This is a genomic window from Paracoccus alkanivorans, from assembly GCF_003697785.1.
GTDB lineage: Bacteria > Pseudomonadota > Alphaproteobacteria > Rhodobacterales > Rhodobacteraceae > Paracoccus > Paracoccus alkanivorans.
The window spans coordinates 1-46,863 of sequence record NZ_QOKZ01000014.1; the positions used below are offsets into that span (position 1 = coordinate 1).

Annotated in this window: 50 protein-coding genes, 2 tRNA genes, 1 other RNA gene, 2 pseudogenes and 1 riboswitch; of the genes and pseudogenes, 33 read left to right on the forward strand and 22 right to left on the reverse strand. The window is 62.3% G+C overall.

Annotation, left to right across the window (positions count from 1 at the left end):
- The first annotated feature begins 145 nt into the window (after positions 1–145).
- Positions 146–1,132, forward strand: a complete 987-nt coding sequence (locus C9E81_RS20960) for an alpha/beta fold hydrolase (RefSeq protein ID WP_208021244.1) — start codon at positions 146–148, stop codon at positions 1,130–1,132.
- Positions 1,133–1,947: 815 nt separating this feature from the next.
- Here the strand turns inward: C9E81_RS20960 and C9E81_RS20965 are convergent.
- The gene (locus C9E81_RS20965) at positions 1,948–2,220 is read right to left on the reverse strand and encodes a helix-turn-helix domain-containing protein (RefSeq protein ID WP_243698753.1); all 273 of its coding nucleotides are present in this window, start codon (positions 2,218–2,220) and stop codon (positions 1,948–1,950) included.
- Between the two features lie 99 nt (positions 2,221–2,319).
- On the opposite strand from C9E81_RS20965, the gene C9E81_RS20970 reads away from it, so the two are divergent.
- The 6 genes and pseudogenes from C9E81_RS20970 to C9E81_RS23450 all read left to right on the forward strand — a co-directional run.
- Positions 2,320–2,970 carry a hypothetical protein gene (locus C9E81_RS20970; protein WP_122114319.1) on the forward strand — a complete coding sequence of 217 codons (651 nt, stop codon included), beginning with the start codon at positions 2,320–2,322 and terminating at the stop codon, positions 2,968–2,970.
- A gap of 207 nt (positions 2,971–3,177) precedes the next feature.
- The gene (locus C9E81_RS20975) at positions 3,178–3,393 is read left to right on the forward strand and encodes a helix-turn-helix transcriptional regulator (RefSeq protein WP_122114320.1); all 216 of its coding nucleotides are present in this window, start codon (positions 3,178–3,180) and stop codon (positions 3,391–3,393) included.
- Entirely contained in the window at positions 3,386–3,649 is a 264-nt protein-coding gene (locus tag C9E81_RS20980; RefSeq protein WP_122114321.1) for a hypothetical protein, read from the forward strand. The genes C9E81_RS20975 and C9E81_RS20980 overlap by 8 nt, the downstream gene beginning before the upstream one ends.
- Positions 3,650–3,714: 65 nt before the next feature.
- Complete coding sequence (locus tag C9E81_RS20985; protein ID WP_122114322.1) at positions 3,715–3,969, forward strand: type II toxin-antitoxin system HicA family toxin; 255 nt, start codon at positions 3,715–3,717, stop codon at positions 3,967–3,969.
- Complete coding sequence (locus C9E81_RS20990; protein WP_122114323.1) at positions 3,966–4,316, forward strand: type II toxin-antitoxin system HicB family antitoxin; 351 nt, start codon at positions 3,966–3,968, stop codon at positions 4,314–4,316. Before C9E81_RS20985 ends, C9E81_RS20990 begins: the two co-directional genes overlap by 4 nt.
- 69 nt (positions 4,317–4,385) lie before the next feature.
- Positions 4,386–4,790, forward strand: a pseudogene (locus C9E81_RS23450) (recombinase family protein); the annotation flags it as partial.
- Positions 4,791–4,862: 72 nt separating this feature from the next.
- Here C9E81_RS23450 and C9E81_RS23455 read toward each other — a convergent pair.
- Positions 4,863–5,096, reverse strand: a complete 234-nt coding sequence (locus C9E81_RS23455; protein WP_243698754.1) for a hypothetical protein — start codon at positions 5,094–5,096, stop codon at positions 4,863–4,865.
- Between C9E81_RS23455 and C9E81_RS23460 the strand changes: the two are divergent.
- A pseudogene (locus C9E81_RS23460) lies at positions 4,983–5,414 on the forward strand (recombinase family protein); the annotation flags it as partial. The gene C9E81_RS23455 and the pseudogene C9E81_RS23460 overlap by 114 nt on opposite strands.
- A gap of 33 nt (positions 5,415–5,447) precedes the next feature.
- Here C9E81_RS23460 and C9E81_RS23465 read toward each other — a convergent pair.
- From C9E81_RS23465 to C9E81_RS21005, 3 genes are all read right to left on the reverse strand, one after another.
- Positions 5,448–5,735, reverse strand: a complete 288-nt coding sequence (locus C9E81_RS23465) for a hypothetical protein (protein ID WP_243698755.1) — start codon at positions 5,733–5,735, stop codon at positions 5,448–5,450.
- Between the two features lie 243 nt (positions 5,736–5,978).
- Positions 5,979–6,068: transfer RNA gene (locus tag C9E81_RS21000), tRNA-Ser, on the reverse strand.
- A gap of 52 nt (positions 6,069–6,120) precedes the next feature.
- Positions 6,121–6,612 (reverse strand): hypothetical protein, encoded by a 492-nt coding sequence (locus C9E81_RS21005; protein WP_122114324.1) that lies wholly within the window; start codon positions 6,610–6,612, stop codon positions 6,121–6,123.
- A gap of 203 nt (positions 6,613–6,815) precedes the next feature.
- On the opposite strand from C9E81_RS21005, the gene C9E81_RS21010 reads away from it, so the two are divergent.
- Positions 6,816–7,226, forward strand: coding sequence for a SufE family protein (locus C9E81_RS21010; protein WP_122114325.1), 411 nt, complete (start codon positions 6,816–6,818; stop codon positions 7,224–7,226).
- Here C9E81_RS21010 and mnmA read toward each other — a convergent pair.
- Positions 7,198–8,370, reverse strand: a complete 1,173-nt coding sequence (gene mnmA / locus C9E81_RS21015) for a tRNA 2-thiouridine(34) synthase MnmA (RefSeq protein WP_122114326.1) — start codon at positions 8,368–8,370, stop codon at positions 7,198–7,200. The two genes, C9E81_RS21010 and mnmA, sit on opposite strands and share 29 nt — an antisense overlap.
- Before the next feature lie 154 nt (positions 8,371–8,524).
- Between mnmA and sciP the strand changes: the two genes are divergently transcribed.
- The 6 genes from sciP to C9E81_RS21045 all read left to right on the forward strand — a co-directional run bounded on the left by sciP (position 8,525) and on the right by C9E81_RS21045 (position 16,198).
- Positions 8,525–8,791 (forward strand): CtrA inhibitor SciP, encoded by a 267-nt coding sequence (gene sciP, locus C9E81_RS21020; RefSeq protein ID WP_122114327.1) that lies wholly within the window; start codon positions 8,525–8,527, stop codon positions 8,789–8,791.
- Positions 8,792–8,892: 101 nt separating this feature from the next.
- Positions 8,893–9,603: a response regulator transcription factor CtrA gene (gene ctrA, locus C9E81_RS21025; protein WP_122114328.1), complete on the forward strand. Its 711-nt coding sequence runs from the start codon at positions 8,893–8,895 to the stop codon at positions 9,601–9,603.
- Between the two features lie 180 nt (positions 9,604–9,783).
- Positions 9,784–11,979 carry an NAD-dependent DNA ligase LigA gene (gene ligA, locus C9E81_RS21030; protein ID WP_122114363.1) on the forward strand — a complete coding sequence of 732 codons (2,196 nt, stop codon included), beginning with the start codon at positions 9,784–9,786 and terminating at the stop codon, positions 11,977–11,979.
- Entirely contained in the window at positions 11,976–14,075 is a 2,100-nt protein-coding gene (recG, locus tag C9E81_RS21035) for an ATP-dependent DNA helicase RecG (protein WP_243698756.1), read from the forward strand. Before ligA ends, recG begins: the two co-directional genes overlap by 4 nt.
- A 124-nt stretch (positions 14,076–14,199) precedes the next feature.
- A riboswitch (TPP riboswitch) is annotated at positions 14,200–14,290 on the forward strand.
- 41 nt (positions 14,291–14,331) lie between these two features.
- Complete coding sequence (gene thiD, locus C9E81_RS21040) at positions 14,332–15,126, forward strand: bifunctional hydroxymethylpyrimidine kinase/phosphomethylpyrimidine kinase (RefSeq protein WP_122114330.1); 795 nt, start codon at positions 14,332–14,334, stop codon at positions 15,124–15,126.
- A gap of 433 nt (positions 15,127–15,559) precedes the next feature.
- Entirely contained in the window at positions 15,560–16,198 is a 639-nt protein-coding gene (locus C9E81_RS21045; protein WP_166462000.1) for a LysE family translocator, read from the forward strand.
- Positions 16,199–16,212: 14 nt separating this feature from the next.
- Here C9E81_RS21045 and C9E81_RS21050 read toward each other — a convergent pair whose 3' ends face one another.
- Entirely contained in the window at positions 16,213–16,656 is a 444-nt protein-coding gene (locus C9E81_RS21050) for an iron-sulfur cluster assembly scaffold protein (RefSeq protein WP_122114332.1), read from the reverse strand.
- Between the two features lie 62 nt (positions 16,657–16,718).
- Between C9E81_RS21050 and hisI the strand changes: the two genes are divergently transcribed.
- Positions 16,719–17,075 carry a phosphoribosyl-AMP cyclohydrolase gene (hisI, locus tag C9E81_RS21055; protein WP_122114333.1) on the forward strand — a complete coding sequence of 119 codons (357 nt, stop codon included), beginning with the start codon at positions 16,719–16,721 and terminating at the stop codon, positions 17,073–17,075.
- Here the strand turns inward: hisI and gluQRS are convergent.
- From gluQRS to C9E81_RS21080, 5 genes are all read right to left on the reverse strand, one after another.
- Complete coding sequence (gene gluQRS / locus C9E81_RS21060) at positions 17,072–17,923, reverse strand: tRNA glutamyl-Q(34) synthetase GluQRS (protein ID WP_122114334.1); 852 nt, start codon at positions 17,921–17,923, stop codon at positions 17,072–17,074. The genes hisI and gluQRS overlap by 4 nt on opposite strands.
- Positions 17,905–19,242, reverse strand: a complete 1,338-nt coding sequence (trmFO, locus tag C9E81_RS21065; RefSeq protein ID WP_122114335.1) for a methylenetetrahydrofolate--tRNA-(uracil(54)-C(5))-methyltransferase (FADH(2)-oxidizing) TrmFO — start codon at positions 19,240–19,242, stop codon at positions 17,905–17,907. Before trmFO ends, gluQRS begins: the two co-directional genes overlap by 19 nt.
- A 116-nt stretch (positions 19,243–19,358) precedes the next feature.
- Entirely contained in the window at positions 19,359–20,003 is a 645-nt protein-coding gene (locus C9E81_RS21070) for a 50S ribosomal protein L25/general stress protein Ctc (RefSeq protein ID WP_122114336.1), read from the reverse strand.
- 102 nt (positions 20,004–20,105) lie between these two features.
- Entirely contained in the window at positions 20,106–21,272 is a 1,167-nt protein-coding gene (locus C9E81_RS21075) for an alpha-hydroxy acid oxidase (protein ID WP_122114337.1), read from the reverse strand.
- Positions 21,273–21,328: 56 nt separating this feature from the next.
- Complete coding sequence (locus tag C9E81_RS21080) at positions 21,329–21,592, reverse strand: hypothetical protein (RefSeq protein WP_122114338.1); 264 nt, start codon at positions 21,590–21,592, stop codon at positions 21,329–21,331.
- 86 nt (positions 21,593–21,678) lie between these two features.
- Here C9E81_RS21080 and C9E81_RS21085 point away from each other — a divergent pair, with 86 nt between their 5' ends.
- From C9E81_RS21085 to ribD, 7 genes are all read left to right on the forward strand, one after another.
- Entirely contained in the window at positions 21,679–22,266 is a 588-nt protein-coding gene (locus tag C9E81_RS21085) for a TetR/AcrR family transcriptional regulator (RefSeq protein ID WP_122114339.1), read from the forward strand.
- A gap of 75 nt (positions 22,267–22,341) precedes the next feature.
- Entirely contained in the window at positions 22,342–24,264 is a 1,923-nt protein-coding gene (gene dnaG / locus C9E81_RS21090) for a DNA primase (protein ID WP_122114340.1), read from the forward strand.
- A 148-nt stretch (positions 24,265–24,412) separates the two neighbouring features.
- The gene (gene rpoD / locus C9E81_RS21095) at positions 24,413–26,392 is read left to right on the forward strand and encodes an RNA polymerase sigma factor RpoD (RefSeq protein WP_122114341.1); all 1,980 of its coding nucleotides are present in this window, start codon (positions 24,413–24,415) and stop codon (positions 26,390–26,392) included.
- A gap of 154 nt (positions 26,393–26,546) precedes the next feature.
- Entirely contained in the window at positions 26,547–28,034 is a 1,488-nt protein-coding gene (locus tag C9E81_RS21100) for a DNA recombination protein RmuC (RefSeq protein ID WP_122114364.1), read from the forward strand.
- Positions 28,031–28,450 carry a secondary thiamine-phosphate synthase enzyme YjbQ gene (locus tag C9E81_RS21105; RefSeq protein WP_122114342.1) on the forward strand — a complete coding sequence of 140 codons (420 nt, stop codon included), beginning with the start codon at positions 28,031–28,033 and terminating at the stop codon, positions 28,448–28,450. The genes C9E81_RS21100 and C9E81_RS21105 overlap by 4 nt, the downstream gene beginning before the upstream one ends.
- 192 nt (positions 28,451–28,642) lie before the next feature.
- Complete coding sequence (gene nrdR, locus C9E81_RS21110) at positions 28,643–29,107, forward strand: transcriptional regulator NrdR (protein ID WP_122114343.1); 465 nt, start codon at positions 28,643–28,645, stop codon at positions 29,105–29,107.
- A gap of 23 nt (positions 29,108–29,130) precedes the next feature.
- Positions 29,131–30,114 (forward strand): bifunctional diaminohydroxyphosphoribosylaminopyrimidine deaminase/5-amino-6-(5-phosphoribosylamino)uracil reductase RibD, encoded by a 984-nt coding sequence (gene ribD, locus C9E81_RS21115; protein ID WP_122114344.1) that lies wholly within the window; start codon positions 29,131–29,133, stop codon positions 30,112–30,114.
- 59 nt (positions 30,115–30,173) lie between these two features.
- Here ribD and C9E81_RS21120 read toward each other — a convergent pair whose 3' ends face one another.
- The 3 genes from C9E81_RS21120 to C9E81_RS21130 all read right to left on the reverse strand — a co-directional run bounded on the left by C9E81_RS21120 (position 30,174) and on the right by C9E81_RS21130 (position 34,785).
- Positions 30,174–32,186 (reverse strand): capsular polysaccharide biosynthesis protein, encoded by a 2,013-nt coding sequence (locus C9E81_RS21120; protein ID WP_122114345.1) that lies wholly within the window; start codon positions 32,184–32,186, stop codon positions 30,174–30,176.
- Positions 32,187–32,194: 8 nt separating this feature from the next.
- Positions 32,195–33,286 (reverse strand): polysaccharide biosynthesis/export family protein, encoded by a 1,092-nt coding sequence (locus C9E81_RS21125; protein ID WP_122114346.1) that lies wholly within the window; start codon positions 33,284–33,286, stop codon positions 32,195–32,197.
- Between the two features lie 137 nt (positions 33,287–33,423).
- Positions 33,424–34,785 (reverse strand): capsule biosynthesis protein, encoded by a 1,362-nt coding sequence (locus tag C9E81_RS21130; RefSeq protein ID WP_425010679.1) that lies wholly within the window; start codon positions 34,783–34,785, stop codon positions 33,424–33,426.
- Between the two features lie 291 nt (positions 34,786–35,076).
- On the opposite strand from C9E81_RS21130, the gene C9E81_RS21135 reads away from it, so the two are divergent.
- From C9E81_RS21135 to C9E81_RS21160, 6 genes are all read left to right on the forward strand, one after another.
- A complete protein-coding gene (locus C9E81_RS21135) occupies positions 35,077–35,682 on the forward strand; it encodes a riboflavin synthase (RefSeq protein ID WP_122114347.1) in 606 nt (201 codons plus the stop codon).
- Positions 35,683–35,737: 55 nt separating this feature from the next.
- A complete protein-coding gene (locus tag C9E81_RS21140; protein ID WP_243698757.1) occupies positions 35,738–36,271 on the forward strand; it encodes a hypothetical protein in 534 nt (177 codons plus the stop codon).
- Positions 36,261–37,379: a 3,4-dihydroxy-2-butanone-4-phosphate synthase gene (gene ribB / locus C9E81_RS21145; RefSeq protein WP_122114349.1), complete on the forward strand. Its 1,119-nt coding sequence runs from the start codon at positions 36,261–36,263 to the stop codon at positions 37,377–37,379. The genes C9E81_RS21140 and ribB overlap by 11 nt, the downstream gene beginning before the upstream one ends.
- Positions 37,380–37,384: 5 nt before the next feature.
- Positions 37,385–37,936: a 6,7-dimethyl-8-ribityllumazine synthase gene (locus C9E81_RS21150; RefSeq protein ID WP_122114350.1), complete on the forward strand. Its 552-nt coding sequence runs from the start codon at positions 37,385–37,387 to the stop codon at positions 37,934–37,936.
- On the forward strand, positions 37,933–38,409 hold the full coding sequence (gene nusB, locus C9E81_RS21155) for a transcription antitermination factor NusB (RefSeq protein ID WP_122114351.1): 477 nt from the start codon (positions 37,933–37,935) through the stop codon (positions 38,407–38,409). Before C9E81_RS21150 ends, nusB begins: the two co-directional genes overlap by 4 nt.
- 540 nt (positions 38,410–38,949) lie before the next feature.
- Positions 38,950–39,879: a DUF481 domain-containing protein gene (locus tag C9E81_RS21160; protein WP_122114352.1), complete on the forward strand. Its 930-nt coding sequence runs from the start codon at positions 38,950–38,952 to the stop codon at positions 39,877–39,879.
- A 173-nt stretch (positions 39,880–40,052) separates the two neighbouring features.
- On the opposite strand, the gene ssrS is transcribed toward C9E81_RS21160, so the two are convergent.
- Positions 40,053–40,210: non-coding RNA, 6S RNA (gene ssrS, locus C9E81_RS23725), on the reverse strand.
- Positions 40,211–40,346: 136 nt separating this feature from the next.
- On the opposite strand from ssrS, the gene C9E81_RS21165 reads away from it, so the two are divergent.
- Complete coding sequence (locus C9E81_RS21165; RefSeq protein ID WP_122114353.1) at positions 40,347–40,784, forward strand: MmcB family DNA repair protein; 438 nt, start codon at positions 40,347–40,349, stop codon at positions 40,782–40,784.
- Here C9E81_RS21165 and C9E81_RS21170 read toward each other — a convergent pair.
- On the reverse strand, positions 40,765–40,983 hold the full coding sequence (locus tag C9E81_RS21170) for a DUF6324 family protein (protein ID WP_122114354.1): 219 nt from the start codon (positions 40,981–40,983) through the stop codon (positions 40,765–40,767). The genes C9E81_RS21165 and C9E81_RS21170 overlap by 20 nt on opposite strands.
- A gap of 103 nt (positions 40,984–41,086) precedes the next feature.
- Between C9E81_RS21170 and C9E81_RS21175 the strand changes: the two genes are divergently transcribed.
- The 3 genes from C9E81_RS21175 (at position 41,087) to C9E81_RS21185 (ending at position 42,336) form a co-directional block, all read left to right on the forward strand.
- Positions 41,087–41,163: transfer RNA gene (locus C9E81_RS21175), tRNA-His, on the forward strand.
- Positions 41,164–41,378: 215 nt separating this feature from the next.
- The gene (locus C9E81_RS21180; protein ID WP_122114355.1) at positions 41,379–41,780 is read left to right on the forward strand and encodes an ElaB/YgaM/YqjD family protein; all 402 of its coding nucleotides are present in this window, start codon (positions 41,379–41,381) and stop codon (positions 41,778–41,780) included.
- 10 nt (positions 41,781–41,790) lie between these two features.
- Entirely contained in the window at positions 41,791–42,336 is a 546-nt protein-coding gene (locus tag C9E81_RS21185; protein WP_122114356.1) for a phage holin family protein, read from the forward strand.
- Positions 42,337–42,343: 7 nt separating this feature from the next.
- On the opposite strand, the gene C9E81_RS21190 is transcribed toward C9E81_RS21185, so the two are convergent.
- The 5 genes from C9E81_RS21190 to C9E81_RS21210 form a co-directional block, all read right to left on the reverse strand.
- Entirely contained in the window at positions 42,344–42,703 is a 360-nt protein-coding gene (locus C9E81_RS21190) for a DUF1850 domain-containing protein (protein ID WP_122114357.1), read from the reverse strand.
- Positions 42,700–44,784: a TRAP transporter permease gene (locus C9E81_RS21195; protein WP_122114358.1), complete on the reverse strand. Its 2,085-nt coding sequence runs from the start codon at positions 44,782–44,784 to the stop codon at positions 42,700–42,702. The genes C9E81_RS21190 and C9E81_RS21195 overlap by 4 nt, the downstream gene beginning before the upstream one ends.
- Positions 44,785–44,843: 59 nt before the next feature.
- Entirely contained in the window at positions 44,844–45,800 is a 957-nt protein-coding gene (locus C9E81_RS21200; protein ID WP_122114359.1) for a TAXI family TRAP transporter solute-binding subunit, read from the reverse strand.
- Between the two features lie 163 nt (positions 45,801–45,963).
- Entirely contained in the window at positions 45,964–46,326 is a 363-nt protein-coding gene (grxD, locus tag C9E81_RS21205; RefSeq protein WP_122114360.1) for a Grx4 family monothiol glutaredoxin, read from the reverse strand.
- Between the two features lie 86 nt (positions 46,327–46,412).
- The gene (locus tag C9E81_RS21210; protein WP_122114361.1) at positions 46,413–46,655 is read right to left on the reverse strand and encodes a BolA/IbaG family iron-sulfur metabolism protein; all 243 of its coding nucleotides are present in this window, start codon (positions 46,653–46,655) and stop codon (positions 46,413–46,415) included.
- Positions 46,656–46,863 lie beyond the last annotated feature (208 nt).

A 46,863-nucleotide genomic window follows, 5' to 3' on the forward strand; every position in this document is an offset into this window, starting at 1 on the left:
TTCCACGCTGTAGATCCTCCCGCCCTCCCTGCAACCACAGAAAGGGAAAAGGTGGACGACTTTTACACCGCCCGCAGCAGCACCAAGCCGCCGCTTCCGTGGACTAATTTCGCACCGCCGTTCTCACCGGGGTGAGGGAAAGGCCATGACTGACCGAAACAGCGAAGCTGCTATCGCGACACCAACGCGTCGTGATCTGCTGCAATCCATCGCGATGCTGGGCATTGCGACTTCCGCATCTCAGGCATTTCCCACGCCGTCTTCTGCCAATGAAGGAACCATCGAAATGAATGAACGCGTCATCAAGAGCGACGAGGTGGAAATAGCCACGCAGGCGTTTGGCGATCCATCCCATCAACCTGTTCTCCTGATCATGGGCGCCATGGCTTCAATGCTGTGGTGGCCGGAAGCGTTCTGCCGGCAGCTTGCGGCCCAGAATTTCCATGTCATCCGCTATGACAACCGCGACACCGGCTTATCGACTTTTTACGAGCCGGGCAGCCCACCCTATACAACGGATGACATGGCCGAGGACGCCATGCGTGTTCTGGACGGATATGAGATTGACAGCGCTCATCTGGTCGGCATGTCGATGGGCGGCATGATCGCCCAGATTGCCGCATTCGCGCATCCCGGGCGCGTCCGGACATTGACACTCATCTCCACCACGCCCGTCAGCATGGACACGTCCGCACTGCCCCAGACCAGTAGTGCCTATATGGAACATGCTGCGGAAGGGGAAATCATCGATTGGAGCGATCACTCCCAGGTGATTGATTTCATTGTCAAGGACACCAGGATGATCGCCGGGACCGCACATCCCTACGACGAGGCGCGTGCGCGCGGTCTTGTTGAGCACGATGTCAAGCGTGCTAGAAACTTCGTCAGTGCCACCAATCACTTTGCCCTTGGGGCTGGAGCGGACTGGACCGGTAAGCTCGCTGACCTGGAAATACCGCTTCTTGTCATTCATGGTACGGACGATCCGATCTTCCCGATCGAGCATGGCGAATTGATAGCGGAAACCGTCGACGGCGCGGATTTGCTTCGGCTCGAGGGAGGCGGCCATGAGATTCACCCCGACGATTGGGGTAAAGTCCTTCCGGCCATCAAAGCGCATAGTGATGCATAGAACTCTCCGGCACAATAGGGTTAGCTACCGCTGCAATCAGGCGTTCATTGTCGCAACGTCGAGAGCGACAGATCGCAGGTTTGTCCGCCAACCAGCAGCAACAAGTCAGTTTCGCTGCACAGTGTCCGAATGTCCGGTGCGAAGGTGGTAGTACTGCGGCGTCCGTTCCTGCCGAACGACGGCAAAGGGCCGACCAAGCCCTTGCACCCCTCCGACAGCCCTGGCATTGCAAAGGTCACCACCTGCGCATTGCTAATCTTGGTGGAGGCTGCAGCAGGACTGGCCGGGTGTTTCGGCCAATGAATGGCCGCTTTCGATTTGCTGAGACATGACCCGAGTAATTGCAGCGAATGACTGGAAGCCGCCCAGATTTGCAAAATACGGTGTGGGTACCAGATGAACCGATCGTTTGCAGCAAATCGTATGCTCCTCCGTAAATCTCGTTCGCTTCATTGTCCGTCCTCTGGTTGGGCCGGACTCTAATTGCATCTGGAGGAAAAATCCCGTGGCAGGTCAGGAACGCAATGAATTATCTGTGGACTATAAAATCGGTGAAATACAATCATCCGGCCAATAAGCTACTGTAAAGAAAAACATTTCAAGGGGAGAACTTGTGCTCTTGTAAGCGTTGGCGGCACCGAATGTAAACGCCTTTTCTCTAACAAAATGCCCAACTACCAATGAGATAGAGATCATCCATACGCGAGATGTCAGCATCGAAGGTGCATGGGGTGTGAATTATCTTCCCTTCTGGTTTACCATGATCTTCATGGCGGATGATCGTGGATGATAAACTCTTCCTGACTAATGGTGTTTCATGAACGTGACAGCTTGTGGGCAAGTCTTACGCCGGGTCCACCGCCATTTTCCGGGATGAACTCGACCCCCGCAGCCTCAAACGCGCTTTGGATCACCTGAACTGTCTTCGGCTTAAGCAAATCTCCCTTTTCCAGTCGTGTAATTGTTTGAGGCGCGACCTGCGCTATTTCAGCCAGCTCTCGTATTCCCCAACCAAGTGCCGCCCGTGCCATTTTACATTGAACGCCGACGATTTCATCGCATTGTAATGATTTCTGTTGCTCATTCACGCTTCGACCTGTAATCTGCCTGCCTACAAGACGGTCGAACGACGTGGTGGTTCACATCGCTCGACCTAACCACAACCCAAGCTGCGAGGAGCTCGGATCATGGCTGATTCCGACCATACACGAATACACACTGCCGTCACGCGCCGGAAGGCTCTGAAAACGACGGCGGCAGGCGTGATGTCCGTGCCATTTCAAGCAACTGGTGTCATTGCGAACACGGGAACCGATAAAGCCGGCGCCGATCCGGCCCTGACGCTGTGGCGGGAGTGGCAGGCTGCCCATGCGCATACAACAGCGCTGTGCCGTAAGCAGCAACGTCTCGAGGCATTGCTGATGCGGACAGCCGGCCTTCCCCGCGTGGAGGTGGAACTGGATGATGACGGCACGATTGTCACGCTATCCCGGGAGGAGGATATCGAGGAACTGTTCGGCGATAATCCCGCCCTGGCTGGGGAATGCGCGAAAGCACGGGCTGAGTTCGTGGCCCGTCAGGCCCGCTGGGCCGAAGCCGATGCGGTAATCGGCTATTCTGCGGCGCGCGAGGAAGAACTCGAAGCTGCGGACCGTGCGCAGGATCTGGCGGATAGGCTGACGATGACGCCGGCAACCACGCTGGCTGGCGTGGTCGGCAAGCTCGATATGATCTTGCGGGAAGGCCTGTCCTCGGAAGATTGCGATGAATTTCCATGGCGGGAGATTCGCATGGCGCTTCTCGATCTGAGGCAAATCGAAAGGGAGATTTGGGCATAGAGGCAAGGAATCAGCATGCCGTCTTAGCGAAGAGCTGGTCGTTAATCATGTCATCGGCTCTCCTGATGCCCGTGATCCTGGATCCCGGTCCCATCCGATTTGCCGCCGATTCCGCGCCACAGAACGACGGCGGGTCCACTCCTCTTGCCTGCCCGAACCTGCCTGTCCTTTCTGGATCAGAAATGACCAGAAGGAGGCAAGGCAGCCATGCTCCCACCAGACCGTATCATCCGCCTGAGCACCGTTCTTTCCCGCACCGGCCTCTCCCGGTCGACCATCTACCGCAAGATCGCCGAGGGCACATTCCCGGCCCAGCTCAGGATCAGCGTCCATGGCGCGGGATGGCGCGAATCCGATATCAACCGTTGGATCGACGATCCCGCTGGATGGAAGCCACGCGGGGAGTTCGACGTCGATGGTTGATGGCGAAGCCGATGACGACGGGAGAGACATCTCACCCCGTACCACGCGCGCTAGGCCGCTCACGGCATCGGAACAGCTTGAGGAACTGTTGGGCTATTCGTGGCCCTTCTCCGGCAGGCCGCCCAGGCACGACCTGTCCGAATGGACCGTCACCGACAACTGGCCCGACCCCGTTCCTGTCACGCAAACCGAGATCGAGATGTTCGAGCGGTGGTTCGGTGATCTGTTCGATGAGCTGTTTGGCCCGGATGCTTGAGCGATCCGCAGGACGAAACCAAAACCCGGACTTGATAACAGTACTGACATATGATACCAAAGCTCATGAAAAAGCGTCACAGAGCCACGCTTGAACTGATCTTCGCCCGCCCTGTCAGTGGCTCAATCCGTTGGGCCGATATCGAGGCGCTGTTCGTGGCCCTCGGGGCTGAAGTCAGTGAACGGGCAGGTTCGCGCGTAGGTGTATTCCTGTTTGGCGAGGTGCGCGTCTTTCATCGTCCACATCCGTCACCGGATACGGACAAGGGTGCAGTTGCCAGCATTCGCAAATGGCTGAGCGAGAACGGAGTGGAGCCATGATCAACGTGATCGAGATCGATGGAGAGAAGGCGGTCATTACCTTCGACCCGGATATTCAGATGCTGCGCGGCGAGTTTGTCGGCCTGAATGGCGGTGCCGATTTTTATGCCGAAAGCGTTCACGACCTGATCGAGGAAGGCCAGAAATCATTGGCCGTCTACCTGGAGATGTGCCGGGAAAAGGGCATTGAGCCGGGCCGGAAATTTTCCGGGAAGTTCAATGTCCGCCTCGATCCCCGCGACCATGCTGCGGCAGTCATTGCCGCCGCCGCAGCGGGAAAAAGCCTGAATGAATGGATCGTCGGGGCGATCAGGGAAGCTGCCGAGAGCGGCGATCAGGCGGCCTGAGCCTCAAGCTGCGACCGGATTGTTCGGTCCCGGAACCTGTTGAGAAGGAGGCCGAACATGACCGCTTCCATGTCCAAACTCCCCCAGCGCGCCGCGCTCTACCTACGCGTTTCGACGGCACGACAGGCCGAGCACGATGTCTCCATCCCGGACCAGAAGCGACAGGGTGAAGCCTATTGCGAGGCGCGCGGGCTGCAATTGGTCGAAACCTATGTGGAACCGGGCGCAACGGCGACCAACGACCGCCGTCCCGAGTTCCAGCGCATGATCGAAGCGGGAATATCCAACCCCGCACCCTTCGATGTCGTCGTGGTTCATTCGTTCAGCCGATTCTTCCGCGATCACTTCGAATTGGAATTCTACGTCAGGAAGCTCGCCAAGAACGGTGTGAAGCTCCTCTCCATTACCCAGGAGATGGGCGATGATCCCATGCATGTCATGATGCGTCAGATCATGGCGCTGTTCGATGAATACCAGTCGAAGGAAAATGCCAAGCATGTGAGCCGGGCCTTGAGGGAGAATGCGCGGCAGGGTTTCTGGAACGGCTCACTTCCTCCCATCGGCTATCGCACCGTTGCCGCCGAGCAGCGCGGCGCCAAGGTCAAGAAGAAGCTGGAGATCGATCCGCTCCACGCCGACACGGTGCGGTTGATCTTCCGGCTTGCCCTGCAGGGCGACGGCACGTCCGGTCAGATGGGCGTCAAGAACATCGTCTCCTATCTCAATCGCAATCGGATCTTCACCCGCGATGGAGGCCGGTGGGGCATCGGGCAGGTTCATCGCATCCTGACCCGGCGCACCTATATGGGCGAACATGAATGGGGAAAGAGGGGCAAGCACCAGAAAGACAAGGCGTCCAGCGACGTCGTGATCGTCCCCGTCCCGCCGATCATCGACCGCGAGACCTTCGATGCGGTTCAGGCCCTACTCAAGGCCCGCAATCCCAAGGTCACGCCCGCCCGCGTTGTCAGCGGCCCGACCATGCTGACCGGCTTGATCCATTGCGCCAAATGCGGCGGCGCCATGACCATCCGGACCGGCAAAGGGGGACGCTATCGCTATTACACCTGCTCGACCAGGGCACGAAAAGGACCAACCGCCTGTGAAGGCATGTCCGTCCCAATGGAGAAATTAGATGATCTGGTGGCCGATCACCTGGAAAGCCGACTGCTGCAGCCCGAACGGCTGGAAACCATCCTTGCAGCCATCCTCGACCGCAGGGAAGAACGCGCCGAGCGCCGCCAGGAACATATCGCCGAGTTGAACAAGCGGGCAGCGGAATCGGAACTGCGCCTCAAGCGGGTCTATGACGCCATCGAGGCGGGCGTGGTCGATCTGGACGATCCGGCGCTCAAGGATCGCATCGATGGGCTCAAGACTGTCCGCGATCAGGCAAAAGCGGACGCCGAGCGCGCGCAAGCCATGCTTCAGCACTCAGGTCAGAAGGCCGTGACACCACAGATGCTGCGTAACTTCGCCACCACGGCCCGTCAGCGCATCCGGCTCAAAGGGGGAGGTTATCGCCGCGACCACCTGCGCGCACTCGCGCAGCGCGTCGAGGTCGATACCGGCGAAGTCAGGATCATGGGATCGAAGTCCCGGCTGCTTCAGACGCTGGTCGCGGGCGACGGCGTAAACCCAGTGCCCACTCAAGGACTGAAGTGGCGGAGGCGGTGGGATTCGAACCCACGGTGGGCGTTGACCCACGTCGGTTTTCAAGACCGGTGCATTAAACCACTCTGCCACGCCTCCGACGCGGTCCGATTATCTCGCCGCGCGGGCAGGCGCAACCTCCCGCGGTATCTCAGCGCTGCAATGTGACCGCATTCGAAGCACCGGCGATCTCGACCTGTGTCACTCCGGCAAGCTGGGTATTCGACAGGGTCAGGGCCACGGTGATGCTATCCACCGCCGGGTTGGCGGGCAGCCGGGCGGCCTCATCCGTGGGCGGCGGCGGCAGCGCGACAAAGCGCAGGCGCAGGACACCGTCGGGATCGGGCGATATACGGCCCTGCGGCTGCGGGCGCAGGGTGACCAGCTCGGCATGGTGATAGCCCTTGGTCGGTGCGATGCCGGTCGCCACCAACAGGCGTCCCTCGTTCAGCGGCTCCCATCTGGCCGAGATGATTTGCGGGATGCCGGGGCGGCTGTCGCCGACCGTCTCGTATCCGCCTTCGGGCGCCAGTGTCTCGGGCCTGTTGCCTCCGCCGCCCCATCTCAGCGGGTTCCAGCCACTGTCGCCGCAGCCCGACAGGAGCAGGGCAGAGATCAGCAGTGATACGGTCAGTCTGGTCATTTGGCATCCCCCGGAGGTTTTGTCCGATTGTTAGGGGAAAGCAGGCCGCCGTTAAAGCCTCTTTCAGATCATTGTCCAACGGCCCGCACCCCTCCCAACAGTCCCGCAGGCTTACCATATGGGTAATTGGGAACGGCGCGGGTGATGCTTTGACCTTCGCCGCCGCCCGCGCTAATCCGGCACCGGAAAAAAAGGAGCCCCCAATGGCCAGCCCCGCGTTCGAAGACATCGCCGATACTTTCGATTTCCTGGATGACTGGGAGGATCGTTACCGGCATGTGATCGAACTGGGCAAGGCCATGCCGCCGATGGAACCGGCGTTGCAGGTGCCTGCGACCAAGGTCGAGGGCTGCGCCAGCCAGGTCTGGATCATGCCGCGGATCGAGAATGGGCGCTTCGATTTCCAGGGCGACAGCGACGCGATGATCGTGCGCGGGCTGATCGCGATCCTGCATGCGCTCTATTCCGGCCTGACCGTGGCAGAGGTGGGGCAGGTGGATGCGCAGGCTGAACTGGCGCGGCTTGGCCTGGACGAGCATCTGTCATCGCAGCGCTCGAACGGGCTGCGCGCCATGGTGCTGCGGATCAGGCAGCTTGCCGCCGACGCAGCGTGATCCAGCCGCCGCCCAGCACGCGGGTGCCGCCGGTTTCATAGAAGACGCAGGCCTGGCCGGGGCTGACCCCTTCCTCGGCATCCAGCAATTCGACCTCGGCGCGGCCGTTCTCCAGCGGGCGCAGGATCGCCGGGCGCGGAGGCCGGGTCGAGCGGATGCGGACCGAGCAGGGGATCTCTCCGGTGAAAGGCCGATCGCCCAGCCAGTTGACCTCCGAGACCGGAACGATGGTCGTGGCCAGCGCGGATTTCGGCCCGACGACAACCCGGCGCGTTTCCGGATCGAGGCGGACGACATAAAGCGGCTCGCCCAATCCGCCGATGCCCAGCCCGCGGCGCTGGCCGACGGTGTAATGGATCACGCCGCGATGTTGGCCCAGGACGTTGCCATCCATGTCCACGATCTGGCCCGGATCGGCGGCGCCGGGGCGCAGCTTTTCGATCACGCTCGCATAATCGCCATTCGGCACGAAGCAGATATCCTGACTGTCCGGCTTGTCGGCGACTGACAGGCCGTATTCGGCGGCCAGCGCCCGGGTCTCTGCCTTGCTGACCAGGTGGCCAAGCGGAAAGCGCAGGTAATCCAGCTGCTCCTGCGTGGTCGAGAACAGGAAATAGCTTTGATCGCGGGCCGGATCGGCGGCCATGTGCAGCTCGGCCCGCCCGGCACCGGGCTTGCGTTGAATGTAATGGCCGGTCGCCATGCAATCGGCATCCAGATCGCGCGCGGTTTCCAGCAGGTCGCGGAATTTCACCCGCTCGTTGCAGCGGATGCAGGGCACCGGGGTCGCTCCGGCCAGATAGGCATCGGCGAATTCGTCGATGACCGATTCGCGGAACTTGTTCTCGTAATCCAGGACGTAATGCGGAAAGCCCATCCGCTCGGCTACCCGGCGGGCATCGTGAATATCCTGTCCGGCGCAGCAGGCGCCCTTCTTGGCCAGCGCCGCACCGTGATCGTAAAGCTGCAGCGTGACCCCGATCACGTCGTAACCCTCTGATTTCAGTTTGGCTGCCACGACCGAGCTGTCGACGCCGCCTGACATGGCCACGACAACGCGCGTCTCTGCCGGGGATTTGGCAAAGCCGAGACTGTTCAATTCGGCACCGCGCGCCGGGGCGCGATCAGGGGCAAGCGTGGTCATGGATGGGCTCCGGGCCGTGCGGGCATCGACAATTTGCTTAGAAATATAGGCAAATACCGGACATTCTCAACCGGGGCAATGCCCGCGGCTAACCTGGATTTAACCGCATCTGGATCAGTTTTCCACGATTAGAGCAAAGCCGGGAAACAGAACAGTGAAAAAAAAAGATCGCCCTCGGACCGCGACATTGCCGGATGGACGGATCCTGACGGTTGCGGATCTGCCGCCTTCCTCGACCCGTTGGGTTGCATCTCGCAAAGAAATTATTGTGAATGCAGTAGCTTACGAGTTGATCTCACGCGATGAGGCCTTACGCCGATATGGCCTTACCGTAGAAGAATTCGACAGTTGGTGTCGTGCTTTGATCGACCATGGGCCGGCCGCGTTGAAGGTGACCCTGCTGCAGCGTTTCCGGAAGTAGTGGCTTTCTGAAAGAAACAACTTTAAGTTGAATTAACTATACCTTAGTGCAACGTACGATAGGCTCGGCAAAATTATGGAAGAACCAGGACTGTACACATCATGAGAGTTTTACTTGTAGAAGATGATCCCAGCACTGCGCGTGCCATCGAACTCATGCTGACTTCCGCCAGCTATAACGTCTTTGTAACCGATATGGGCGAAGAAGGAATCGATCTTGCGAAGCTGTATGAATACGATCTGATCCTTCTGGATCTGGATTTGCCCGACATGAACGGGATGGAGGTTTTGCGGAATATCCGCGTCGCACGGATCGATACGCCGATCCTGATCCTTACCGGTTCGGACAATATGGAACACAAGCTGAAGGGATTCGGTTTCGGCGCCGACGACTACATGACCAAGCCCTTCAACCGCGAAGAGTTGCAGGCGCGAATCCAGGCCATTGTCCGTCGCGCACAGGGCCATAGCCAGGCGGTCATACAGATCGGGGAAATCACGGTGAATCTCGATGCCCGCTCGGTCGAGGTGCGGGGCATGCCGGTCAAGCTGACGGGCAAGGAATACCAGATCGTCGAACTGCTGGCGCTGCGCAAGGGAACCACCCTGACCAAGGAAATGTTCCTTAACCATCTCTATGGCGGCATGGACGAGCCGGAGTTGAAGATCATCGATGTCTTCATCTGCAAGCTGCGCAAGAAGCTGTTCGAGGCGCTCGGCTATGACAGCCCGATCGAGACGGTCTGGGGACGTGGCTACGTGATGCGCGAACCGGTCCCGGTGGCCGAGGAAAAGCTGGCCGTGGGCAGCTGAGGATCCGATCCCGCGACGATGTGCCGTGACGAGCCGCCCGGATCAGCCCCGGGCGGTTTTTCAAATCCGATCTTGTCACTCGCAAAGATTGCTGCTTCGACTCTGGATGGCGGCGGGTATAAGGGCCGGGCATTCTCCGAAGCGGACGATGCGGCAATTGGAGTGACGGAACGGATCGGAATGGCGAAACGACGGAGTGATGATGCGGCACGGGACGAGGCCGCGATACCGGCAGGCGACCTGACCGCACAGCAGGCGGCCGACGAGATCGCCGATCTTTCGGCGCGCATCGCGCAGGCGAACGAGGATTATCACGGCAAGGACAAGCCGCAGATCACGGACGCCGATTACGACACGCTGAAACGGCGCCTCTCGGCGCTGGAAGAGGCCTTTCCCGATCTGCGCGCAGCCGACAGCCCTACGGCCAAGGTGGGTGCCGCTCCGGCCGAAGGTTTCGGCAAGGTCACCCATGCGCAGCGGATGATGTCGCTTGGCAATGCCTTTGACGACGAGGATGTGCGGGATTTCGTCACCCGCATCCGCAGTTTCCTGAACCTGCCCGGAGATGCGCCGCTGGATTTCACCGCCGAGCCCAAGATCGACGGGCTGTCGCTGTCGCTGCGCTACGAGGATGGCGAACTGGTGCAGGCGGCGACGCGCGGTGACGGCACGGTCGGCGAGAATGTCACCGCCAATGCCCGCACCATCTCCGACATTCCCCAAAGGCTGAAGGCCGACGCGCCCGGCATCGTCGAGATCCGGGGCGAGGTCTATATGGCGCATGACGATTTCGCCCGGCTCAATGCCGGGGATACCGGCCGCGTCTTTGCCAATCCGCGCAATGCCGCCGCAGGTTCCCTGCGCCAGCTTGATCCCAAGATTACCGCCAGCCGTCCGCTGAAATTCTTCGCCTATAGCTGGGGCGAACTGACCGCACCGCTTGCCGAAACCCAGATGGGGGCAGTCGAACGGCTGGCAGAGCTTGGCTTCAGCACCAACCCGCTGACCCGGCTATGCCGTGACGCGGCCGGGATGATCGCCACCTGGGCTGAGATCGAACAGCAGCGCGCCACGCTTGGCTATGACATCGACGGGGTGGTCTACAAGGTCAATGACCTGGGCTACCAGGCCCGGCTCGGGTTCCGCTCGACCACGCCGCGTTGGGCGATCGCGCATAAATTCCCCGCCGAGACCGCCTGGACCCGCCTTGACCGGATCGAGATCCAGGTCGGGCGCACCGGCGCCCTGTCCCCGGTCGCGCGGCTGGAGCCGGTGACGGTCGGCGGGGTCGTGGTCTCGAACGCCACGTTGCATAACGAGGATTACATCGCCGGTCTCGACAGCGCCGGCAACCCGATCCGCGAGGGGCGCGATATCCGCGCGGGCGATTGGGTCAAGGTCTATCGCGCCGGCGACGTGATCCCCAAGATCGCCGATGTGGACCTGTCGCGGCGCGTCAGCGATACGCCCTACGAGTTCCCGACGCATTGCCCCGAATGCGGCTCGGAGGCGATCCGCGAACCGGGCGATTCCGTGCGCCGCTGTTCTGGTGGCCTGATATGCCCGGCGCAGGCCATTGAGAAACTGAAGCATTTCGTCAGCCGCTCGGCCTTCGACATCGAGGGGCTGGGGGCGAAGCAGATCGAGATGTTCTTTGCTGACGATGACCTGCCGATCCGCGAGCCCGCCGATATCTTTACCCTGGCCGAGCGCGACGCGGCGAACCTGCCCAAGCTGAAGAACCGCGACGGCTTCGGCGAGCGTTCCGTCGAGAAACTCTTTGCCGCGATCGAGGAAAAGCGCTGTATCCCCTTGGCGCGCTTTCTTTTTGCCCTGGGTATCCGGCATCTGGGAGAGGTCGCGGGAACGACCCTGGCACGGCATTTCGGCACATGGGAGGCGATGATCGCCGCCATTGACGGCGCTGCGGCTGAACCCGCCTTTGCCGCAGGGGATGACAAGGCCCGCCGCACTGCGCTGGAGGAGAGTCCCAACTGGGCCGAACTGACCGGTATCGACGGGATCGGCGCGGTTCTGGTGCAATCGCTGGTCACTACCTTCACCCAGCCCCGCGAGCGCGAAAGCATCGACCGCCTGACTTCGATGCTGACCATCCTGCCCGCCGAGGCCCCGGCCAATGCGCAGACCGCGATCAGCGGCAAGACGCTGGTCTTCACCGGTACGCTGGAGCGCATGACCCGGGCCGAGGCCAAGGCGCGGGCCGAGGCGATGGGGGCCAAGGTCGCGGGCTCGGTCAGCGCCAAGACCGACCTGCTGATCGCCGGGCTGGGAGCGGGCTCCAAGGCCAGGAAGGCCGCCGACCTGGGGGTCGAGACCATCGACGAGGATGAATGGATGCGGATCGCCGGGCAATGAGCGCACCGAAGGGCAGACCCCCGGCGCTGTTCCCGCTTTTCGCGGCGATTGACACGCTGCCGGGGATCGGCCCCAAGGGCCGGGATGCGCTGGCGCAGATGGGGATCGAGCGGCCGCGCGACCTGGCCATGACGCTGCCGGCCAATGGCATTACCCGCCGCCGGATCGACCGGATCGCGGAGGCCCACCCCCCCGAGATCGTCACTGTAGCAATCACCGTGGGCCGCCATTTCCCGCCCAAATCGCGGGGCCGTCCGTGGCGCGTCCATTGCGCTGATGCGCATGGCGGCGACCTGACATTGGTTTTCTTTCACCCTCGCCGGGACTGGATCGAAAGCCAGCTTCCCGCTGGTGCGCGCCGTATCGTCAGCGGCAAGCTGGAACTCTTCGACGGTCTTGCCCAGATGGTCCATCCTGACCATATCCTGCGCGAGGACGAGCAATTGCCCGCCGCGTTCGAGCCGGTCTATCCGCTTTCGCAGGGCCTGACCCAACGGATGATGGCCAAGGCCGTGACTGCCGCGATGGAGCGCCTGCCCGAGGTCGAGGAGTGGATCGATCCGCAGCTTCTGAAGGATCGCGGCTGGCCCGGATTCGCGGGTGCCTTGCAACAGGCCCATGCCCCTGAATCCCCACGCGATCTGTCACCCGACAGCCCGGCGCGGGCGCGGCTGGCCTATGACGAGTTTCTTGCCCACCAGATGACGCTGGCATTGGTGCGGCGCGAGAAGCGGCGGCTGAAGGGCAGGCCGACACGGGGCGACGGCCGTTTGCGCCAGGCGGTGCTGGCCAGCCTGCCATGGCCGCCGACCGGGGCCCAGACCCGCGCTGTGGCAGAGATCGCGGCCGATATGGCCAGCGACCGGCGCATGAACCGGCTGCTGCAGGGCGACGTCGGGTCGGGCAAGACGCTGGTGGCGATGCTGTCGGCGCTGGTCGCGGTCGAGGCCGGGGGGCAGGCGGTGCTGATGGCGCCGACCGAGATCCTCGCCCGCCAGCATGCCCGCGCGCTGGAGCCGCTGGCGCGGGCGGCGGGTGTGCGGCTGGCCGCGCTGACCGGCCGCGACAAGGGCGAGCTGCGGGCGCAATTGCTGGAGGATCTCGCGCAGGGCCGCATCGATATCCTGGTCGGCACCCATGCGGTGTTTCAAAAGGATGTGCATTTCCACGATCTGCGCCTTGCCATCATCGACGAACAGCACCGCTTCGGTGTCGCGCAGCGGCTGGAACTGTCGGCCAAGGGCGATATCCCCCCCGACATGCTGATCATGACCGCGACGCCGATCCCGCGCTCGCTGGCGCTGACGCAATATGGCGATCTCGACCTGTCGGTGTTGGACGAGAAACCGCCGGGGCGGCAGCCGATCACGACCGTGATGATCCCGGACCGGCGGCTGGATGAGGTGACGGCGCGCCTGCACGCGGTGCTTGAACAGGGCGCGCGCGCCTATTGGGTCTGCCCGCTGGTCGATGAAAGCGAACTCAGCGACCTGACCGCCGCCGAGGCGCGCTTCCAGTCGCTGCGGGCGCAGTTCGGCGAGGATGTGCGGCTGATCCATGGCCAGATGCCCGCCGATCAGCGCGACGCCGCGATGGCGGATTTTGCCTCGGGGCGGGCGCGGATCCTTGTCGCCACCACTGTGATCGAGGTCGGGGTGGACGTGCCCGAGGCCACGATCATGGTGATCGAGCGGGCCGAAAGCTTTGGCCTCGCCCAGCTTCACCAGCTTCGCGGACGGGTCGGGCGCGGGCAGGGGGCCTCGACCTGCCTGCTGATGTATCACCCGCCCTTGGGCGAGACCGGCGCCCGCCGGTTGACCACCCTGCGCGACACCGAGGACGGGTTTCGCATCGCCGAGGTCGACCTGGAGATGCGTGGCGCGGGTGACGTGATCGGCACCGCTCAATCGGGCCTGCCGCGCTTTCATATCGGCGACCTTGAGCATCAGCCGGGCCTGATGGCCGTGGCCCGGCAGGACGCCCGCGCATTGCTGGAACGCGATCCGGCACTGGAGTCGGCGCGCGGCAGGGCGGTGCGTTTCCTGATGTGGCTGATGCAGCAGGATCAGGCGATCAGGCTGATCTCGGTGGGGTGAGGCCCGATTTGCGTCCCGCAATGGCTGGGGCTCTGCCCCAGACCCCGAGGTATTGATGCAAAGAAGAAGGGGGTAGGCCGGATGTAATCCCGAGGTTGCGTCCGGCTTCCCGATCTGGTCATGTGGGCCGTGACGGGGGCGCCCATCAGGGCTGAGATGCACCCTTTGAACCTGAACCAGATCATGCTGGCGGAGGAAGTCGCGTTGCCGTCATGGCTTTCCCATGCCGCCCGCGTGCCGCGCCGGGGGAGGCGAGATGATTCCGAATATCCTGTCGATCGCGGGCTCCGATCCTTCGGGCGGGGCGGGAATCCAGGCCGATCTCAAGGCGATTTCCGCCAATGGCGGCTATGGCATGGCCGCGATCACTGCCCTGACCGCGCAGAACACGCAGGGCGTGAGCGCTGTTCACATGGTGCCGCCGGATTTCGTGGCGGCCCAGATCGGGGCGGTGTTCGACGATATCCGCGTCGGTGCCGTCAAGATCGGCATGCTGGGGGATGCGGCGGTGATCGCCGCCGTGGCGCGGGCGCTGGAGGGGCGGGATTGTCCTATCGTGCTGGATCCGGTGATGGTCTCCAAGAGCGGCGACCGGTTGCTGGCTGCCGAGGCGGTCGAGGCTTTGCGCGGCCTGCTGATCCCGCGCGCCACGGTCATCACGCCGAATCTGCCCGAAGCCGCCGATCTGCTGGGATGCGGGGAAGCACAGGATCGCGCGGGAATGGAAGAGCAGGCGCGTGCCCTGCTGGAACTTGGCCCGCAGGCGGTTCTGCTGAAAGGCGGGCATCTCGCCGGGATGGAATCGCCCGACCTGCTGATCGATGCGAATCGGATCCTGTGGCTGGAAGGCCGGCGCCACGCGACCCGCAACAGCCATGGCACCGGATGCAGCCTGTCCTCGGCCCTGGCGACACAATTGCTGCTGTCAGACCGGTTGGAAGATGCCGTCATGGCAGCAAAGGCATATGTTTCCAAGGCGTTGATGGCCGCTGACCGGTTGCTTGTGGGGCATGGGCACGGGCCGCTGGATCATTTCTGGGCATTACGCTGATTAACGATGTTCTCAAAAAGTTCTTTACAGCCGGGCGGAGATATGAGAACAAAATGGCAACACGAAGGAGTTGCCATCATGAACCGCGAATTCGCTTCCGATCTGCTCGGTGTTGCCGCCTTGTCCGTGACCACCATTGTCGTTCTCTGGCTGCCAGCCATCTTGCAGGCTTGATTTTCTGCCCCGCGTCGCATCATCGGCGCCGCGCCTGTGCGCCGTCACTGTCTCCCTGCACGCGCAACTTGACCGGCCCTTTCACGGGCCGGTTTTTTCATGAGCGGATCTGTGAACCGTATCGCACGGACTCTGCGGCCGTTTATCCCGTCTTGACGAAGCGCAGGGGTTTCGGGGAAGACTGTTCGGCGAATATCGGGTCGGAAAGACGGTCCGGATGCGGCAGGCTGTGCTGGCGCATCACGCATATGGAGGTTACATGGAGATTCTGCTGCCACTGATCACGCTGGCCGGCGTTCAGCTGCTGGCCGTGATCAGCCCGGGACAATCGTTCATCGTGGTCTCGAAACTCGCGCTGTCCAGCGGGCGGCGATCGGCTTTAGGCGCGGCACTCGGGATGGGCGCGGGCTCGGTGATCTGGGCCATGTCCGCGATTGCCGGGCTGGCTTTCATTCTCGAAAAAGCAGCATGGCTTTATGGGCTGATGAAGCTGGCGGGCGGCCTTTACCTGCTGTTCCTGGCGTTCAAGCTGTGGAAGCATGCGCCCGAAAGACCCGATCTTTCGGCGGGTTCGGGCCGGTACGTCACTCCGCGGCAGGCGTTTACCCTGGGCCTGGTGACGCAATTGGCCAATCCCAAGGTGGTGGTTTTCTTCGGCTCCATATTCTTCGCGCTGCTGCCGGCAAGCTCGGCCCCCTGGGTTTATGTCGCAAGCCTCGTGATCGTCTTTTGCAACGAAACGGGCTGGTATGGATTCGTGTCGATGTTCTTTTCGACCGCGAGAACGCAACTCGTATATTTCCGGGCAAAAACCTGGATCGACCGGATCATGGCCGGGGCGCTTGGCGTGATCGGGATCGGGCTGGCCATGGATGCACGGGAAACGCTTGCGCGGTGATCCGGGTAACCGGGTCAGGTCCCGGCCTGCGCCTCGTCGATGGCTGCCAATGTCGCCTCCCATGCCAGCAGGATCGACGCATGCCGGTTCGGATATTCCCGCGCGGGCAACAGCGCCTCCAGTTCCGCGAAGGGTGCGCCGGGTGCCTCCCCGCCCTGTTTCAACATGGCCTTCAATTGATCCCGGGCGGTTTCGATCTGCTTTCGTGTTCGCCCGATGACAGCCGATCCCAGCACCGATGCCGATGCCTGCCCAAGGGCGCATGCACGGACCTGTTGAGCGAATTCGGCGATTTGCCCGTTATTCATCACCACGTCCACCGTCACTGAGGAGCCGCAATGCGGCGAGCGACGCATGGCGCTGCCTTCCGGAGCGGTCAGCCGCCCCTGATGCGGAATCGTGGTGGTCAGCGCCAGAATCCGGCGCGAGTAGAGTTGCATCAGGTCGCTGTCGCTCATCGGTTCTTCCCCGCGCGGTCCATCCGTCCTAGATAGGTGTCCCGATAGCGAAAGGAAACCCGATGTTCGACCCGGCCAGCCTGAAGTACGATGCGAACGGCCTGATCCCGGTCATCGCGCAGGACGCCTCCAGTAGCGAAGTGCTGATGATGGCCTGGATGAATGCCGAGGCCGTCGCCCGCACATTGCAGACAGGGCGCGTCACCTATTGGTCGCGTTCGCGCAGATCCTTCTGGATCAAGGGGGAAAGCTCGGGCCATGTGCAGGAACTGGTCGAACTGCGCGTCGATTGCGACCGCGACTGCCTGCTGGTGCTGGTCCGGCAGACCGGCCCGGCCTGCCACACCAACCGGCGCAGCTGTTTCTATACGGCGATCCGCGAAGGGGAAGAGGTCGAGATCATGCGGCCGATGGTCTAGAACCCGACCATGCGGCGAATATCCCCGGGGCTGGCGCCTTCATCGCGGTAATGGCGGATGGCGCGGGAGTCGTCGCGCTTGGCGAGCCGCTTGCCCGCATCGTCCCGGATCAGGCGATGGTGGTGATAAAGGGGTGTGCGCAGCTTTAGCAGTTTCTGAAGAAGAACATGTATCCACGTGGAATCGAACAAGTCCTTTCCGCGCGTGACAATATCGATACCCTGCGCCGCGTCATCCACGACCACCGCCAAATGATAGGATGTGCCCATGCCGCGCCGGGACAGGATCACATCGCCGATTCCGTCCAGGAACTCATCGCGGGCAAGGCTGTGATCATGTCCGGGCATGATGACCTCGTCACGAAAACTCAGCCGATCCAGCCCGAGCGCGTCAAAGGCACGGGCGGCATCCAGCCTGATGACATCATCGGGCCCTGCATCGGACAGGCCGCGCCCCCGGCATGTGCCGGGATAGATCAGCCCGTCGGGCCCGGCGGGCAGGGCGCCTTCCTGCGGGGCTGACAGTGCCGCGCGGATATCGCCCCGGCGGCAGCGGCAAGGATAGGAGAACGGCGCCAACTGCGCCAAGGCGGATCGATAGGCCCGCATCCGCTCGGATTGCCGCATGACCGGGCGCTGCCATTGCAGGCCCAGCCATGCCAGGTCCTCATAGATCGCCGTCTCGAATCCGGGTTTGCAGCGGTCGCGGTCGATATCCTCGATCCGCAGCAGGAACTGCCCATCTGACGCTTCGCGGGCGGCGGCAAGCGCGGCATAGGCATGGCCCAGATGCAAAAGCCCGGTCGGCGACGGGGCGAAGCGAGAGCGCCTTACTGCGTCGCCAGCCATGCCCGGAAATCATCCTTGGCGCGCTGTGTATAGGCCGGGTAGCGGTCCTTCCGGCCCTTGCGCCCGCCACGCATCTCTTCCAGCGGCGGAAACAGCCCGAAATTCACGTTCATGGGCTGGAAGGTCTTGGCCTCCGCCCCGCCGGTGATGTGATTGACCAGCGCGCCCATCGCCGTGGTGAAGGGCGGCGGTCCAAGATCATCCCCGCGCACCTGCGCCGCGGCCATGCGCCCGGCCAGCAGCCCCATTGCAGCGCTTTCGACATAACCCTCGACGCCTGTCACCTGCCCGGCGAAGCGCAGGTTGGGGCGCTTGCGCAACCGCATCCGGTCGTCCAGCAGGGTGGGCGAGTTCAGGAAGCTGTTGCGATGGATGCCGCCAAGCCGGGCAAAGCTGGCATTCTGCAGGCCCGGGATCATCCGGAACACCTCGGTCTGTGCCCCGTATTTCATCTTGGTCTGGAATCCGACGATATTATAAAGCGTTCCCAGTGCGTTATCCCTGCGAAGTTGAACTACCGCATAAGCTTTTTCATTGGGCTTGTGGGCATTGGTCAGCCCTACCGGCTTCATCGGCCCGTGACGCAGGGTTTCGCGGCCACGCTCGGCCATCACCTCGATGGGCAGGCAGCCGTCGAAGTAACCGGCGGTTTCGCCTTCGCGGAACTCGGTCTTGTCGGCGGCCAGCAGCGCGTCGATGAAGGCCTCGTATTCGTCCCGGTTCATCGGGCAGTTGATATAGGCGCGGCGCTCGGCCTCGGTCTCGCCCTTGTCGTAGCGGCTCTGCTCCCATGCCACGCTCATGTCGATCGTCTCGGCATGGACGATCGGGGCGATGGCGTCGAAGAAGGCCAGCGCCTCGGTGCCGGTCAGGCTGCGGATCGAATCCGCAAGCCGGTCCGATGTCAGCGGCCCGGTTGCGACGATCCAGTTTCCTTCGATCGGCAGATCGCCGATCTCGCCCTCGCGGATCTCGATCAATGGCTCGGCCCGCAGCGCCTCTGTCACCGCTTGCGAGAAGGCGTCCCGGTCCACGGCCAGTGCGCCGCCCGCGGGCAGGCGATGCCTGTCGGCCATGGCCATGATCAGCCCGTCCGCCGCCCGCATCTCCCAGTGCAACTGGCCCACGGCGTTCATCACGTCGTCATCCGAACGGAAGGAGTTCGAGCAGACCATCTCGGCGCAGTCGCCGGTCTTGTGGGCGAAGGTGCCGACAGCCGGGCGCATCTCGTGCAGGATCACCGGCACGCCACTGCGGGCCGCCTGCCATGCGGCCTCGGATCCGGCGAGTCCGGCGCCGATGATGTTGACGGGCTCCATGCGGTCCTCTTTGCGATGCTTCGACAGGCTGCTTGGCTATCAGCCGTGCAGCCAAAAGAAAAGGGCGGCGCCTGTCGACGCCACCCCTGAACCATACCCGCAGCGGGGCAGAGCGATCACTCTTCGGCGGCCTCTTCGGTCGCTTCCTCTGCGGCCTCGTCGCCGCCTTCTTCATCATCGCTCGAACGCAGCGCGGACGGGGCGGCGATATTGGCGATGGCAAAGTTGCGGTCGATGGTCGGCTTGGAGCCGGCGGGCAGCGTGACATCCTCGATATGGACGCCATCGCCGATCTCCAGCCCCGACAGATCGACGGTGATATGGTCGGGAATGTCACCCGCCGTCACGACCAGTTCGACTTCCGAGCGGACGGTCACGACCGTGCCGCCCTTGCGCAGGCCCGGGCAGTTCTCGTGGCCGACGAATTCGACCGGGATGAACAGCTTCACCTTCGAGGTGCGGCGCAGGCGCATGAAATCGACATGGATCGGCAGATCCTTGACGACATCCTTCTGAACGCTGCGGCAGATGACGCGAACGTCCTCCTGGCCCTCGACCTTCAGGTTCCACAGCGTGGACATGAAGCGACCGGCGCGCAGCTTGGTCAGCAATTCGTTGAAATTGAAGGCGACAGGAACGGGGTCCTTGTGGTCGCCATATACGATGCCGGGCACCTTGCCTTCGCGGCGAGCTTGGCGGGCGGCCCCCTTGCCTGTCCCCGCGCGTGCCTCGGCCACCAGATCCGGGATCTCTTTGGCCATGATATCTATCCTAACAGTTGTTGACACCGCCATCCTCCAAGGGTGCATGGCGGCAAGGTGGGGCCTATAGCGCAGGCCGGGCGGGTTGTGAAGGGGGATTCGTCAGGCGCCGTATTCGCTCAGGAACCCCTCGGGCAGCAGCAGGTTGTGGCGGCCGACCGCATGGATGTCGCGCTCGCCGCAGAGCGCCATGGTCGTGTCCAGCTCGTTGCGGATCACCTCCAGCGCCGCAGTCACCCCGGCCTGGCCCATCGCGCCCAGGCCATGGATGAAGGCGCGCCCGATCCAGGTGGCATGCGCCCCGAGCGCCAGCGCCTTCAGCACGTCCTGGCCGCTGCGGATGCCGCTATCCATGTGGATCTCCACCCTGTCGCCCACCGCCTCGACGATATGCGGCAGCATCCGGATCGCGGACAGCGCCCCGTCCAACTGCCGCCCGCCATGGTTCGAGACCACGATCGCATCCGCGCCGAAATCGGCGGCGATGCGGGCGTCCTCGGGATCGAGAATGCCCTTGAGGATCAGTTTGCCGCCCCACATGTCGCGGATCCTGGCGATCTTGTCCCAGTCAAGGCGTTCGTCGAACTGTTCGGCGGTCCAGCTGCTCAGCGATGATATGTCGCCGACGCCCTTGGCATGCCCGACGATATTGCCGAAGGACCGCCGCTTCGTCTGCGCCATGCCCATGCACCAGCGCCATTTCGTGGCCAGGTTCATCATCGTCGGCAGGGTCAGCTTGGGAGGCGCCGACAGCCCGTTCTTCAGATCCTTGTGCCGTTGCCCGAGGATCTGCAGATCCAGCGTCAGCACCAGCGCGCTGCACCCGGCCGCCCTGGCGCGTTCGATCATGCCCGCGACGAAATCCTCGTCCTTCATCACATAAAGCTGGAACATGAAGGGCGTTGATGTATGGGCCGCGACATCCTCGATCGAGCAGATCGACATGGTGGACAGGGTGAAGGGCACCCCGAATGCCTCGGCAGCCTTCGCCGCGAGGATTTCGCCGTCGGCATGCTGCATGCCGGTCAGCCCCACCGGCGCCAGCCCGACCGGCATGCTGACCGGCAGCCCGACCATATCCGAGGCGACGCTGCGATTCGACATGTCGACCGCCACTTTCTGCTTCAGCCGGATCCGGGCGAAATCGCTCGTGTTCTCACGAAAGGTCTGTTCGGTATAGCTGCCCGATTCGGCGTAATCATAGAACATCCGCGGCGTCCGGGCCCGGTGCAGGGCCTTCAGGTCCTCGATGCAGGTGATGACAGGCATGGCGTGCTCCGGTAAATTGGTAAAGTTTCCTTACCAGTATTCGGAATGCCGCGCAATCAGCCGTCGCTGCGCTGCATCCGGCTTTGTGTTTCGGGTTCGATGACCGGGCGGCGCAAGGCATCGGCCCGCGCCCGCAGGGCATCCGCCCTTGCTTGCGTGGCACTGGTCGCAACCGTGGGATCCGCTCCGTCGGGTGGCAGTTCGGGCTCGGCCAGCAACTGATCCATGGGCAAGAGCGAGGGATAATCCCCGCCGCGGTCGGCACAGGCCGACAGCAGAGAAAGAGCGGCGCAGAGCGCGATCTGGGCAAGACGTGTCATGGCACCAGATTAGGCGTGCCGATGCCCGGCCACAACGCTTAGATGGATACTTCCACATCCGCTGTCTTGCCCGTAAGACTAGGCCCATGGCCCGCACCCAAGGTTCCCGCGCCGAGATCACCGGCCCGCTCATCCGCGACCATGCCCTCCGCCTCTTTGCGCGGCAGGGCTATGCCGCCGTGTCGATGCGCCAGATCGCTTCGGCGGTGGGGGTGCAGGCCGGGGCGCTCTATGCCTATACGCCGGACAAGCAGGCGCTGCTTTTCGATCTTCTGGAAAGCCATATGCAGAACCTGCTTGCCGCATGGCGGGACGACCCCGCCGCCAGCCCCCTTCGGCGGCTGGAAAACTTCGTCCGCTTCCATATCGATTTCAGCCTCGACCACTCCGACTCGGTGTTCCTGTCCTATATGGAGCTGCGCAACCTCACCTCTGAGAACCATGCCCGGATCGCCGAACTGCGCGGCCGCTACGAAGCGACGCTGGAACATATTCTGCGCGACGGGATCGAGGCGGGCGTGATGTCTGTCGACGATCCCAAGCTCGCGACGATGGCCCTGATCGCAATGCTGACCGGCGTCACCAACTGGTATCGCGAGGGTGGGCGCCTTGACCGCCAGCGGATCGGCGACATCTATTGGGGGCTCGCCCGCGGTGCGGTGGGTGCCGCGTGATGCCTGCTTCTTCTTTGCCCAAATACCTCGATTCCGGTGCTTGCCCGCGCGCGCCTCTGGCCCGATAATCCCTCCATGAGTCTACCCCCCGGTTTCCTCGACGAACTTCGCGCCCGTGTTCCGATCAGCCGCGTGATCGGGCGCAAGGTGGTCTGGGACCAGCGCAAGTCGAACCAGGCGCGCGGTGACTGGTGGTCGCCATGCCCTTTCCACCAGGAAAAGACCGCCAGCTTTCACTGCGACGACCAGAAGGGCTTCTATTATTGCTTCGGCTGCCATGCCAAGGGCGATGCGCTGGCCTTCCTGCGCGAAGCCGACGGGATGGAGTTCATGGAGGCCGTCAGGCACCTGGCCGCCGAGGCCGGCATGACGATGCCCGAACAGGATCCCCGCGAACGCCAGCGCAGCGACCGCCGCAGCCAGTTGCTGGAGGTGACCGAGGCCGCCTGCCGCTGGTTCCGGCTGCAACTGCAAACCGGGGTGGCAGCCGGGGCGCGCGATTATCTTGCGCGGCGGGAACTGGATCAGGCCACGCAGGACCGGTTCGAGATCGGCTTTGCGCCGGACAACCGTGGTGCCCTTGTTCAGGCGTTGCGCGAAAAGGGCCATGACGAAGCGCAGATCGTCGAGGCGGGGCTTGCGGCCAAGCCCGAAGACGGTGGGGCGGCCTATAGCCGCTTTCGTGGCCGGATCATCTTTCCGATCCGCGACGGGCGGGATCGCTGCATCGGTTTCGGTGGCCGGGCGATGGATCCGAACGCGCGGGCGAAATATCTCAACAGCCCGGAGAACCCGCTCTTCGACAAGGGCCGCAATCTCTACAATATCGGCCCGGCCCGTTCCGCCGTCGCCAAGGGACAGTCGCTGATCGTGGCCGAAGGCTACATGGATGTGATCGCATTGGCGCGGGCCGGGTTCGAGGGTGCCGTCGCGCCCCTCGGCACGGCAATCACCGAGGATCAGCTTCGGCTGATGTGGCGCGTCAGCCCCGAGCCGGTCATCGCCCTGGACGGTGACGCCGCCGGCCAGCGCGCCGCCCAACGGCTGATCGACCTCGCCCTGCCGCTGACCGGACCGGGGCAGGCGCTGCGCTTCGTGCTGCTGCCTGCCGGGCAGGATCCCGACGATCTGATCAGGACGGCGGGACCCGGTGCGATGGCGGCGCTGCTGAAACAGGCCCGTCCGCTGGTCGATCTGCTCTGGACGCGCGAGACCGAGGGGCAGCGCTTCGACAGCCCCGAGCGCAAGGCCGCGCTGGACCGCCGCCTGCAGGACGCGATCGCGAAGATACCCGACGAGTTGACCCGCCGCCATTACAGCGATGAGCTCCGCCGCAAGCGGCGCGATCTCTTTGGCGGCGACTGGCAGCGCCGTGACGGGAAGGGCCGGCATGGCAGGAACACGGGGGCGGGCAGGGGCCCCACGCGTGGTGGTGGCGGGATGCCGTCATTCACTCCGCTTCCGACGGTTCCGCTTGACGGTCCCGACGGGACAGGCTCGTTCCTGGAGGGGGCATGCCTGTTGATATGCGCGTTGCGAAGCGAGTTGCTCGCCTCGGTCGAGACGCGGCTGGAGCGGCTCCTGCCACAGGATTCCGGGCGTGCCGCGCTTTTGCATGACCTGCTGACCGGAACCGATAGCGATGCCGGTCGCCGTGCCCTTGAAACGTTGCGTGCCGACGCCCATTTGGGCCTCACCCCCAATCTGATCGAAAGTCAGGAGGCCGAGAATGTCTTGGCGATCCTGGGCAATCTTTTCGACCGGCTGGAGGCGCAACGCGCTGCGGGCGCCGAACTGGCCCGTGCCGAAGCCGAAATCCAGGGCGAGGCCGATGAAGGGCTGACCTGGCGCATGCAGCAGATTACCCGCGCCCGGCATCGTGCCGAGCGCCCCGACATGGAGGATACCGGTGATCTGGACGAGGATCGCAATGCCTTGTCGGCCCAGCTCGAGCAGTTTCTCAGCGGGCAGATATGGCGTAAACCGCCGCGCCGCTGACCACTGCGGCGAATCACTGGAACCGGCTTAGCGAATCGTTAATCCGTGCCGCCTATGATTCGCGCGGGAGGCGCGATAAAAGTAACCGATTCTTTCCCCTGATTCGCGGACGAGGCCCGCGAATGACCGCCCTGAGAAGGAGCCATGGATGGCCGCCAAGGACGAAGAACGAGACAAGACCGACAAGGACGAGAACGCCCATTCTCTGGACATGAGCCAGGCCGCCGTCAAGAAGATGATCGCCGAGGCGCGCGAGCGCGGCTATATCACCTATGATCAACTCAACACCGTTCTGCCGCCCGAGCAGGTCAGCAGCGAGCAGATCGAGGATGTGATGTCGATGCTTTCCGAGATGGGCATCAATGTCATCGAGGACGAGGAAGAAGCCGAGGATAGCGAAGGCGGCGCCGTCGTGCCGGTCGGCTCCGGTTCGCGCGAGGTGGCCGTCGCCGCAACCGAGACCGAGAAGCTCGATCGCACCGATGACCCGGTCCGGATGTATCTGCGCGAGATGGGCTCGGTCGAACTGCTCTCGCGCGAGGGCGAGATCGCCATCGCCAAGCGCATCGAGGCCGGCCGCAACACGATGATCGCCGGGCTCTGCGAAAGCCCGCTGACCTTCAAGGCCATCACCATGTGGCGCGACGAGCTTCTTGAAGAAGAGATCCTGCTGCGTGACGTGATCGACCTGGAAACCACTTTCGGCCAGTCGATGGACGGCGAGGATGACGAGGAAGACGTCCTCGCCCCCGCCGTCGACGGTGCCCCCGCCCAGCCCGAGCAGAAGCAGCAGGAAGAGCTGGATGCCGATGGCAATCCCATCGTCAGCGACGACGATGACGACGATGACGGCGCCAATCTTTCGCTTGCGGCGATGGAGGCCAGCCTAAAACCCAAGGTCCTGGAAACGCTGGATATCATCGCCCGCGATTACGAAAAGCTGGCCGATATGCAGGATCTGCGCATGTCCGCCACGCTGAACGAGGATAACAGCTTTTCCGCTGCCGCCGAGACCGACTACCAGAAGCTGCGCAGCGAGATCGTGACGCTGGTCAATTCGCTGCATCTGCACAACAACCGGATCGAGGCGCTGGTCGATCAGCTTTATGGCATCAACCGCCGGATCGTCACCATTGATAGTGGCATGGTCAAGCTGGCCGACGCCGCCCGCATTAACCGGCGCGAATTCATCGAGGCCTATCGCGGCGCCGAACTGGACCCGACATGGGTCGAGCGCATGACGCAGCAATCCGGCCGCGGCTGGCAGGCCCTGTTCGAACGGTCCCGCGACAAGGTCGAGAAACTGCGCAGCGACATGGCCGAGGTCGGGCAATATGTCGGCGTGGATATCCAGGAATTCCGCCGCATCGTCAGCCAGGTCCAGCGCGGCGAGAAAGAGGCGCGTCAGGCCAAGAAGGAAATGGTCGAGGCGAATCTCCGGCTGGTGATCTCGATCGCCAAGAAATACACCAATCGCGGGTTGCAGTTCCTCGATCTCATCCAGGAGGGCAATATCGGGTTGATGAAGGCGGTGGATAAATTCGAATACCGCCGCGGCTATAAGTTCTCGACCTATGCGACATGGTGGATCCGGCAGGCGATCACCCGCTCTATCGCCGATCAGGCCCGCACGATCCGCATCCCGGTCCATATGATCGAGACGATCAACAAGCTGGTCCGCACCGGCCGCCAGATGCTGCACGAGATCGGCCGCGAGCCCACTCCCGAGGAACTGGCCGACAAGCTGCAGATGCCGCTGGAAAAGGTCCGCAAGGTGATGAAGATCGCCAAGGAGCCGATCAGCCTCGAAACCCCGATCGGCGACGAGGAGGACAGCCAGCTTGGCGATTTCATCGAGGACAAGAATGCCGTCCTGCCGCTGGATTCCGCCATACAGGAAAACCTGAAGGAAACCACGACCCGCGTTCTGGCCAGCCTCACTCCGCGCGAAGAGCGGGTTCTGCGGATGCGTTTCGGCATCGGCATGAATACCGACCACACACTGGAAGAAGTGGGGCAGCAGTTCAGCGTGACCCGCGAACGGATCCGCCAGATCGAGGCCAAGGCCCTGCGCAAGCTGAAACATCCCTCACGCAGCCGGAAATTACGGTCGTTTCTGGACCAGTAGTCATTCCGGCGCTGCAAAAGGCGCGGATTTTCGATGTGAAACGACCGGGTGCGAAGGCATCCGGTCGTTTCAGTTTTATGCAACTGCCGGGTTGCGTGATGGGCACAAAAAGTGAACACTGCCGAAACATCCGGCTTCACTGACAGGGGGAATGATGCCGCAAGGCTTGGGCGTGCAAATCGGTCTTTGGTTCAGCGATCTCGGGCGGGTTCAGATTTTGCTGGCCATTCTGGCCGTTGTCTTGCTGTTGCTGGGGCTTCTGGCCATCCGTTGGCGCCGCGACGCGGCAATGCTGCGGCAATCGGGGCATCGCGACGCCGATGTGATCGCCGGGCTGGAGCGGCGGGGGTCCGAGCTTGGCGAACGGTTGCATGCGCAGGAACTGCGTCTTGGCCAGCAGGATGTCCGGCTGGAAGGGCAGAATACGCGCATTGCCGAACTGTCTCAAGAACGCGACGAACTGACCGACGCGCTGCACCAGTCGCGGCAGCAGATCTCGAATATCAGGACCGAACTGGCCGAGGCTCGGCTGCGCGCGGAAAAGGACCGGGAGGCGGCCGAACGCGAAATCGCGACATTGCGCGAACTGCGCGACGAAATGACCGGGCAGTTCAAGCTGCTGGCGGCAGAAACCCTGCGCGTGCAGGGGGCGGATATGCAAAAGGTCCAGAATGAGCAGCTTAACACGCTGCTGACCCCGTTTCGCGAGCAGGTGAACCGGTTTCAGACAGAATTACAGACCAGAAACAAGGTGCTGGACGAGGAATCTGCACGATTGCGCGAACAGATCAACTCCCTTCACAAGCGTTCCGAGGAAATCTCGCGCGAAGCGGTGAACCTGACCCGTGCGCTCAAGGGGGAAAAGCAGCGTCAGGGTGCCTGGGGCGAGATGATTCTGGAGAGAATACTTGAGAAATCCGGGCTGGAATCCGGAACTCATTACGATATCCAGGAAAGCTGGCGTGACGAGGATGGCAGGCTTTGGCGTCCCGATGTCGTGGTCCGGATGCCGCGTCAGAAGCTGATGGTGATCGACAGCAAGGTTTCGCTGAATGATTACGAGCGCGCGGTGAACAGCGAGGATCCGGCCGAGACCGAGGCTGCCCTGCGCCGGCATGTCGCCGCGATCCGCAGCCATATCCTGACCCTGGGCGAAAAGGGTTATCACCGGATGGACGATCACTCGGTGGATTACGTGCTGATGTTCATTCCCATCGAAGGCGCTTTTTCCGAGGCTTTGCGCACCGATCCCGAACTTGCCGGCTTTGCGCTGGAGCGTGGGGTAGGGCTGACCACCCCGACCACGCTGATGCTGACCCTGCGCACCGTCGAGCATATCTGGGCGGTCGAGCGGCGGGAAACCAATGCATTGGAGATCGCGCGCAGGGCAGGGCAGCTTTACGACAAGGTTGCGGGCTTTGTCGAATCCATGGAGGCGGTAGGCAAATCGCTGGATCAGGCCGGGCGTGCCCATGGACAAGCGATGGACCGGCTGACCCGCGGGTCCGGCAATGTCATCCGGCAGGTCGAAATGCTGCGCGAACTCGGGGCGCGGACACAAAAGAAGATCGCTCTCGATCATGACCGCGATGATACTCCCGCACTGGATTCGCCCGACGGGAACAGGCGGGCGGCGGAATGAAACGGACCTTTCTGATCCGGACCAGCGGCCCCGCATGCTATGAATTCACCGCCGAGGTCAGGACCTGGCTCGAGACGGCACCTTCCGACGGTGTGCTGACGCTTTTGGTGCGGCACACATCTTGTTCGCTGCTTATACAGGAAAATGCCGATCCGGATGTTCAGCGGGACCTGCTGGCATGGCTGGACCGGCTCGCCCCGCCCTCCGATCATCCTTCGATGGGCTGGATCACCCACCGCCACGAGGGGCCGGACGATATGCCCGCTCATCTGAAAGCCGCGATCCTGCCGGTCAGCCTGCAAATCCCGGTGGAACACGGGCGGATGCAGTTGGGGCAGTGGCAAGGGCTCTATCTTGTCGAGCATCGGAGTGCCCCGCATTCACGACAGGTCGCGGCTGTTTTTCAGTCCTGCTGACGGGTTGAAATCCTGCCTGTCCCCATCGGCAGTTTCCAAAACCTCTTGAAATCATGGAGGATTGACAGCCCGGTCGCGGCTTTCCTGTCACAGTTGCACGATTCTGCATTTTGTAGCCTGTGGATAACGCTACCCAAGCCCTGCCATGTTTCCTATAGTGGATGCGAAATTCGGGGCCGAGGGGACCATAATATGCGCTGCCCGTTTTGCGGAAATAACGATACGCAGGTTAAGGATTCGCGTCCGGCAGAGGACAATGTCGCCATAAGGCGCAGGCGTTTCTGCCCTGCCTGCAGCGGCCGTTTCACCACATATGAGCGTGTTCAGCTTCGCGACCTGGTCGTCGTCAAATCGAATGGCAAGCGCGAGGATTTCGATCGCGACAAGATGGCCCGTTCGATCCGCATCGCCATGCAGAAACGCGCGGTAGAGCCTGAACGTATCGAACAGATGATCTCGGGGATCGTCCGGCGGCTGGAAAGCACCGGCGAAACCGATATCCCGTCCAAGATGATCGGCGAGATCGTGATGGAAGCGCTGTCCCGGATCGATAATGTCGCCTATGTGCGCTTTGCCAGCGTTTACAAGAATTTCCAGGACGCGGACGATTTCGACAAATTCGTTTCGGAACTTCGTCCCGACAGTCTGAACGAGTGAGCCCCCCGCAAGATATCACCCATATGACGCATGCGCTGCGACTGGCGCGGCGCGGATTGGGGAATAGCTGGCCGAACCCGGCGGTCGGCTGCGTGCTGATCCGCGAGGGCAGGGTGGTCGGTCGCGGCTGGACCCAACCCGGCGGGCGCCCGCATGCCGAACCTGTCGCTCTGGCGCAGGCCGGGCCACTGGCGCGCGGCGCGACAGCCTATGTGACGCTGGAGCCATGTGCCCATCATGGCCGCACGCCGCCCTGTGCCGAAGCATTGGTCAGGGCGGGAATCGCCCGTGTTGTCACCGCGCAGACCGATCCCGATCAGCGCGTTGCCGGGCGTGGTCACGCCATCCTGCGGGCTGCGGGGATCGAGGTCACGGAAGGTGTCGGCGAGGCCGAAGCACGCCAGTTGCAGGCCGGTTTCCTGATGCGCGAGCTTCACGGCAGGCCATTCCTGACGCTTAAGCTCGCCACCAGTTTTGACGGTCGCATCGCAACGGCGGGCGGTGAAAGCAAATGGATTACCGGGCAGGCCGCGCGCCGTCATTCCCACGGGCTTCGTTTGATCCATGATGCGATCATGGTCGGTGGCGGAACGGCGCGGGCGGACCGCCCGTCGCTCAACGTCCGGGGCATGGGTGCGCCCAGGCAGCCCGTCCGCGTCATCCTCTCGAACGGCCCTATACCCGAACTGCCTCCCGAAGGGCCGGAATTCGGACCTCTCTGGCAGATGTCGGGCGGGATCGTCGATGTGATGAAAGAGCTTGGAGCGCGCGGCATCACCCGGGTTTTCTGTGAAGGCGGCGGGAATCTGGCGGCAAGTTTGCTGCGTGCCGGGCTGGTCGATCAGCTTGTCGGCTATACTGCCGGGCTGATCATCGGTGGCGACGGCCGGCCGGCAATCGCTGCGCTGGAATTGCAGCGCCTTGCGGAAGGGGGGCGTTTTCAGCTGGTCGAAACATGCCGGGTGGGCGGCGATCTTTTCCACCGGTGGCTGCGCATCGATGCATAGGGACCTGCAGCGTTTCCACAAATTCGGGACCTGAAGCCGGTATCTGGCTGAAGGATCTTCTATCGCCGCCAGAGCCATGCATGCCCCGCCAATGCCCCCTGCGCCTTGGCCAGCAATCTCAGAAGCGGCCCTCCTCTGATCGCACGGGCTTCCAGAAGACGCTCCATCGCGACTTCGACCGGGCAGGGCAGTCCCGAGACGGGATCATGATAGCGGGGATAGGCGATCAGGCAGGCATGGGCCAGACCCGCGATATCCGGGCGTGCCCGCCGCCGGGCCGGAACCGTCCCCAGATCACATGTCAGCCCCCAACCGGCGTAAAACGGCGCGCCAAGCACCGTGACGGGCACATCGCGCAGCAGGGCTTCGAATCCCAGTGTCGAGGTGATTGTCCAGACCTCGTCAACCTGTTCCAGCAAGGCGATCGGATCTGCATTCCGGACCACGGCATCGGCCAGCCGTGACAAATCCTCCGGAGGAATGAGCCCGGGGCGCAAACCCGCCTCGACATCGGGATGCGGCTTGTAGATGAGCACGGCATCCGGGTTCTCCGCCCGCACTCGCTCCAACAGGGCAAGGTTGCTTTTCTCGGCTCCGGCGCCAAGGCGGATCGAGGCGTCGTTCTCTACCTGTCCCGGAACCAGGATCATGCGCTTGCCGTCCCGCTGCGGCAGATCGGGCGCGGCTCCATGCAGGTTGTATTTCGACAATCCAGCCGCGCGGATCGCCCGGATCAGCGCTTGCGCCCGCTTTTCTCCTCCGGGGGGCAGTCCCTCGGCAATCAACCGCTCCAACCGGCTTTCGCGGGTGGGATCGTAGTAAATGCCCAGGTCATCGGCGACCAGCGAAAGGGCGGGGACCAATGCGGCGCCCAATCCGCGCGAGCGAAGAAATCCATCCTCGACCCGGACGGCCCCAGGGACGGGTGCCGCTTTTCCCGCCCAGGCCAGCGTCACGCCGTCCGAAGGCTTGTCGGTAAAACGCACTCCCCGCCCGTTCCCGAATACGCGGGCAAGCGAGTGCCGTTTCCACAACCGCATGCCATAGGCCAGATGACCATCCCGATCCTGCCGATAGGCGCGCGTTTCGGCTTCGAGCTGGTCCACGACACCGTTGAAATCAGTCAATCGATCGCGGCAGGGATCATACCAGACAGGCGCCAGCAGATGGCTGGCAGCGAACAATGCTTCTCTTGTGACGGTTCCCCGGCGGTTTTCGGGCAGCGGGGCGTAATCGTCGCTCAGCCCCCACCCGGCATAGAATGGCTGACCGAAAAGCCTTGGACGATGCCCGGCCAGCAGCGCCTCGTAACCAAGTTGCGAACTGACGGCATAAACCGCATCGGCATTGTCGACCAGCATCCACGGGGAAACGGGCGCGTCGCAGAATTCCTCGTTCGGGCGCAAATCCTCTGCGGTCAGATGGCCCGCACGCAGGCCCGCGGATGTTTCCGGATGCGCGCGAACCACGATTCGCGCTCCGGGGTTTTCCTGCCGTGCGGCATCCAGCATCTCCAGGAACCGGGGGCGGCCCGCACCCATCAGCGAGGCATCCCCCCGGGTCTGATCGATCACCAGGATATAGCCCGGCCTGGGCGGGATGACATCGCGCCTATGGGTATTGTATTTTGACAGATCCAGCCAACGGAGCCGGGCGATCCCGTCGCGCGCCGCGTCGGTCAGTTCGGCAGCCGCTGCGGATGCTGCCAATCTCTCGATCCGCGAAGGATGGCCCGGGTCGAAATGCAGACCGTCCGGGTCGATCAGCAGACCCAGAGGACCGCGCCGGCCAAGATGGCTCTTCGCGCGCCCCGGCAGGACAGATCGCAGAAAGGCGTCCTCCACCGAAACGATGCCTGCTCCACGCCGCCCGGCGATCACCCGCCCCCGCCATGCCGTCGGACTGGCGCCCCAGATCCCGACATTGTCACCCGCTTTGGGAAGGCCAAGCGCGAGCCGCCATCCGGCGAGTTCCAGGATCCGTTTCAATCGCGGTTTGAACCAGAACCCGCCATTATAGACGAAAAGCCGCCGAGGTATCTCCCCGGCGGCCGGCATATCGGGTCTTGTCATCGTTCAGATCAGTTTCCGAGATTCGATACGGAATTTGCCGAATTAAGCCCACCGGTAATCGCCCCGATGGTTTTCTGCCACTGCACATAGGGCGCTTCGGTCACATAGACGGTATCCTCGTCGCGGATCAGGAAGTCGCGGGCCAGGAACAAACCGTTCGGACGCGTCAGGTCCAGCACATAGGCCATTCGTTGCGTGCCCACGACCGGTTTGCCCAGCACCCTGGACGCCACGGATTCCGGTTCGTCGCGCAGGATGAACACACCGGTCGGGTCGGCCAGGTTCGAACTGAGACCGCCAACCATGGCGATGGCTTCGACGGCATTGATCATTTCGTTGCCCAGAGGCACCCGGGTCTGTCCGCCAAGCGCGCCAAGCGCGGTAAAGCTGCGCTGATCCTCTTCGACCAGGATGATGTCACCGGGGCGCAGCGCGATGTCGTTCGAAGGAGCGGAGTAGAGATCCGTCAGCCAGACCTTTCCGCTTTCATTGCCGCGCTTGACCGTGACCACCGCGATCTCCGGTTCGATGGCGACGCCGCCCGCCTTGGCGAGCATTGCCGAAAGGGTCCGGGTTGGACGTTCGATCGGGAAGACCCCCTGCGACACGACCTTACCCATTACCGAGACGGTGGCGCCGTCACCTGCGACACGGGCAACCGTGACCTGCGGATCCGGGGTCTGCTGGCTCAGCCGGTCGGTAATGATCTGGCGCAGCTGATCGGGACTGTTGCCCGCCGCGCGAACCCGTCCGGCATAAGGCACGAAGATATAACCCGCGCTGTCGACCTGGATTTCCTGCAATTGGGTCGAACTCGACCCGAGCGAGGCAAGCAGACCGTCATCGACATTTTCCCATATCGACAACCCCAGCACGTCGCCGGGCCGGATCTCGTCCGCGCCGACGGCCGCGGCCGAACGGAACGCTTGCGAAAAGCCGTAGCTCGGGCTGAAATTCGCGGCACGCGTCACATGTTCGTTGACATAAATGATCTGGGCGTTTCCGCCCCGCTCGACCGCTCCGGTATATATCTCTTTCTTGGTTGGGCCGGAACGTGGCAAACCACAGGCCGTCAACAGGGCCAGCGCAGTGATCGCCATTATGCGCACTGCTGGTTTACGGTTTATGAGACCTGTCACCTCGATAGCTCCTGTGTTCTTATCCTTGCCCCGCCCTGAAGGCGGAGTTGCTTGCAACCTAGCGGCTACGAGCGCTCATGACCACAAAGAGTTGTGGATCAACTGTCGATATCGGTGATCTGTTGCCGAAGTGTAATACGTCCGGAGGCCAGCGATTGATAGGGATCCTCGGGCGCCAGGATCATATCGCTGACGATTCGCAGCGCATGGGCGCGCGAGCGTTCCGAATAGAAGCCGCCGGGAACCTGGCTGGTCTGCAGCAGGTAGTCCCGCAGGACCCTGTAGGCTTTCGGGTCGGGAGGATCGGGCCGGACAAAGAAATCGGCGAGCGTCTGGTCGGAAACTAGCCCCGGCTTGTTGTAGATCGCGTTCCCAAGGGTCTTGACCGGCAGGTTGCGCCATAACGCCTGTTGCGCCGAGGTGGAATTGACCGTCACGATCGAGCAGGCCTGCGACAGCAGCACGGCAAGCTTGCCGCCGCGCATGTAATGGGTCCGGTCGGAAATCCCGTGACGCGCAGCCGCATTCCGTATCGCGGTCCGGTTGCCCGCGCGGCCGTCTTCGAGCGGATGCGCCTTGAACATCAGGTGATGGTGCCTGGGCGCGTTGCGGGCGAATTCGGCCACTACGGTTTCAATGAAATCGGCATTGCTGGAGAAGGGTGAATGCCCCAGGAAGTTCGAATCATGCTCCAGCTGCATCAGGACGAGTGAATAGGGCCAGCCCGCCCGGCGGAACCTGCGCCACCGGGTCGCGGTCGCAATGTTATGCGCCGGCGCCAGCAGGAAACGCCGCAGATTCAGGCGGAATTCGCGCATCACCGAGATGGCCCGGTGGCTGCGATAGTTGCGATAGGCGCGGTTCGCGACAAGGACGAGGAAATGATAGAATGCCCCGTAGAACTTGTGATGGCGCATATCGCCCCAATGCGCCGGAGGTCGCCGCATTTCGTTCATGGTGTCGCGCAGCACGGTCCGCATCTCGGCAAGCTGGATCTGCATTAGCGCCGAATTTCCGTTGGAGCCCTGGCGTTCGTAGCTGATCCAGTAAGGCCGGAGATATCCTTCCTCGAAGACATGGAGGCGCAGCCCCCGCCGTACCGCTGCATCGCGTGCGATCGCATGAACCGGGCGGACATCGCCATACAGCACGATGTCGGTCACATTCTTTTCGGTGAGGATATGGTCGAGATGACCCGGCCAATCCTGCAATGATCCGGCATGCCGGATGAAACGGTTCTTGTCGGACCAGAAATATTCGTCGCCGGCATTGAACCCGCAGCGCCAGACCTCTGCATCCGCATCCCGCAAGATACGTGCGAGGCGATCGAAAAACGGGCCATGCGGCCCCTGAAGCAAAAGAAAGACACGCTTGTCCAAAGCTGCCGGTAGCTGGGGGGGGCCCATATCTTTCTCATCGATCTCGACGGGCAAGGGCTGTTCGAGGTTGACGTGAAACATTCTGGCCCCAAATTCTTTTGCTACGGGAATTAGCTACAACGAACTTGTTAACAACGACTGACTGCCTACGATCGACCGGCACAATAAACTAGCCATGAACGCGCCCGCAGATTGTGAACATCCTGCAAGCAATTGATACAATGAACTGGCAGATATTTTGCATGTCGAGGGCTTCAATGCCAGTAAAATCTGGATCGCGGCGTTGCCACCCGGCGACGGATTGCCGTTTCCTTACCTTGCGCGGGCGTTTTCGATACCCTAGTGCAGAGCATGACTAAAACGGAGTAGGGCATGTTTACCGGCATTGTCACCGATATTGGACTGGTTCGGAATGTCGAGATGCGCGGCGATATGCGCGCGCGGATCGGCTGTAATTACGATATGTCCGGTGTGGATATCGGCGCCTCGATCGCCTGCGATGGCATTTGCCTTACCGTGATCGCCAAGGGCGAGGATTGGTTCGATGTCGATATTTCGGCCGAAACGATCTCCAAGACCAATATCGGCGCGAATGGCTGGCAGGTCGGCCGGCGGCTGAATCTCGAACGGGCACTGAAAGTCGGGGACGAGTTGGGCGGTCATATCGTCAGCGGCCATGTCGACGGAGTCGCCGAGATCGAGGAACTCCGTGACGAAGGCGACAGCCTGCGCGTGACATTCGCCGCACCTGCAGCGCTCGCACGCTTCATCGCGCCCAAGGGATCGGTGGCGCTGAACGGCACTTCCCTGACGGTAAATGAGGTGCAGGATAACCGGTTTGGCGTTAACCTGATCCCGCATACGCAGCAGGTGACCAACTGGGGCGACATCGCGGTGGGCGATATGGTGAATCTCGAGATCGACACGCTGGCCCGCTATGTCGCGCGGCTGGCAGAGACGGATGCGGCAAAGGTGTAGGCAAGGTTTGGGCAGCGATATGGGCGTAGGAATTGGACATAATGGCGGCCCGTCGATGGGATCGACGACCTGGCGCGCGCATTGCTGGCACCGCGCACGGGCGGAGTTGCTGCCGGTCCTGCCGGTCGAGGTCGTGCGGACGCGGGTGCGTCGCGCCAAGGCTCTGGGACTGAATTACAAGACCTATGCGGGCGTGCGCGCTACGACCGGGCGCGACCTGGTCGCCTTTCTGTTTTCCTCCAACGCGCTTGGGGTGTTCCGCGACGGTCAGCCCCTGGCTCAGGCACGGGCGGACAAGCTGACGGTTCTCGCCGCATGCCGGCATCTCGGGGCGGGGCCGGGGCTGGACGCAGAGATGCTGGGGCAACGGATTTCCGCGGTATCCGCCCGCAGCCTGCCGCCCTTCGGCAGCCGGTGGGGAGAGATGCGGGCCGAGGCCAAGGCATGGCTGAAGGCGCAGGGATTGCCGGGCGATGCCGTGCTGATGATCGGGGAAACCGATCACGAGCGCGAACTGATGGCGGCAGGCGGGCTGGCCGGTTTCATCACCGGCACGCAATATTTCACGGGAGAGTGCCATGCAGTATGAAAAGCCCGGCCCGGTCGAAAACGAACTGTCCGAAGCGGTCTCTCCCATCGAGGAGATCATCGAGGACGCGCGCAATGGGCGCATGTTCATCCTTGTCGATCACGAGGACCGCGAGAACGAGGGCGATCTGGTCATCCCCGCACAGATGGCGACCCCGGACGCGATCAATTTCATGGCCACCCATGGGCGCGGGCTGATCTGCCTGTCGTTGCCGGGCGAACGGATCGATGCCCTGGGATTGTCGCTGATGAGCCCCCGGAACTCCTCACGTCATGAAACCGCCTTTACCATGTCCATCGAGGCGCGCGAGGGCGTGACGACAGGCATCAGTGCGCATGACCGGGCCCGCACCGTCAGCGTCGCCATCGACCCGAGCAAGGGCGCGGCGGATATTGCCACGCCGGGCCATGTCTTTCCGCTTCGCGCCCGCGAGGGCGGGGTGCTGGTCCGCGCCGGGCATACCGAGGCGGCGGTGGATATCGCCCGCCTGGCAGGGTTGAATCCGTCGGGAGTGATTTGCGAGATCATGAACGAGGATGGCAGCATGGCGCGGCTGCCCGACCTGGTGGCCTTCGCGCAGCGGCACGGGCTGAAGATCGGCACCATCAGCGACCTGATCCGCTATCGCCGCCGCCACGACAACCTGATTGCCGAACGGACGCAGCGGGCGGTGCGCTCGATTCATGGCGGCGACTGGATGATGCGCGTCTTCGCGGACGAGACGCAAGGCGCCGAGCATATCGTGCTGACCAAGGGCGACCTGACCGGGCCGGAGCCGGTGCTGGTCCGAATGCATGCGCTGGATCCGCTGCATGACGTGCTGGGGATCGGCCGCGAGGATGCCGGCAGCCTCGGCTCTGCCATGCAGGTTATCGCCGAAGAGGGGAGGGGCGTCGTCGTGCTGATCCGCGACCTGAGCAACGCGTTGCCGCAGCCGGGCGAAACCGGGCCGCATACGCTGCGTCAATACGGGCTTGGTGCGCAGATCCTGTCGGCGCTCGGGCTGTCGGAACTGATCCTCGTGACCAATTCGGCGCCGGTCAAGGTGGTGGGCCTTGACGCCTACGGGCTTTCGATCCATTCCACCCGGCCTATCCCCAAGGATTGACGCAAATGGCCTCGCACACCCAGCATTACCAGCTTGACCTGCCGAAATTCGACACGCCCGTGCGGCTGCTGATCGTGGTTGCCCCTTACTACAAGGCGATTGCCGATAATCTTGTGGCAGGGGCCCGCGCGACGGCGGAGCAGGCCGGCGCGGCCATCGATCTGGTCGAGGTGCCGGGGGCGCTGGAAATTCCCACCGCGATCGGCATCGCCGGACGGCAGGCGAATTACGATGGTTATGTCGCGCTTGGCTGCGTGATCCGGGGCGAGACGACGCATTACGACACGGTCTGCAATGACAGTTCGCGCGGGTTGACGCTTCTGGGCCTGCAGGGATTGGCGATCGGCAACGGCATCCTGACGGTCGAGAACATGGCCCAGGCCGAGGTGAGGGCTGATCCGGCGAAGCAGAACAAGGGCGGCGGAGCAGCCGCAGCGGCGCTGCACCTGGTGGCGCTGGCCCGCAAATGGCGCAAGCGGGACGATCCCGGCGGTCCCGGCAAGGATCTAGACGTGATCCGCCTGGCCGGACAATTGGAGGGATCGCCCCGGACATGAGCAAGCCAGACAAACGTGCATTGAGCAGCGCCGCCCGGTTATACGCGGTGCAGGCCCTGTTCCAGATGGAGGCCGCAGGCCAGTCTGCCGACCGGGTCATGGGCGAGTTCCGCAATTTCAGGATCGGTGCGGATGACGAGGAGGGGCACCACCCCGAAGCCGATGACAAGCTGTTTTCGCGTATTGTTGACGATGCGGTGACGTGGCAATCCAGGATTGACCAGGCGACCGATCGTGGTCTGGTGGCGAAATGGCCCATCGACCGGATCGATCCGGTATTGCGGGCATTGTTCCGTGCAGCGGGGGCCGAACTGGCCACCCCGGTCACTCCGCCCAAGGTCGTGATCAGCGAATATGTCCGGCTGGCGGAGGCGTTCTTTCCGAATGGGCGCGAACCGAAATTCGTAAACGCGGTGCTGGACCATGTTGCACGCGGTCTGCGCCCCGAAGCTTTCGGTGACACGGCGGGTTGAAGGCAGAAGCGGCCCGGTGGTTGATCGCCCCGGTTTCCGCCGTGCCGCAATGCCGAACCGCCCCATGTGCAGTATCGAGTCGCGTTTTGTTATGTGAAGCTTTCCCTGAAGCTCACGTAGATCGGTAAACTTGTATTCATTTTTCTGCAGTGCGGAGTTGTCGCGTGTCGATTGCGCAACAGTTCTGCTTGGCAAGATATCACCACGAACTGCCTGTTTTTTGTGCAGTCACATAAATGTTTCATTAAGAATCATACATTTTTTTGAACTGTTCTGTTTAGCTCGACACGATATTTTCGTGTTGTGCAGGACCTTGCTGCACATTCTGCATGTTTCTCGTTTTGTTCCATCACAGGAATGTTTCGGCATTTTTATGCCGTGCCCGATCGGGATCAGTAACTATCACATTTTCGAGAAGAACTGATGTTCTCCGGGGGGACTTTGAACCCGGGAAACACGCAGCTATTTCACCAGCAGCAGAGATGCACTGGCACCCGGATGGGGTCAGGAACATGAAACTCAGCCAATGAGGATTCACAGATGAAAAAAATTACTCTTCTCAGCGGCGCGACCGCCATCCTGACCGCGCTGTCGGTTCCGGCCTTCGCCCAAACCGAAATCGCGACGGGTGCCAGCGCGACCGGCGTTGCAGATGTGGACGAAAGCATCACCGATATCGAGGATGCCGTGCAAGACAGCTTCGAGCGTTCGGCCGATCCCGACCGCTTCGGTCCCTCGGACCGCCGTCAGGGCCTGTTCGGCAACATGTCGCTGAGCTATACCGGCCGCACCGGTAACGTCGAGAACCAGGACTTTGCCCTGGCTGGCCGTATCCAGCACAACCAGGCGCCCTTCGCCCAGAGCGTCGGCCTGTCGATCGAGTTCGGCGAGGACGATCAGGGCAACAAGGACAAGGAAGAAGTCGCCGCCATCTATGATGCGCAGTACTACTTCAACGATCGCTTCTATGCCTTCGCCCTGGGCCGCTTTAACATCGACAGCTTGGTCGATGGCGTTGACAACGCGAATGACAACGCCCGCGATACGGAAGAAGATGACGATCTGCGCCGCGATGGCTTCCTTGGCTTCGGTCCGGGTTACCGCATCATCAATAACGACACCACCACCTGGCGCGTTCAGGCCGGTGTCGGCGTTCGCTATACCCAGACCGGTTATCAGTACTGGGCCGACCAGCGCAATATCCCCGGTGTGGACAACTCGAACACCGAAGTCGGTTACATCGCGTCGTCGCGCGTCTATCACCGCTTCAACGACATGATCTTCATCACCAACGACACCGACTATCTGACCTCGGACGAGGGCGGTGACGTGCTGACCAACGAATTCGGCGTCAACTTCAAGATGTCGGATCAGCTGGCGACCCGTCTCAGCTACACCACCGAGTATCAGTCAGAGCGTGAAATCCGCACCGACAACACTCTTGGCGTTGCGGTCGTTTACGGCTTCTGATCGTTCCCTCTGATCAGTAGTCTCTCTGGGAAGGGCGGGTGCAAACCCGTCCTTCTTTTTTATGTGGCCGGCCATCGGCATGAGGCAGAAAACAGTGGACCGGCCGGATCGAATCCCCGCCGCTTCGCAATAAAAATCCCGCCCTGCCTTGGAGGCGGGGCGGGATGTTTGTGGCGGGAACCGCAGCAACCGCGGCAGCTCGAGATTTCCCGAAAGCCTGGATGACCAGGTGGGCGCCGGATAACGAGACCAAGGCCCCGACAGAGCCAGCCCCCTCGGAAAAGTTATAGGCCAGTGGAAAAATGGCCGCTCGCGAGAAGAGCAGAAACCCGCCAGAACGGACAAATAAGGCGCTGCGCTCCGGCTTTCAAGTCATGCGATCTTATTTCCGCAGGGCAGGGTGGTTGCCAAATGTTTTTGCTTTGTTCTATATTTGGCGGATGGATCATGCCTCACCCTCCTTACCCATGGCGCCGGGGCAACGTCTGGCACGCGGGGTTGCGCGGATGCTGCGCAGCATGGACCACGCCGTGCTGACTGAATTCACCCCCAAGCGTGGCCTGCGCGTCGATGTGATCAGCCTCGGCCCAAAGGGAGAGCTATGGATCATCGAATGCAAAAGCTGCCGGGCAGATTTCGCCAGTGACCGGAAATGGCAGGGCTATCTGGAATGGTGCGATAGGTATTTCTGGGCGGTTGATGCCGATTTTCCACAGGAATTGCTGCCCGAGCAGAGCGGGTTGATCCTGGCGGATCCTTATGGTGCGGAAATACTTCGCATGTCACCCGAGACACGCCTTGCCGGTGCCAGGCGCGCCAAGGTCACGCGCGATTTTGCCCGTGCAGCGGCGTTGCGATTGCAGGGTAGTATCGATCCCCTGGCATTCAGCGGCGGGGTTTTCTAGACTTGCCACCCTTTGCGCCCATTGTCCGTGCCGCTTCTGCCGCAGCCAGAAGCTCCTCGGCGATTTCAGTGGCTTCCTCGGGCTCGAAATCCAGCGGCAGATCCACGCCCTCGGCCTCGACATAGATGCGCACCATTCCCTGATCCGTCGGCCCGACCTGCAGATTGGCGGCTGTTTCGCTTTGACTGTTGATGCTCACGGTCCTGACCCTCGTATTCGGAAAGCTTTCTGTAGCCTGTCGCGAATTTCCCGGCAAGTCGGGCTTGCAACCGCCGCTTACCGGGTTTAGAGAACGCATCCGGGCCGCCTTAGCTCAGTTGGTTAGAGCGCTGGATTGTGGATCCAGAGGTCCCCCGTTCAAGCCGGGGAGGCGGTACCATCAAAATCAACGATAGGAATGAGCTTGCTTTAGCCGCACTGAGTTGCGGCTCGGGATTTTGGAATCTCGCCCTCCATGGATGCCGGCGAACCCGTTGCTTCTGCCATCGCCGGTCAGAGGCCGTCCCGTTGCCATCGTAAGGCAGGCGGAACAAAGAATTGACTGAGGTGTTGAATTGGCGAAGGTAAACGAAGACACCGAAAGGGGATTCTCTTATGGCTGACCGGACCGATACCGCAGAGGGCGTCAAGCGCGACGCCAAGGCCGCCGCTCGCGAAGCGCGGGAGGATCTGAAGGAAGGTGCGCGCAAGATCAAGGAAGATGGGCGCGAAACGCTGGAGAAACTGTCCGATAACGCGGCAGCCGGGCGGCTGCGCGAGCGTGGGGCCGAATTTGCCGAAACGGCCCGTGAAGCTGGCCGCGAATATGCCGAACGGGCCCGGAGCGAAGCCGAACGGCTTTACGAAGAGGGCCACCGCAAGGCCGACGAGGCCGCCCGTTACGCCGAGGACCGCTATGACGACCTGTCCGAACTGGTGCGCCGCCATCCCGCCAAGTCCCTGGGGGTCGCCGCCGGTATCGGTTTCCTGGTCGGCCTGATCCTGTCGCGCCGCTGAGGCCGGGCGCATGTTCGATTATACCCGGCGCCTTCAGCTTGCGCTAGGAGACGCCCTGCGGCGTTCGACCATGAAGATCGTGGCCGGTGTCGTGATTGCGGCCGGGGCAGGGTTTCTGGTTGCAGCGCTATGGATCTGGCTTGCCTATGGGCTGGAATGGGGTGCGGCGCTGGCATCGCTGGCGATTGGCGGCGGTTTCGTGGTGATCGGAATGTTCATCCTTCTGATGGCGAAGAATCCGCGTCACCCCATGCCGACCACCGACGAGTTGAAGCGCGAGGTGGATACGCACGTCAATCTCGCGGCGGATGCGGCGACCGAACGCGCCCGCAATGAGGCCGCGCGGGTAATGGGCATGGCCGAGAGCAAGCTGTTCTCCCTCATGGGCGGCGCGGGCAAGACGGCTCGAAAGGCGGCCCGGGGCAAGCAAAGGCTTTCCGCCGCCGCGAACAGCAACACGGGCAGTATGGTCAAGCTGCTGGCGGCATTTGCCATTGGCGCCGTTCTGGCATCCCGGCTGCGACGCGGGCGGGACGAGGACGACGATCCGGCCTGAGCGAGGCTCAGGGGCAGGGGCGCAGGATGATCGGCGGCCCCGGCGCCTCGCCGATCTTGCGGCAATTGTTCCGGTCGCAGATGCGCCATGCCCCGTCAGTCGCCCCGCTGGCGGCAAGGGACAGTTGCGGCTGCACCGGCAGATCCGGTTTCCAGACCCACCAGCCATTCTTCAGTTCCGCGTCTTCGCCGGGCTCCATTCCCGCGCCCGATCCCTTGACCGCAGCCCGGGTCAGTTCAAGCCCGTCATCCTCGATCCGCCAGTATTCGCGCCATGCCACCTTTTCGACCGAATGGGTCCATTCCAACCGGAAATCCGCGCCATGCAGGGCGATGGTCATCATTCCGGCCAGCAGGCAACCATTCATCGTCGCGATTTCCTCCATGACAAGAACGCGAATATGGCAGCAAGAACCAAGCCGATCTCATCGGTCATCGGCATGGCGGCAATCAGGGTAAACGCGGCAACGGCAGCCAGAACACGCTCCCATATGGCCAGATTGTGATGTAGCCAGCCGATGACTGCAATCCCCCAGAGACCTATGGCGATCACGCATTTTACGACGATATAGGCAACGGCAGGCGCATAGCCGATGGATTCGGCCAGAGCCCCGCCATCCTGCAGCATCAGGGCGGGAGTATAGATTGCCATATAGGGAATCACGAAGCCCGCCGCAGCCACCTTCAGCGCCTCTAGACTGATCTTGAAACCGCCCTCCTTGGCGATCGGGGCCGCGGCAAAGCAGGCCAGCGCCACGGGCGGCGTCAGGTCGGCCATGATGCCGAAATAGAAGACGAACATATGACTGACGATCAGCGGCACGCCCAGCTCCAGCAGGGCAGGGGCGGCAATGGTCGAGGTGATGATGTAGTTGGGGATGGTCGGGATACCCATGCCCAGGACAAGGCAGGTCAGCATGGTCAGGACCAGCGACAGGAACAGGCTGTTCTGACCCACCGAGACGATATAGAGGCCGAATGTATTGGCGGCCCCCGTCAGGGTCATGGTGCCGATGATCACGCCGACCAGCGCGCAGGCAACACCGACGGGCAGGGCGGTCTTGGCCCCCTCGGCAAGGCTGTCCACGACCTGCCGGATCGTCGCGCGCCCGCCCTGACTGACCGCGTTCCAGACCAGCAGGGCGGCGATTCCGGCCCATAGCGCGTTATTGCCGAATTTCAGGAAGCTCGCCGCGACCAGCCCCAATCCGATCCAGAAGATCGTCCGAAGCAGTGCCGAGGGCAGTCCAAGCGCCGCCGACGCGCCAAGGATCAGCATCATCGTCAACGCAAGCCCGATGGTGCCCGCGAAAAGCGGTGTGTAGCCCGAGAACAGCAGGTAGACCAGAACCGCCAGCGGCAGGATCAGGTACCAGCCCTCGCGCAGCGCCTTGAAGGCCGAGGGCAACTCGTCTTTTGCCATCCCGCGCAGGTTACGGCGGCCCGCCTCCAGATGGACCATCCAGAAGGCCGAGGCGAAATAAAGGATCGCGGGGACGATCGCGGCGCGGACGACCTCGACATAGGCGACGCCGAGGGTTTCGGCCATGATGAAGGCCACCGCGCCCATGACCGGCGGCATGATCTGCCCGCCCATCGACGCCGTCGCCTCGACCCCGCCGGCGAATGCCGGACGATAGCCGAAGCTTTTCATCAGTGGAATGGTGAACTGCCCGGTGGTGACGACATTGGCCACGCCCGAGCCCGATATCGTGCCCATCAGCCCCGAACTGACCACCGAGACCTTGGCCGCGCCGCCCATGCGATGGCCGACCATGCCCAGTGAGACATCCGTGAACAGCTTGATCATTCCGGCCTTTTCCAGAAATGCGCCGAACAGGATGAACAGGAAGATATAGGTCGCCGAAACATAAAGGGGGGTGCCATAGATGCCCTCGGTGCCAAAGCTCATCTGCTCGACTACCTGCGCGAGGTCATAACCGCGGGTGACAAGGGGGCCGGGGAAATATTCGCCGAACAGCGCATAGACCAGGAAGGCTCCGGCGACGAGGGGCAGGGCAGGGCCCATGACCACATATGCGGCGGCGAATGTCGTGGCCAGCGCGATGATTCCGATGACGACATCAAGCTGGTTCAGCGAGCCCGAGCGCATCATCAGTGGAACATATTCCACCCATTGATAGCCCGCGACGATGACGCCAAGCCCCGCCATGATCCACGCGGCAACGTTGCCCGCCCGCCCGTGATTGCGCAACGCGGCCAGCAGCGGGAAACACAGCAGCATCAGGAATCCCAGATGCAGGGCGCGCTGTATCTGACTGGAAAGATTCACGATATGTGCTGCAATGGCAATCTGGTAAAGTGAGAACGCCACCGCGATCCAGTAAAGAATCCGGCCTTGAAACCCGGTGGGGAAGCTTTCGGCCAGTGGATCGTGAAGGCCCAAATCCGTATCGCCCGCAGGGGCAGGGTGCTGCGCTTCGGTCATGTTTCTGATCCTGATGAAAGAAAGGCCGGGAATATTCCCGGCCCAGATATTCGTTACCCTTACTCGGCCTTGACGCCGACTTCGTCATAATAGCGCTGCGCACCCGGATGCACCGGGATCGGCATACCCTTGAGCGCATTTTTGACATCGATGCTGGCAGTCGCGGCATGGGCGGCTTTCAGGTCGTCCAGGTTTTCGTACATCAGCTTGGTCATCTCGTAGGCAAGATCGTCGCTGACAGCGTCCGAGCTTACCAGATAGTTGATGACTGCGACGGTCGGCACGTCTTCAGCCTGACCGTCATAGGTATTGGCGGGGATGGTTTCGGCGACATAAGGCGCGCCCAGTTTTGCAGCAACCTCTTCGGGAACCGATACCACGGTGATCGGAATCGAGGTCGAGAGGTCCTTTAGCGATGCCACGCCAAGACCTGCGGATTGCAATGTCGCGTCAAGCTGGCGGTTTTTCATCAGTTCGACCGATTCCGCAAAGGGCAGATACTCGACCTTGCTCAGATCGTCATAGCTCATGCCTGCCGCTTCCAGGATCGCCCGCGCATTCAGTTCGGTCCCGGATTTAGGAGCACCGACGGACAGCGCCTTGCCTTTCAGATCCGCGAGCGTCTTGATGCCGGATTCCTCGCTGGCGACGATCTGGATGAAGTTCGGATACATGGCGGAAATGCCGCGCAGCTTGTCCAGCGGTTGCGGGAAACCGACATCGGCATTGCCTTCCGCCGCGAATTTCACCGAATCCCCAAGTGCGATCCCGAGTTCTCCCTTGCCCTGCTGCAGCAGGTTCAGGTTCTCGACGCTGGCCTTGGTGGACTGCACCTGAACCTTCGCGTCGGGAATGCCGTCGGTATATATCTTCGACAGGGCGCCACCGACCGGATAATATACCCCCGAGGTGCCACCGGTCAGGATATTGATGAATTCCTGTGCTCCCGCCGTGATCGGGGCCGCACCCAAAGCCAGCGCGGCAGCACATGCCGCGACTTTTGCGCGAATGGTCATGAAATCCTCCCTTGGAACTTGTTTGATGGCCGGAGATTAGACCGGCAGCTTGCCCCCGTCAAAAAGCAAAATCGCCGGGCCATGTAAACTTGTGGAAAACCGCATGAAAAGGGGCGCCGCGACGGATCGCAGACGCCCTTGTTCCGGCCCGACATCCTGTCCGTCAGGCGTTCGCTTCGCGGATCTTGTTGGCGGCGTCCCGGTCGTAGCCGATCTGCTTCTGGTCGAAAAGCTGATCCAGCTCGCCCGACAGGGTCATTTCCGTGATGATGTCGCAACCGCCGACGAATTCGCCCTTGACGTAAAGCTGCGGAATGGTCGGCCAGTCGGAAAACTCCTTGATGCCCTGGCGAATGGCATCGTCGGCCAGCACGTTCACGTCCCGATAATCGACCCCCATATAGTTCAGGACGCCGGCGACACGGCTGGAAAAACCGCATTGCGGCATTTCCTTGGTGCCCTTCATGAACAGCACGACGTCATTTGCATCGATCGTGTCCTGGATTTGCGTCGTCACATCGCTCATTGCGTTGTCCTTCCGGTCGGGTATCCGCTTGTTTCGGCGGATTGTGTCAAGATAGGCTTTGATATACGGGGCAGGGACCGCATCTGCTAGTCGGGGGCCTTGGTGGTCAGCGCCAGCGCATGCAATTCTCCTGCCGGGCCGTCCATCTTGCCCTGAAGCGCCGCATAGACCGCGCGTTGCTGCTGAACCCGGTTCTTGCCACGGAAGCTTTCGTCGATCACCTCGGCCGCGTAATGGTTTCCATCTCCGGCAAGATCGGTGATCGAGATCTGCGCGTCGGGAAATGCGGCGCGGATGAGCGCTTCGATGTCATGGGCTTCCATTGCCATATGGGTTTCCTTCTGCCGTTGACTACAGATGTAGGGGAAGCCCCGATGACCCGCAAGGGCGGCTTGGATCGGGATATCCACTGTTGCAACCATCCAGAATTGTCGCATGCGGCGCAAAGCAGAAATGTCACCGCAGACCAGCAGGGCCGGCAGCCGGGCAGGGCGGAGACATCAAATATCGCAGCGCTGACCGGCTGCCTTGTAGGAA

Excerpts from the sequence above, each read along its gene's own strand:
- C9E81_RS21100 (WP_122114364.1), top strand. The coding sequence starts at position 26,547 with ATGCCGCAAGGCTTGGGCGTGCAAATCGGTCTTTGGTTCAGCGATCTC.
- C9E81_RS20970 (WP_122114319.1), top strand. The coding sequence starts at position 2,320 with ATGGCTGATTCCGACCATACACGAATACACACTGCCGTCACGCGCCGG.
- mnmA (WP_122114326.1), bottom strand. The coding sequence starts at position 8,370 with ATGACCACGCTTGCCCCTGATCGCGCCCCGGCGCGCGGTGCCGAATTG.
- C9E81_RS21105 (WP_122114342.1), top strand. The coding sequence starts at position 28,031 with ATGAAACGGACCTTTCTGATCCGGACCAGCGGCCCCGCATGCTATGAA.
- C9E81_RS21140 (WP_243698757.1), top strand. The coding sequence starts at position 35,738 with ATGGGATCGACGACCTGGCGCGCGCATTGCTGGCACCGCGCACGGGCG.
- C9E81_RS21085 (WP_122114339.1), top strand. The coding sequence starts at position 21,679 with ATGGCCCGCACCCAAGGTTCCCGCGCCGAGATCACCGGCCCGCTCATC.
- ctrA (WP_122114328.1), top strand. The coding sequence starts at position 8,893 with ATGAGAGTTTTACTTGTAGAAGATGATCCCAGCACTGCGCGTGCCATC.
- C9E81_RS21010 (WP_122114325.1), top strand. The coding sequence starts at position 6,816 with ATGGCCAGCCCCGCGTTCGAAGACATCGCCGATACTTTCGATTTCCTG.
- C9E81_RS20980 (WP_122114321.1), top strand. The coding sequence starts at position 3,386 with ATGGTTGATGGCGAAGCCGATGACGACGGGAGAGACATCTCACCCCGT.
- C9E81_RS21190 (WP_122114357.1), bottom strand. The coding sequence starts at position 42,703 with ATGAATGGTTGCCTGCTGGCCGGAATGATGACCATCGCCCTGCATGGC.
- C9E81_RS21005 (WP_122114324.1), bottom strand. The coding sequence starts at position 6,612 with ATGACCAGACTGACCGTATCACTGCTGATCTCTGCCCTGCTCCTGTCG.
- C9E81_RS20985 (WP_122114322.1), top strand. The coding sequence starts at position 3,715 with ATGAAAAAGCGTCACAGAGCCACGCTTGAACTGATCTTCGCCCGCCCT.
- C9E81_RS20960 (WP_208021244.1), top strand. The coding sequence starts at position 146 with ATGACTGACCGAAACAGCGAAGCTGCTATCGCGACACCAACGCGTCGT.
- recG (WP_243698756.1), top strand. The coding sequence starts at position 11,976 with ATGAGCGCACCGAAGGGCAGACCCCCGGCGCTGTTCCCGCTTTTCGCG.
- C9E81_RS21050 (WP_122114332.1), bottom strand. The coding sequence starts at position 16,656 with ATGAGCGACAGCGACCTGATGCAACTCTACTCGCGCCGGATTCTGGCG.
- grxD (WP_122114360.1), bottom strand. The coding sequence starts at position 46,326 with ATGAGCGATGTGACGACGCAAATCCAGGACACGATCGATGCAAATGAC.
- C9E81_RS21120 (WP_122114345.1), bottom strand. The coding sequence starts at position 32,186 with ATGACAAGACCCGATATGCCGGCCGCCGGGGAGATACCTCGGCGGCTT.
- C9E81_RS21150 (WP_122114350.1), top strand. The coding sequence starts at position 37,385 with ATGGCCTCGCACACCCAGCATTACCAGCTTGACCTGCCGAAATTCGAC.
- hisI (WP_122114333.1), top strand. The coding sequence starts at position 16,719 with ATGTTCGACCCGGCCAGCCTGAAGTACGATGCGAACGGCCTGATCCCG.
- C9E81_RS21160 (WP_122114352.1), top strand. The coding sequence starts at position 38,950 with ATGAAAAAAATTACTCTTCTCAGCGGCGCGACCGCCATCCTGACCGCG.
- thiD (WP_122114330.1), top strand. The coding sequence starts at position 14,332 with ATGATTCCGAATATCCTGTCGATCGCGGGCTCCGATCCTTCGGGCGGG.
- C9E81_RS21130 (WP_425010679.1), bottom strand. The coding sequence starts at position 34,785 with ATGTTTCACGTCAACCTCGAACAGCCCTTGCCCGTCGAGATCGATGAG.
- gluQRS (WP_122114334.1), bottom strand. The coding sequence starts at position 17,923 with ATGGCTGGCGACGCAGTAAGGCGCTCTCGCTTCGCCCCGTCGCCGACC.
- C9E81_RS21125 (WP_122114346.1), bottom strand. The coding sequence starts at position 33,286 with ATGGCGATCACTGCGCTGGCCCTGTTGACGGCCTGTGGTTTGCCACGT.
- ribD (WP_122114344.1), top strand. The coding sequence starts at position 29,131 with ATGACGCATGCGCTGCGACTGGCGCGGCGCGGATTGGGGAATAGCTGG.
- C9E81_RS21165 (WP_122114353.1), top strand. The coding sequence starts at position 40,347 with ATGGCGCCGGGGCAACGTCTGGCACGCGGGGTTGCGCGGATGCTGCGC.
- C9E81_RS20975 (WP_122114320.1), top strand. The coding sequence starts at position 3,178 with ATGCTCCCACCAGACCGTATCATCCGCCTGAGCACCGTTCTTTCCCGC.
- C9E81_RS21135 (WP_122114347.1), top strand. The coding sequence starts at position 35,077 with ATGTTTACCGGCATTGTCACCGATATTGGACTGGTTCGGAATGTCGAG.
- C9E81_RS21070 (WP_122114336.1), bottom strand. The coding sequence starts at position 20,003 with ATGGCCAAAGAGATCCCGGATCTGGTGGCCGAGGCACGCGCGGGGACA.
- C9E81_RS21075 (WP_122114337.1), bottom strand. The coding sequence starts at position 21,272 with ATGCCTGTCATCACCTGCATCGAGGACCTGAAGGCCCTGCACCGGGCC.
- C9E81_RS20990 (WP_122114323.1), top strand. The coding sequence starts at position 3,966 with ATGATCAACGTGATCGAGATCGATGGAGAGAAGGCGGTCATTACCTTC.
- C9E81_RS23455 (WP_243698754.1), bottom strand. The coding sequence starts at position 5,096 with ATGAACCTGCCCGATGCCCCACCGGCCTCCATCGCGGGTGAAGATCCG.
- dnaG (WP_122114340.1), top strand. The coding sequence starts at position 22,342 with ATGAGTCTACCCCCCGGTTTCCTCGACGAACTTCGCGCCCGTGTTCCG.
- ribB (WP_122114349.1), top strand. The coding sequence starts at position 36,261 with ATGCAGTATGAAAAGCCCGGCCCGGTCGAAAACGAACTGTCCGAAGCG.
- C9E81_RS21180 (WP_122114355.1), top strand. The coding sequence starts at position 41,379 with ATGGCTGACCGGACCGATACCGCAGAGGGCGTCAAGCGCGACGCCAAG.
- nusB (WP_122114351.1), top strand. The coding sequence starts at position 37,933 with ATGAGCAAGCCAGACAAACGTGCATTGAGCAGCGCCGCCCGGTTATAC.
- C9E81_RS21045 (WP_166462000.1), top strand. The coding sequence starts at position 15,560 with ATGGAGATTCTGCTGCCACTGATCACGCTGGCCGGCGTTCAGCTGCTG.
- nrdR (WP_122114343.1), top strand. The coding sequence starts at position 28,643 with ATGCGCTGCCCGTTTTGCGGAAATAACGATACGCAGGTTAAGGATTCG.
- C9E81_RS21080 (WP_122114338.1), bottom strand. The coding sequence starts at position 21,592 with ATGACACGTCTTGCCCAGATCGCGCTCTGCGCCGCTCTTTCTCTGCTG.
- rpoD (WP_122114341.1), top strand. The coding sequence starts at position 24,413 with ATGGCCGCCAAGGACGAAGAACGAGACAAGACCGACAAGGACGAGAAC.
- C9E81_RS21195 (WP_122114358.1), bottom strand. The coding sequence starts at position 44,784 with ATGACCGAAGCGCAGCACCCTGCCCCTGCGGGCGATACGGATTTGGGC.
- C9E81_RS21200 (WP_122114359.1), bottom strand. The coding sequence starts at position 45,800 with ATGACCATTCGCGCAAAAGTCGCGGCATGTGCTGCCGCGCTGGCTTTG.
- C9E81_RS21185 (WP_122114356.1), top strand. The coding sequence starts at position 41,791 with ATGTTCGATTATACCCGGCGCCTTCAGCTTGCGCTAGGAGACGCCCTG.
- ligA (WP_122114363.1), top strand. The coding sequence starts at position 9,784 with ATGGCGAAACGACGGAGTGATGATGCGGCACGGGACGAGGCCGCGATA.
- trmFO (WP_122114335.1), bottom strand. The coding sequence starts at position 19,242 with ATGGAGCCCGTCAACATCATCGGCGCCGGACTCGCCGGATCCGAGGCC.
- C9E81_RS21210 (WP_122114361.1), bottom strand. The coding sequence starts at position 46,655 with ATGGCAATGGAAGCCCATGACATCGAAGCGCTCATCCGCGCCGCATTT.